The 57671-nt window shown below is 47.1% G+C and carries 52 protein-coding genes (1 of these 52 running past the window's edge); 15 read left to right on the forward strand and 37 right to left on the reverse strand.

Annotation, left to right across the window (positions count from 1 at the left end):
• Window positions 1–371: 371 nt before the first annotated feature.
• The 3 genes from AB7D94_RS01930 to AB7D94_RS01940 are packed head-to-tail and all read left to right on the forward strand — an operon-like array spanning window position 372 to window position 2429.
• Window positions 372–653, forward strand: a complete 282-nt coding sequence (locus tag AB7D94_RS01930) for an acylphosphatase (protein WP_420263993.1) — start codon at window positions 372–374, stop codon at window positions 651–653.
• Window positions 654–688: 35 nt separating this feature from the next.
• The gene (locus AB7D94_RS01935; protein ID WP_420263994.1) at window positions 689–1681 is read left to right on the forward strand and encodes a class I SAM-dependent methyltransferase; all 993 of its coding nucleotides are present in this window, start codon (window positions 689–691) and stop codon (window positions 1679–1681) included.
• On the forward strand, window positions 1668–2429 hold the full coding sequence (locus tag AB7D94_RS01940; RefSeq protein ID WP_420263996.1) for a glycosyltransferase family 2 protein: 762 nt from the start codon (window positions 1668–1670) through the stop codon (window positions 2427–2429). Before AB7D94_RS01935 ends, AB7D94_RS01940 begins: the two co-directional genes overlap by 14 nt.
• A 94-nt stretch (window positions 2430–2523) precedes the next feature.
• On the opposite strand, the gene AB7D94_RS01945 is transcribed toward AB7D94_RS01940, so the two are convergent.
• The 8 genes from AB7D94_RS01945 to AB7D94_RS01980 form a co-directional block, all read right to left on the reverse strand.
• The gene (locus tag AB7D94_RS01945; RefSeq protein WP_420263997.1) at window positions 2524–3087 is read right to left on the reverse strand and encodes a hypothetical protein; all 564 of its coding nucleotides are present in this window, start codon (window positions 3085–3087) and stop codon (window positions 2524–2526) included.
• A 94-nt stretch (window positions 3088–3181) separates the two neighbouring features.
• A complete protein-coding gene (locus AB7D94_RS01950) occupies window positions 3182–4051 on the reverse strand; it encodes a Crp/Fnr family transcriptional regulator (protein WP_420263998.1) in 870 nt (289 codons plus the stop codon).
• Window positions 4052–4105: 54 nt separating this feature from the next.
• On the reverse strand, window positions 4106–6226 hold the full coding sequence (locus AB7D94_RS01955; protein ID WP_420264000.1) for a DNA translocase FtsK: 2121 nt from the start codon (window positions 6224–6226) through the stop codon (window positions 4106–4108).
• The gene (locus tag AB7D94_RS01960; RefSeq protein ID WP_420264001.1) at window positions 6211–6990 is read right to left on the reverse strand and encodes an undecaprenyl-diphosphate phosphatase; all 780 of its coding nucleotides are present in this window, start codon (window positions 6988–6990) and stop codon (window positions 6211–6213) included. Before AB7D94_RS01960 ends, AB7D94_RS01955 begins: the two co-directional genes overlap by 16 nt.
• A gap of 36 nt (window positions 6991–7026) precedes the next feature.
• On the reverse strand, window positions 7027–8688 hold the full coding sequence (locus AB7D94_RS01965) for a ribonuclease J (RefSeq protein ID WP_420264003.1): 1662 nt from the start codon (window positions 8686–8688) through the stop codon (window positions 7027–7029).
• Window positions 8689–8704: 16 nt separating this feature from the next.
• Window positions 8705–9607, reverse strand: a complete 903-nt coding sequence (gene argF / locus AB7D94_RS01970) for an ornithine carbamoyltransferase (RefSeq protein ID WP_420264004.1) — start codon at window positions 9605–9607, stop codon at window positions 8705–8707.
• The gene (locus AB7D94_RS01975) at window positions 9604–10803 is read right to left on the reverse strand and encodes an acetylornithine transaminase (protein WP_420264007.1); all 1200 of its coding nucleotides are present in this window, start codon (window positions 10801–10803) and stop codon (window positions 9604–9606) included. The genes argF and AB7D94_RS01975 overlap by 4 nt, the downstream gene beginning before the upstream one ends.
• 4 nt (window positions 10804–10807) lie before the next feature.
• Window positions 10808–11797 carry a GSU2086 family protein gene (locus AB7D94_RS01980; RefSeq protein ID WP_420264009.1) on the reverse strand — a complete coding sequence of 330 codons (990 nt, stop codon included), beginning with the start codon at window positions 11795–11797 and terminating at the stop codon, window positions 10808–10810.
• A gap of 361 nt (window positions 11798–12158) precedes the next feature.
• On the opposite strand from AB7D94_RS01980, the gene AB7D94_RS01985 reads away from it, so the two are divergent.
• The 4 genes from AB7D94_RS01985 to AB7D94_RS02000 are packed head-to-tail and all read left to right on the forward strand — an operon-like array spanning window position 12159 to window position 16047.
• Window positions 12159–12380, forward strand: coding sequence for a NifU family protein (locus AB7D94_RS01985; RefSeq protein ID WP_420264012.1), 222 nt, complete (start codon window positions 12159–12161; stop codon window positions 12378–12380).
• Complete coding sequence (locus AB7D94_RS01990; protein WP_420264013.1) at window positions 12380–13807, forward strand: N-acetylmuramoyl-L-alanine amidase; 1428 nt, start codon at window positions 12380–12382, stop codon at window positions 13805–13807. Before AB7D94_RS01985 ends, AB7D94_RS01990 begins: the two co-directional genes overlap by 1 nt.
• Window positions 13779–14477 carry an energy-coupling factor transporter transmembrane component T family protein gene (locus tag AB7D94_RS01995; RefSeq protein ID WP_420264014.1) on the forward strand — a complete coding sequence of 233 codons (699 nt, stop codon included), beginning with the start codon at window positions 13779–13781 and terminating at the stop codon, window positions 14475–14477. Before AB7D94_RS01990 ends, AB7D94_RS01995 begins: the two co-directional genes overlap by 29 nt.
• Window positions 14458–16047, forward strand: coding sequence for an N-acyl-D-amino-acid deacylase family protein (locus AB7D94_RS02000; protein WP_420264015.1), 1590 nt, complete (start codon window positions 14458–14460; stop codon window positions 16045–16047). The genes AB7D94_RS01995 and AB7D94_RS02000 overlap by 20 nt, the downstream gene beginning before the upstream one ends.
• A 2341-nt stretch (window positions 16048–18388) precedes the next feature.
• Here AB7D94_RS02000 and AB7D94_RS02005 read toward each other — a convergent pair.
• Together AB7D94_RS02005 and AB7D94_RS02010 are read right to left on the reverse strand one after the other, a co-directional pair.
• A complete protein-coding gene (locus tag AB7D94_RS02005; protein ID WP_420264016.1) occupies window positions 18389–18802 on the reverse strand; it encodes a hypothetical protein in 414 nt (137 codons plus the stop codon).
• Between the two features lie 107 nt (window positions 18803–18909).
• The gene (locus AB7D94_RS02010; protein WP_420264017.1) at window positions 18910–20757 is read right to left on the reverse strand and encodes a hypothetical protein; all 1848 of its coding nucleotides are present in this window, start codon (window positions 20755–20757) and stop codon (window positions 18910–18912) included.
• Window positions 20758–21092: 335 nt separating this feature from the next.
• Between AB7D94_RS02010 and AB7D94_RS02015 the strand changes: the two genes are divergently transcribed.
• Together AB7D94_RS02015 and trpB are read left to right on the forward strand one after the other, a co-directional pair.
• The gene (locus AB7D94_RS02015) at window positions 21093–21371 is read left to right on the forward strand and encodes a hypothetical protein (protein WP_420264018.1); all 279 of its coding nucleotides are present in this window, start codon (window positions 21093–21095) and stop codon (window positions 21369–21371) included.
• Window positions 21368–22552, forward strand: coding sequence for a tryptophan synthase subunit beta (gene trpB, locus AB7D94_RS02020; RefSeq protein WP_420264019.1), 1185 nt, complete (start codon window positions 21368–21370; stop codon window positions 22550–22552). Before AB7D94_RS02015 ends, trpB begins: the two co-directional genes overlap by 4 nt.
• Window positions 22553–22568: 16 nt before the next feature.
• Here the strand turns inward: trpB and secA are convergent, their stop codons facing one another.
• From secA to AB7D94_RS02065, 9 genes are all read right to left on the reverse strand, one after another.
• Entirely contained in the window at window positions 22569–25277 is a 2709-nt protein-coding gene (secA, locus tag AB7D94_RS02025) for a preprotein translocase subunit SecA (RefSeq protein WP_420264020.1), read from the reverse strand.
• Window positions 25278–25318: 41 nt separating this feature from the next.
• The gene (gene bioD / locus AB7D94_RS02030) at window positions 25319–26011 is read right to left on the reverse strand and encodes a dethiobiotin synthase (protein ID WP_420264021.1); all 693 of its coding nucleotides are present in this window, start codon (window positions 26009–26011) and stop codon (window positions 25319–25321) included.
• 1 nt (window position 26012) lies between these two features.
• Window positions 26013–26714 carry an SDR family NAD(P)-dependent oxidoreductase gene (locus AB7D94_RS02035; protein ID WP_420264022.1) on the reverse strand — a complete coding sequence of 234 codons (702 nt, stop codon included), beginning with the start codon at window positions 26712–26714 and terminating at the stop codon, window positions 26013–26015.
• Window positions 26711–27856 (reverse strand): 8-amino-7-oxononanoate synthase, encoded by a 1146-nt coding sequence (bioF, locus tag AB7D94_RS02040; RefSeq protein ID WP_420264023.1) that lies wholly within the window; start codon window positions 27854–27856, stop codon window positions 26711–26713. The genes AB7D94_RS02035 and bioF overlap by 4 nt, the downstream gene beginning before the upstream one ends.
• A gap of 168 nt (window positions 27857–28024) precedes the next feature.
• Complete coding sequence (locus tag AB7D94_RS02045; RefSeq protein WP_420264025.1) at window positions 28025–28318, reverse strand: addiction module antidote protein; 294 nt, start codon at window positions 28316–28318, stop codon at window positions 28025–28027.
• A gap of 430 nt (window positions 28319–28748) precedes the next feature.
• Entirely contained in the window at window positions 28749–29654 is a 906-nt protein-coding gene (locus AB7D94_RS02050; RefSeq protein WP_420264026.1) for a universal stress protein, read from the reverse strand.
• 2 nt (window positions 29655–29656) lie between these two features.
• Entirely contained in the window at window positions 29657–30760 is a 1104-nt protein-coding gene (locus tag AB7D94_RS02055; protein WP_420264027.1) for a sulfite exporter TauE/SafE family protein, read from the reverse strand.
• Between the two features lie 7 nt (window positions 30761–30767).
• A complete protein-coding gene (locus AB7D94_RS02060) occupies window positions 30768–31016 on the reverse strand; it encodes a hypothetical protein (protein ID WP_420264028.1) in 249 nt (82 codons plus the stop codon).
• Window positions 31017–31042: 26 nt separating this feature from the next.
• Complete coding sequence (locus AB7D94_RS02065; RefSeq protein ID WP_420264030.1) at window positions 31043–31522, reverse strand: hypothetical protein; 480 nt, start codon at window positions 31520–31522, stop codon at window positions 31043–31045.
• Between the two features lie 225 nt (window positions 31523–31747).
• Here AB7D94_RS02065 and AB7D94_RS02070 point away from each other — a divergent pair, with 225 nt between their 5' ends.
• Both AB7D94_RS02070 and AB7D94_RS02075 read left to right on the forward strand, forming a co-directional pair.
• Window positions 31748–33244 (forward strand): sensor histidine kinase, encoded by a 1497-nt coding sequence (locus AB7D94_RS02070; RefSeq protein ID WP_420264031.1) that lies wholly within the window; start codon window positions 31748–31750, stop codon window positions 33242–33244.
• A 12-nt stretch (window positions 33245–33256) separates the two neighbouring features.
• A complete protein-coding gene (locus AB7D94_RS02075; RefSeq protein WP_420264032.1) occupies window positions 33257–34624 on the forward strand; it encodes a sigma-54-dependent transcriptional regulator in 1368 nt (455 codons plus the stop codon).
• 61 nt (window positions 34625–34685) lie between these two features.
• Here AB7D94_RS02075 and AB7D94_RS02080 read toward each other — a convergent pair whose 3' ends face one another.
• The 8 genes from AB7D94_RS02080 to AB7D94_RS02115 form a co-directional block, all read right to left on the reverse strand.
• Window positions 34686–35540, reverse strand: coding sequence for a universal stress protein (locus tag AB7D94_RS02080; RefSeq protein ID WP_420264033.1), 855 nt, complete (start codon window positions 35538–35540; stop codon window positions 34686–34688).
• A gap of 1 nt (window position 35541) precedes the next feature.
• A complete protein-coding gene (locus tag AB7D94_RS02085) occupies window positions 35542–35958 on the reverse strand; it encodes a hypothetical protein (protein WP_420264034.1) in 417 nt (138 codons plus the stop codon).
• 20 nt (window positions 35959–35978) lie between these two features.
• Complete coding sequence (locus AB7D94_RS02090) at window positions 35979–36941, reverse strand: sulfite exporter TauE/SafE family protein (RefSeq protein ID WP_420264037.1); 963 nt, start codon at window positions 36939–36941, stop codon at window positions 35979–35981.
• A 408-nt stretch (window positions 36942–37349) separates the two neighbouring features.
• Complete coding sequence (locus AB7D94_RS02095) at window positions 37350–38405, reverse strand: response regulator (protein WP_420264039.1); 1056 nt, start codon at window positions 38403–38405, stop codon at window positions 37350–37352.
• Window positions 38406–38433: 28 nt separating this feature from the next.
• Window positions 38434–40122, reverse strand: coding sequence for an ATP-binding protein (locus tag AB7D94_RS02100; RefSeq protein WP_420264040.1), 1689 nt, complete (start codon window positions 40120–40122; stop codon window positions 38434–38436).
• 290 nt (window positions 40123–40412) lie between these two features.
• Window positions 40413–40679 (reverse strand): type II toxin-antitoxin system RelE/ParE family toxin, encoded by a 267-nt coding sequence (locus tag AB7D94_RS02105; RefSeq protein WP_420264042.1) that lies wholly within the window; start codon window positions 40677–40679, stop codon window positions 40413–40415.
• The gene (locus AB7D94_RS02110) at window positions 40660–40917 is read right to left on the reverse strand and encodes a hypothetical protein (protein WP_420264043.1); all 258 of its coding nucleotides are present in this window, start codon (window positions 40915–40917) and stop codon (window positions 40660–40662) included. The genes AB7D94_RS02105 and AB7D94_RS02110 overlap by 20 nt, the downstream gene beginning before the upstream one ends.
• Window positions 40918–41150: 233 nt before the next feature.
• Entirely contained in the window at window positions 41151–42956 is a 1806-nt protein-coding gene (locus tag AB7D94_RS02115; protein ID WP_420264045.1) for a phosphoenolpyruvate carboxykinase (ATP), read from the reverse strand.
• A 159-nt stretch (window positions 42957–43115) separates the two neighbouring features.
• Here AB7D94_RS02115 and AB7D94_RS02120 point away from each other — a divergent pair, with 159 nt between their 5' ends.
• The 4 genes from AB7D94_RS02120 to AB7D94_RS02135 all read left to right on the forward strand — a co-directional run bounded on the left by AB7D94_RS02120 (window position 43116) and on the right by AB7D94_RS02135 (window position 46048).
• Window positions 43116–43514, forward strand: coding sequence for a DUF5618 family protein (locus tag AB7D94_RS02120; protein ID WP_420264046.1), 399 nt, complete (start codon window positions 43116–43118; stop codon window positions 43512–43514).
• Window positions 43515–43521: 7 nt separating this feature from the next.
• Complete coding sequence (locus AB7D94_RS02125) at window positions 43522–44454, forward strand: ABC transporter ATP-binding protein (RefSeq protein WP_420264047.1); 933 nt, start codon at window positions 43522–43524, stop codon at window positions 44452–44454.
• Complete coding sequence (locus AB7D94_RS02130) at window positions 44438–45238, forward strand: ABC transporter permease (RefSeq protein ID WP_420264048.1); 801 nt, start codon at window positions 44438–44440, stop codon at window positions 45236–45238. The genes AB7D94_RS02125 and AB7D94_RS02130 overlap by 17 nt, the downstream gene beginning before the upstream one ends.
• Before the next feature lie 180 nt (window positions 45239–45418).
• A complete protein-coding gene (locus AB7D94_RS02135) occupies window positions 45419–46048 on the forward strand; it encodes a class I SAM-dependent methyltransferase (RefSeq protein WP_420264049.1) in 630 nt (209 codons plus the stop codon).
• Between the two features lie 114 nt (window positions 46049–46162).
• On the opposite strand, the gene AB7D94_RS02140 is transcribed toward AB7D94_RS02135, so the two are convergent.
• The 10 genes from AB7D94_RS02140 to AB7D94_RS02185 form a co-directional block, all read right to left on the reverse strand.
• Window positions 46163–47782: a sensor histidine kinase gene (locus tag AB7D94_RS02140; RefSeq protein ID WP_420264050.1), complete on the reverse strand. Its 1620-nt coding sequence runs from the start codon at window positions 47780–47782 to the stop codon at window positions 46163–46165.
• Between the two features lie 85 nt (window positions 47783–47867).
• A complete protein-coding gene (locus AB7D94_RS02145; RefSeq protein ID WP_420264051.1) occupies window positions 47868–48275 on the reverse strand; it encodes a response regulator in 408 nt (135 codons plus the stop codon).
• Window positions 48276–48366: 91 nt separating this feature from the next.
• Window positions 48367–49584, reverse strand: a complete 1218-nt coding sequence (locus tag AB7D94_RS02150; RefSeq protein ID WP_420264052.1) for a cyclic di-GMP phosphodiesterase — start codon at window positions 49582–49584, stop codon at window positions 48367–48369.
• 106 nt (window positions 49585–49690) lie between these two features.
• A complete protein-coding gene (locus AB7D94_RS02155; protein WP_420264053.1) occupies window positions 49691–50626 on the reverse strand; it encodes an AEC family transporter in 936 nt (311 codons plus the stop codon).
• Window positions 50627–51274: a YkgJ family cysteine cluster protein gene (locus AB7D94_RS02160; protein ID WP_420264054.1), complete on the reverse strand. Its 648-nt coding sequence runs from the start codon at window positions 51272–51274 to the stop codon at window positions 50627–50629. It lies immediately after the preceding gene.
• A 31-nt stretch (window positions 51275–51305) separates the two neighbouring features.
• A complete protein-coding gene (locus AB7D94_RS02165) occupies window positions 51306–51785 on the reverse strand; it encodes a chemotaxis protein CheX (protein ID WP_420264055.1) in 480 nt (159 codons plus the stop codon).
• A 39-nt stretch (window positions 51786–51824) separates the two neighbouring features.
• Entirely contained in the window at window positions 51825–54182 is a 2358-nt protein-coding gene (locus AB7D94_RS02170; RefSeq protein ID WP_420264056.1) for an ATPase, T2SS/T4P/T4SS family, read from the reverse strand.
• 391 nt (window positions 54183–54573) lie between these two features.
• On the reverse strand, window positions 54574–55905 hold the full coding sequence (locus AB7D94_RS02175) for an ABC transporter ATP-binding protein (protein ID WP_420264057.1): 1332 nt from the start codon (window positions 55903–55905) through the stop codon (window positions 54574–54576).
• A gap of 24 nt (window positions 55906–55929) precedes the next feature.
• On the reverse strand, window positions 55930–56670 hold the full coding sequence (locus AB7D94_RS02180) for an ABC transporter permease (RefSeq protein ID WP_420264058.1): 741 nt from the start codon (window positions 56668–56670) through the stop codon (window positions 55930–55932).
• 136 nt (window positions 56671–56806) lie between these two features.
• Window positions 56807–57671: the 3' end of an alpha-1,4-glucan--maltose-1-phosphate maltosyltransferase gene (locus AB7D94_RS02185; protein WP_420264059.1), read on the reverse strand. The gene runs 1133 nt beyond the window's last position; the window shows 865 of its 1998 coding nt (coding positions 1134–1998); its start codon lies off the right edge, out of view; the stop codon is at window positions 56807–56809.

A 57671-nucleotide genomic window follows, 5' to 3' on the forward strand; every position in this document is an offset into this window, starting at 1 on the left:
CTTAAAGCACGGGGGCTTTTAACTCTTTTCGCTTCTCTATGTCGGTTATAGGGTCAAGTATAAAAATTGTCGTGTATAAATTGTCGAATATAAAAAATACCGGTTCGAGGTACCACTATCTGTTTTTTCCATCAGAATTTTTTGTCCACCCCCGTTAAAACTCCGGCACTTTACAATAGACAAAATGTGCCATTTTGTCCAATGTATCTGTTCTGATAGCCCGTAAACCCGCATTTTTACTTAGGGCGGGTAGGGGTGGCTTTAGACAACTTGATGACACTTACTTCTATGACCGCATTTTAGTATTTACGCCGCGATGCGGCAGCGGCTGCGCTTGCCCCGCAGAAACACTTTATGATATTCTCTTGCATATGGAAGGGAAGATAAGGGCACATTTAACAATAGAGGGCCGCGTTCAGGGGGTTTGTTTCAGGGCGTTTGTGAGGGACATAGCCCGGCGGTCAGACGTCAGGGGGTGGGTCAAAAATCTCTACAACGGCGATGTCGAGGCAGTCCTTGAAGGCGATAAAAAAGACGTAAGCATTGTGATAGCCAACTGTTACAAAGGCCCGCCCGGAAGCCTTGTCACCAATATCTCAATTAAATGGGAGGATTACACTGGCAGCGCCGCCCCTTTTTCTATCACATATTGACACGCGCGCGCGCCCTTCATTACAATACGTGCTCAATGAAAAATAAAGGACAAGCGCTTTGTAAGATATGCGGCGGCGAGACAGGCAATTTGATAATCGAATCAATAGTGGGTGAATTTGATACCTATGACGTGTTCTACTGCCGCCACTGCGGTGTTGGCGTAACCACCCCCGTCCCCACGCACGAAGACTTAATAAAGCTCTACGCTATTGGTGGATACAGGGAGAAGACCGGCAAGAGGTTTATACCATTTGTAGAAAACTTTATCTTGTATTTCAGGCATTTGCGAAAAAACAGGATAAAAAAATATGTCAGGGTCGGCAGAATCCTCGACATAGGTTGTGGCAGGGGGCTTTTTCTCAACGTAATGAAAGACGCGGGCTGGGAAGTTGCGGGCGTGGAGTTTGATGAGGCGACGGCCTCTAACGCCGCGTCTTACTATGGGATAGAGGTCATATCGGGGGAGCCGCATACATGGAAATTTGACCCGGCGTCCTTTGATGTAATAACCTTAAACCATGTCCTTGAGCACATTGCAAATCCTAAGGAATTGATTCAGAGCTGCCACAGGCTTCTAAAGGACGGTGGGCTTCTGGTCGTCGCGGTTCCCAACTTAGACGGTATTCAGTCCTGGGCTGGAAGAAAAAACTGGTTTCACCTGGACGTCCCTTATCATCTACATCATTTTACCGACAAGGGGATATCTTCTTTATTGAGTGCGGCATCTTTTGATATTGTCAGTAAGAGACACTTTGATCTTGAGTATTCCCCTTTTGGCTGGCTTCAAACCTTACTGAATATTTCCGGCGTGGAGAAAAACATGCTCTATACGTTTTTGAAAGCGCCCAGAAAGGGGATAGACGCCATTATTGCGGCGAGCAAAAAAGACCTCTTGTTGATATTACTTCTCGTGCCGTTATATACTTCTATGTCGATGGTTTTATCACTGTTTGAGTCATATATTGCCGGACGGGGCGGCATTGTGGAGGTTTTCGCATTAAAGGCAAGGCCAGATGATACTAAATAAGAAAATAGCCGTGGTAATGCCGGCATATAACGCGGGGAAGACCCTTGAGATGACTTATGGCGAGGTACCGCACGAATATGTTGACGAGGTCATTGTTGTGGATGACGCCTCGCGTGATGACACAACAGCCGTTGCGAGGGGACTTGGACTTAAGACAATCGTCCATGAAAAAAACAAGGGCTATGGGGGGAATCAAAAGACGTGTTACCAGACGGCGCTGCAGGGGGGCGCTGATATTGTCGTCATGCTCCATCCTGACTACCAGTATTCGCCGAAACTGGTCACCGCGATAGCGTCCATGATTGTCTCAGGGCACTATGACCTTGTGCTCGGCTCAAGGATACTTGGCGGCACTGCCATTAAGGGAGGTATGCCGATTTACAAATACATATCCAACAGATTTCTGACAATGTTTGAGAACTGGCTGCTTGGTGTAAAACTCTCAGAGTACCACACCGGCTTCCGTGCCTTTAGCCGTCAACTGCTTGAGACGATTCCATTTGAGAACAACTCTGACGACTTCATTTTTGACAATGAAATCATAGTGCAGGCGTTACACTTCGGCTTTAAAATTGGCGAGATAAGCTGTCCGACCAAGTACTTTGACGACGCATCCTCTATTAATTTCTCGCGAAGCGTCAAGTACGGCCTTGGTGTCATCGCGGCGTCGCTGAAATATGTCATCCAAAAACATGGAATTACCCGCTATCAAATCTTTGACAACAGCGGTAAGATTAAGCGGGGCTGACAGCCCAAACGCAATAGACAAAACATGTGGAAAATACGGGTGAAGGGGGGTTACCCCCCTTCGTCGTTAATCCCTTTATCTCTTCCCGCCCTGCCTAATACTCGGTCTGTGAGATTATCGCGCCCTTTAGGCTGACGACATACAAATATGAGGAGACACCGCCTCTGGTGACATTGTCGGAGGCAATGTCCGTGGCAATATAGGCGTTGCCATTTACGACCCTCGGTTTAGAGGCGTTTATTCCCTTTAAGTTGACTGATACCGGTGTGGCGTTTTGGCTAAACGGCAGAGATACAAGGTACAACTCCGTCGTTGCATTATCTCCTGCCATATTGGTGGTAACGTGTTTTTCGGCAACAGCCGCAAGCACCGCGTTGGATGAGCTGTCTAGTCCAAGTGCGAGATGTTCGACCCTGCCGGCAACTGAAATGGACTTTTTGTCACCTGCCGATGTAATCGCAACGATGGAAGTGGTGGGGGTAGCCGTTGTCTGCGCCGCCGCCGCATGTGATGCCGCATATGCCGTGCCGTCACTGCCAACCACAAGGATATGTCCGGGAGGGGGTGGCGGTGGCTCTCCGTTAGCATAAAGGTGCTGCCCTGAGATTAACAAACTTGCCGCCATTGCTACTGCCAAAATATAATTTTTCGCCTTCATTTTCCAGTTCTCCTTCTTTTTCAATTTATTTCGTTAACCATGTTAACTTAGTCTTATCATAAATCAAAAAGAGGGGCGGTACATGTGTCTTGAATCACATGTTGGGATATTCCTCAAAAAAACTGTTGTTTAAGTGGATGAATTTCTTAGCGGACAGGGATATATCACCGTTTTTCGTCCACTTGCTCAGGGTTCGGGTTACTGTCTCGCGTACCATTCCGGTAAGGTTTGCGATGTCCTGGTGGGATAATCTGAGGTTTAAGTGAATGCCATTATTTGTCTCTATGCCATATTTTTTTGACAGCATGATAAACAGTATCTTTATCCTTTGTGAGGCGTTATTGGAGTTCAGAATCTCTATTTTTTCGTTGGATGAGCGAATCCTTTGGCACAATATCTTTAATAAACTTTGCAGGACTTCTTTTCTGCCATAGAGTAAAGAGAAGAAGTCCTCTCTGGTTAGCAGCCCGATTGTTGAGCGCTCGGCGGAATATACATTGGCAGACACCGATCTGCCGTCAATGAGCGACATCTCGCCAAAGAAGCTGCCCGCCCGATGAATAGCGATGACGATTTCCTTGCCTTCCTCAGACAATTGCGTTATCCTGACGCTGCCGCTTAGTATGAAGTAAACATAGCTATTTGGGGCTTCCTGCAAGAAGACGAGGTCATTTTTTTTATACTTCTTAATCTTTATCTTATTATAAACCGCCGCAAGGCCACTATCAGGCAGGGCGGCTAACAGCTCTATGCCCCGCAGGGATTCAATATATCTTTCGATGTCTGCAGATGGTATCGCAGGCGGTGTTTTTTCGATTTCGGGCGGAGGTTTTTCAAGGGCTGCCGCCCTTACGTAAGACGCAACGTCCAGTTCACCGGCATTTCGCCTGATCGCCTCATACTCCTCAGCGTTGACGCGAACGGCTATCATCTTATTACGCTTATTGATTCCTGATAGACGCATAATGTGGATATTATATATTAAGAGCTAGCTCTTAAACAAATGCGCGGCGGGTGTTTAGTCTGAGACGAAGTTGCGGGGTTTGCCTGCCCCCTTTGTCGGGCCTATGAGGCCGTCGCCCTCCATTATTTCCACAATCCTTGCCGCACGGTTATATCCTATCTTAAAACGCCGCTGTATTGAAGAGATGGAGACCTCGCCCACTTCACGGGCGTACTTTATGACGTCGCTGTATATCTCGTCCTTTTCGCCAGATGAGCCATCATCGGAGGCGGCGGTCTCCTCCACAACCAATGAATCAAAAAAAGTATAGTCCGGGCTGCCCTGCGCCTTAGCATGGTCAACCACCGCCTTTATTTCCTCTTCTGTGACGAACGCGCCGTGTACCCTTTGAATCTTCGCCCCCGGACTTAGTACCAGCATGTCGCCGCGCCCTAATAATTTCTCTGCCCCGTGCGTGTCGAGAATTGTCCTTGAGTCCACCTTGGATGATACCATGAAGGCTATTCTTGACGGGAAATTGGCCTTGATTATGCCCGTTATGACATCAACCGAAGGGCGCTGCGTGGCCACAATCAGGTGCATTCCAGCTGCCCTTGCCATCTGCGCCAGACGCACTATTGAATCCTCCACGTTTTTGGCCGCCGTGAACATTAAATCCGCCAGCTCATCTATGATTATCACAATATAGGGCAGCCTGTCCTCTTCGGCGACGGAGGCGTTGAACATATCAATATTCCTTGCCCCCTGCTCGGCTATCAGCCTGTAACGCCTCTCCATTTCGATGAGCATCTTTTTTAAGGCCTCAGATGCCTCCTTTGGATTGGTAATAACGTTTGAAACCAGATGCGGTATCCCCTCGTATATGGACAGCTCAAGGAGTTTCGGGTCTATCATCAGCATCCTGACCTCTGTGGGTTTGGCCTTATATAAAATACTCATAACCATGGAGTTGACCGCCACACTCTTTCCAGAGCCGGTCGTGCCTGCAACCAGCAGATGTGGCATTCGCGCAAGGTCCTCTACGATGGGGTTGCCGTAGATGTCCTTGCCGAGGGACAGTGTGAGCAGCGAGCCTTTCTTTGTAAACTTATCTGACGCTATGATTTCCTTGAGGCTTACGATGTTTCTGTGCTCATTGGGGACTTCTATTCCTATGGGCGTCTTGCCGGGGATTAGGGATACCCTGACCTTTATCCCACCCATGGCGCGGCCAAGGTCGTCTGAGAGTGCCACTACCTTGCTGATTTTTACACCCGGCGCAGGCTCAAACTCATACATGGTGATTACCGGTCCGGGGTGTGCCTGAGAAATCTTTCCCTCGACGCCGAAGTCGGACAGTTTTTCCCGTAAAATTGTGGCCGCCCTTTGCAGCTCCTCCTTTGAAGTTTCCTTGTTTTGCCCCTGTGCCGCACTTAACAGCCCTACGCCGGGCAGTGCGTACGGGCCGTTTACAGAGTCGGTGGGGGGTAGCCTGAATTCTCTTTTTTCTATCTCAGGGGGCAGCTCTTCGTGGGGAACATCCTCTGGTGTATGGGTGATTATTTTAAGCTCATGGTGCGGCTCCTCCTCCGTCTGCCCACCTATTACAGGGTCTGTTACGGGGCTGGTTTCAGTCGCGGTCTTGCCGATAACAGGGCTGTCCAGCGGCGTATCAGGGATAATCTGCTCAGCCCTTCGCATGAGTAACGACGACTTAAGTGGAAGCATCAGCATGATTGACGTAAACAGGGCGGCAAGGCTTATCAAAAAGGCCCCCACCGTAGAAAAAAACCTATCCAGTATGTGGGTAATGGCAGACCCGGCAAGTCCTCCCTTTATAATATTCGTTTCAAATGCCCATGAGGAAAGTGCCAGCACCATAGACAGAGATACAAGGAACATCAGCATCCCCATGACATTCTCAGCCCTTTTCCTGGCCCCAAGCAACCGTCTTATCCCATAAATGAACGCCGTCAGCGGTATCATAAACGCGGATGTCCCAATGAGCGAAAACGCCGTGTCAGAGAAGTACGCCCCCACAACACCGGCATAGTTTCGCGCCTGAAGGTCAGTGTACGTAAACGGTGACGGGTCCCATTTATCATACGAAAACAGGCTCACGGCGCAAAAGACGGCAAACAAGGCGGCCACAACGCCCCTTATCTCATTTCTCTTTGTGGTTACGACTTCAGCCATATCCAGGCTATTATTATAGCGGCCAGTGCAAATCTATAATAGACAAAAAATGTTAACGAGAATCTTTTCATAAACTTCATAAACCATGTAATGGCGAGTAATCCCGCGACAAATGAGGCCGCAACACCGGCTATGAAAATCTTCGGGTCTATCGCCTCGGACTTGCCGTGAAGGATGTGTATGCCGTGCAGCACCGCAGCCCCTGCAACAATAGGCGTGGACATGAGAAACGAAAATCTGGCTGCCTCCTCCCTCCTCATTCCCAGAAAAAGTCCGCCCGATATGGTTATCCCGCTTCTGGAGACGCCGGGAATTATGGCGATGGCCTGCGAAACACCTACAATCACCGCATCTAAAACCGATATGTCATCAACACCGGTGATTTTAATGCTTCGTTTCTCAGCAAAATACATAACTACGCCGACAACCACAAGGGAGGCCGCAATGACCCACGGGCTTCTGAGATGCTCATCCACATACTTATCAAGGAGTTTTCCTACAACCGCCCCCGGTATCGTGGCTATTATGAGGAGCATTAAGAGGCGATGTTTCCTCAGCAGTATCTCTACCCAGTCCCTGAAGAAAACCACCAGAAGGGCAAAGAGCGTACCCACATGGAGGGCTATATCAAAGGACATCGTGTCAATTACGCCTTTCCAGCCCAAAAACCACGGCACAAGAATCAGATGTGCGGTGCTGCTTACCGGCAGAAACTCGGTAATGCCCTGCACTATTCCCATAATAATAGATTGTAGTATTTCCATTGCGTTTTATCTCCTGTTATTGTTACACGCCTGTGCTCATACCGGCACTATAACCGGCATTATCATAGGGCGTTTGTCTGTCTTATTTCTGATATATTTCTTCAGGGCGCTCAGGATTTTCGCGTGCAGGACGTTCATATCCCCGTGGGCGCCTTCGTCGGGATTTGAGGCAATTGAGTAGATAATATTGGCTGCCTCTTTTTCCATGTCTCCGGTGTTGCGTTCGAATATAAAACCCTTTGTAATGAACTCAGGGCCTTCCACAACCCTGCCTGTCTCTTTGTTGACCGTTAGGACGACTATGACAAAGCCGTCCATAGCCAGGCGCCGCCTGTCTTTGAGCACCATGTCGCCGATGTCGCCAAAGCCTTTGCCTTCTATGGAGACACGTCCGGCCGGCACGCTGTTTGTGCGGGAGGCACCCGACTTATCCAACTCCAGGACGCAGCCATTTTCCAGAATATAGATGTTTTGCCGGGGGATACCGAGGCTCTCGGCCAGTTTGGCGTGGTAAACAAGGTGTCTGTATTCACCGTGTACGGGTATAAAATAACGGGGTTTGACTATATTTATCATCAGCTTCAGCTCTTCCTGAGAGGCGTGCCCTGAGACGTGCACCTGGGAGATTCTATCATAGATGACATTGGCGCCCCGCCTGAAGAGGTGGTTTATAATCCTGCCAACGGCGCGCTCGTTTCCCGGAATAGCCCGGGCGGAGATTATTACCGTGTCAGCAGGGGCAACCTTGATGTGTTTGTGCTCGTTCATTGCTATCCTTGTCAGGACACTCATAGGCTCGCCCTGGCTGCCTGTCATTATGATGACAGTTTCGCTCGGGGCGAGGGAGTTAATCTGCTCGACCTTCATCCACGGGTCGCCGCTCATTGAGAGGTAGCCGAGATCGAAGGCGATCTTTGCGTTAGAGATTATACTCCTGCCACAGAGGATAACCTTCTTGCCAAACTCGGCGGCAACATCTATGGCCTGCTGAATCCTGTGGATATTCGACGCGAAGGTGGCTATGATAATCCTGCCGTCGGCCTTAGAGAATATGTCATGGAAGGCGCGTTTAACTATCTTTTCTGATGGGGTGAAGCCGGGTTTTTCGGCATTTGTACTGTCTGACAGCATAGCAAGGACGCCACGTTGTCCATATTCAGAGAATGTGCCGAAATCCAGAAGCTCGTTATCCACGGGTGAGGAATCGAACTTGAAATCCCCCGTGTGGATGACCACCCCTGCGGGGGTGCTTATGGCAAGCCCCACGCCGTCGGCTATGCTGTGCGTCACCCTGATGAATTCCACTACGAAATCGCCAAGTGTAACCTTGTCTCTGGGCTTTACCCTTACGAAGTTAATGTTCTTTACGTTATGTTCCTTTATTTTGTCTTTTATCAGGCCGAGCGTAAGCATGGTGCCATGTACGGGGACAGGCATTCCGAGGTCGCGAAGGAGAAAGGGCAGCGCCCCTGTGTGGTCTTCGTGGCCGTGCGTTATGATAATTCCCCTGAGTTTTTTCTTTCTTTCTATGACGTAGCCATAGTCGGGGATAACAAAGTCAACCCCAAGTAAATCGTCCTCAGGGAACATCAGCCCGGTGTCAACGATAATCATGTCGTTTTGAGTCTCGAACACGGTCATGTTCGCGCCTATTTCCTCCACCCCGCCAAGGGGTATGATCATCAATTTGTCAGACATTTCTTTTTCCTGTTCATCATTTTATAAGCATTTCCAATACCGCCTTTTGCGTGTGAAGACGGTTTTCTGCCTGGTCGAATACGGCGCTACGCGGGCCTTCGATGACAGAGTCAGTTATCTCCTGCCCCCTGTGCGCGGGAAGACAGTGCAGCACTATGCAGTCTGGTTTGGCGTATGACAATAGTTCATCGTTTATTTGATAAGCGGCGAATTTCGATTGTTTCTCCGCGGCCTCCGCCTCGTTGTCGCCCATGCTTATCCAGACGTCGGTATAGAGGACGTCGGCCCCTGCCGCGGCGGCCTTTGGGTCTCGCACAATGGTTATCCTGCCACTGGTATCTTTTAAAATATCTGGCGTTGGTTCATAGCCTTCAGGTGCGGCGACGGTCAAATCCATTGCCATCTGCGCCGCGCCTTCAATTAAGGAATTCGCCACGTTGTTGCCGTCTCCTATGTAGGCAATTTTGACACCTTTAAGCTGCCCTTTTTTTTCTTTTATCGTCATTAAGTCGGCCAGAATCTGGCACGGGTGGTGTGTGTCCGTAAGGCCATTAATCACGGGGACAGACGCATACTCGGCGAACTCGGCCGCGATTTTATGTTCAAATGTGCGGATGACTATACCTCTGAGGTAACGTGAAAACACGCGCGCCGTATCGGCGATGGTCTCGTCTCTGCTTAACTGGCTCTCGCCCGGCCTGATATAGACCGGCTGCCCGCCAAGCTGGTAGATGCCCACCTCGAATGAGATTCTTGTACGGGTTGATGTCTTATAAAACAACATCCCGATACTGCGCCCACGCAGTGGCTGTTTACCCGCCGCCCTGCCGCTTTTAAAATCTGCCGCCCTATCAAGCAGTACTGCTATTTCAGAGGCCGTGAAGTCTTTTATGGTAAGGAAATCCCTTTTACTGTTCACGAGAGCCTCTCCATGACTTCCTTTAGCACGCTTATCAGCCGGTCAATGTCCTCCTCCGTCACAATCAAAGGAGGCATGAATCTCAGCGTATTTCCCGCCGTGCAGTTGATTAATACCCCGCGCTCAAAGCAGGCCTGAACCACCATAGAGCAATCTCTGGTAAGCTCCATGCCGATTAAAAGCCCCTTTCCTCTGATACTTATGATTATCTTTGGGAACTGTTTATGCAATTTCCCGAGGGAATTCATAAGATACTCTCCCATTCTTCGGCACTCACTGAGCATGATGCCGTCCTCAAGCAATGTCTCTATTGTGGCAAGGGCCGCGGCGGCCGCAAGTGGGTTGCCGCCGAATGTGGAGCCGTGGCATCCCGGGGTAAAGGCCTTTGCCACCTCCTCCCGTGCCAGCGTTGCCCCGATGGGCACTCCACCGCCAAGTCCCTTTGCCAGTGTCAGGATGTCCGGCTCTATGCCATATTGCTCATAGGCGAACAATGTCCCCGTCCTGCCAGTGCCGGTTTGTATCTCATCAAGGATCAACAAAATTCCAAGTCTCGTACAAAGCTCCCGAACATGTTTAAAATAATCATCAGAGGGTATCTTCACCCCGCCCTCGCCTTGTATTGGCTCAAGCATAATGGCGCAGGTGTTCTCATCAATGGCCGACTTAAGGGCCTCGTAGTCGTTAAACGGGACGTAGGAAAATCCCGGCAGAAGCGGCTCAAAGCCCGCGTGAAATTTCGGCTGACCTGTGGCCGTCAGGGTTGCCATTGTGCGGCCGTGAAAAGAATTCAACGCGGTGATTATACCGGTCTTCTCCGCGCCAAAACGCTCTTTCGAGTGTTTTCTTGCCAGTTTTATCGCCGCCTCGTTGGCCTCAGCGCCGGAGTTGGAAAAAAATACCTTGTCCGCAAACGAATAATCACACAGCAGCTTGGCCAGCTTTATCTGAGGTTCGCTGTGATACCAATTCGAGACATGCACGAGTTTCTGTGCCTGCTTCTGTATGGCAACGACGAGCCTTGGGTGGCAGTGTCCCAAAATGTTTACGGCAACACCGGCCAGAAAATCCAGATATTCCTTGCCGTCAGCGCCCCAGAGCTTCATCCCTCTGCCCTTTACCAGCACCACAGGGAAACGCTTATATGTGTCCATCAGATATTGGTTTGAGTCGTCTATTAATTTCTTAACGTCCATTGCCTCATCGTCCTTTTATTTGCTCTTTAATGGCGGCGGCCAGAAGCGGGAACATTATCTCATGGTGGCCTATGAGATTAATGGCCGAGTTACTGTCTGGCGCCGGTCTTTTCAGCACATTGACCTGTGCGCGGTAGTGGCTTATAAAGTCCATATTTATAGTGGTAAAGTGCTCCACCTTACTGCCGGGGCCGCTGATATTTCGGGCCAGATTGAGCGCCTTCATAAAGACCTCAGGTATTATGACGGCAGAGCCAAGATTTATGAATACGCCGCCCTCAAGTCCGCCGAGGAGGGTTGCAAGCAGCCGGAAATCCCTCAGACTCCCCTCCCCTATGGCCCTGCCATCGGCCTCCGGGTGCATGTGAATGATGTCTGTCCCAACGGCGACATGCACCGTAACGGGCAGCCCTAACTCATAGGCGCGGGCGAAGATGCTTATCTCTTTATTTTTAATCGCCTTGTCATGCGATAAAAAAGACCCTATCGCACTACCAAGCCCAAGGCCGCTGTCAACACCTCTGACAATCGCGGTATTGAGCATAACCCCTGTCTCCTCGGCCATGCCAAATGTTCCCTTGCACAGCTCAGCCGCCACGTCCTCGGAGGTAAATCCGGCAAAGGCAAGCTCAAAGTCATGTACGATAGACGCCCCGTTTGTGGCAACCGCGGTAATCACACCGCGCTCCATCAAATCAATGATAATGGGTGACAGGCCGACCTTAATTGGATGTGCGCCCATGCCGAGGATGACGGGATGGCCGTTTTCACGCGCCCCGGCGATACGTGCCGCCGCGCGCCGGAGGTCTGCCGCCCCGAGGATGTCGGGAAGGCTCAATAAAAACTCCCCAAATAGTCCGCCGCGGTCATACGGCCTGCCAATCTTATCAAGGGCGACCTTGCTCTTTCTATCAGCAAGAGAGTATCTCTTCACGCGGAGAATCGCGGGGTCTGCGGCCATCGCCTTATCTTTATCGCTTACATTGTCTGACATCAGCGAATTTTAACATAAAACGGTTGAAATAGCATATATGCAAACTTGAGGTGTGGCTGGACACTTTCAGGCGTCGTTGTTAGTTTTCACCCGCTTTAAATGATACCAGCCCTTACCGCAGGGCAAACACATTAGAAATTGACTCCCTCATTTTTATCATTCCAGACAAGCCGGAATGGCGGAAAGGGACAAGTCGGAATGATTGCATATATATCTTCTGTTTTATTTTCCAAATGCGTTTGCCCTGCCCCTCCCTGTCTCATCCTAAAGAAATATCACGGCGCGCCGATATGTATAAATGTGTTAGTGAGATAGTGGGTTATATGGTATAATTGAAGATGAGGTGCAACATATAGATTATATGGATAACGAGGCACTTGATAAGGTTATACAGAAGGTAAGGGAAGGCCTTAAGGCCGAAGGCGGGGATGTCGAAGTCGTCGGCTTAAAAAACGATGTGCTGTATGTCAGGCTTTTGGGTTCATGCGAGACGTGCCCGATGTCTGGCCTTACGATGAAGAATTGGGTCGAGAAGACTTTTATGGATGCGCTGCCGTCCATTAAGGGGGTCAAGGCGGTCTGATGAGACGCCGACTCCTTTTTATCATTATTCTGGTGTGCGCCGCCCTTGTGTGTTATCATGGCATATCGCGCGCGACCATTACTCCCGTAACGCAGATTAAGGATATTCGTTATTTCGCCTCAAAGGAATATGTGCGCGTCGTTATTGACCTTGTCTCCTTAACAAACTTAAAAAAAGGCGAGCTGAAAGACAGCAAAAAAATATATTTTGACCTCGAACACGCCTCGTCACTGTCTTTCATGAAGAAGACAATAGATGTGGATAACTCCATCATCAAGAGGATTCGCGTCGGACAGTTCGACAAGGACACCGTCAGGGTAGTCATGGACCTCGACAATTTCGAGGAGTACAAGATTTTCACATTGACCAACCCTGACAGGGTAGTCGTTGATATATACGGCGCCAGGGACATCCCCCCCGTTGTTGAAAATATTGAAAAGGAAAATCATGATAAGCCCTCAGCCACCCCCGAGGTGGTCATGGAGGCCAAAGAACCGGAAATAATTAAAGAATCCAAGGTAATTAAAGAACCAGAAGTAATTAAAGAGGCGGCTAAACAGTCGGAAAAGCCTAAAGAACTGGAAAAAGGATTGGAAAAGGGCAGTGATACGGACAAACCCACGGAGAAAACCCATGAGTCCACCGACACGGGCAGACTCAAGGCCAAAGAACAAGGTGGGCAGCCAGGAGGCGATGCCCTCATAGCCAGAAAGACAATCGTCATAGACCCAGGACACGGTGGCCATGACCCCGGCGCTATGAGTAAAAGCGGCCTCAAAGAAAAGGACGTTGTCCTTGATATATCACTGATGCTTGCAAAGATACTCAAAGAGAAATATTACTTTGAGGTATATATGACCAGAACCGACGATACGTTCATCTCGTTGGATGAGCGCACGGCTATTGCCAACGGCAAAAGGGCGGATATGTTTGTCTCCATTCACGCTAACGCCAACAACTCGCCATCCCTAAGGGGAATAGAGACATATTTTCTGAACTTCTCTAACTCCGACGAGGCCCTGCGAGTGGCAGCCCGCGAAAACGCCATATCCATAAAGCAGATGAAAGAGGTTCAGTCCGACCTCGGCCTCATCCTGGCGTCGCTGGCGCGTGAGAGCAAACGTGATGAGTCGCTGCACCTCTCACACTATATTCAAAAGTCCATGATCTCCAAAATCGGCAAAAAATACAAAGGCGTAACCGACCACGGCGTCAAACAGGCCTTGTTCTACGTCTTAGTCGGGGCGTCCATGCCGGCAGCCCTTGTTGAGGTATCATATATTACTAACAACACAGAAGAGAGGCTGCTTAACACGGACGACTACAAGAAGGTCTTGGCCGAGTCCATCGCCGCTGGTATTAATAAATATGTCTCCTCACTGCCTGACGCCACACAGTATGCCAAGGCGTCGCCCCATAGAAAATAGTCTGGCAACGATGAGCTTCTCGCCTGAATTTAAGATTGCCGTTTACGTGATTTTTATCGTGGCAACGTATTTAACGAGGGATGTGGCAATTCTTCTTATTTCCGGCGTGGCCGCCGCGTGTTTTTTTTTCCTGTATCCTGATAGGGCTATCCGCAGGGGTTTATTGCCGATTTCCATATTTCTGATTGTGACGTTTATGAGTGGGCTATTTTTTACCGGCGGCAGGGTTATTATGTCTTTGCCGGGGGTGGATATAACCCATGAGGGCCTGGGCGACGCAATTGTGAAGACAGCGAGGGTATTTCTTATGATAGTCGGGGCTAAAATCCTGATGCTCACCACAAGCGCAGACGATATGATTGCGGGGTTAAACCGGATGTTGCCCTCGTCCGGGGCCGCGGAGAAATCTTCTGTCAGGGATTTTGTGGAGATTGCGGGGATGGCCATGAAGGCATTTCCGGCGATTGCGCTAAGGCTTAAAAGTGATTTCAGGGAGAGGGCCGCGGTCTCCGGTTTGCAGGGTTTGCCCAATCTTGTAGACAAGGCGCGGCTTTCGGCGTCTCTTATCATCCCCCTGCTTGGGGATATTATCAATTCGCCGGAGAAAGTCTTTGTTGAACTAACAGAAAATACTAATGAAAAGGAGAGCCATGTTAGACGTATTAATTAAAAACGCACTCATATGCGACGGCACCGGCGGGCAGCCTTACTCAGCCGACATTGGGGTATCCGGCGCGAAGATAGCCGTCATCGCAGACAGCATAAACCTCAACGCCGAACTCACCATAGAGGCCGGAGGGCTTATTGCCGCACCGGGCTTTATTGACGTACACAGCCATTCTGAATTCAGCCTTACCACGCACCCAGAGGCAGACTCTAAACTCCTTCAGGGTGTTACGACAGAGATAAACGGCAATTGCGGGTTTTCGGCGGCGCCAATTTATAATGACGCACAGCAGCAACTGGAGAAGGAATTCCTTCACCACAGGGTGCAAAAACGCTGGCAGACCTTTAAAGAATATAACAAGGTTCTTTCTGAGGCAAAACCGGCTATAAATTTCGCCACCCTTACCGGACAGGGAAACATTCGCGGCTCCGTACTTGGATACGAGAACGTGGAAGCGACAAGCGGCGATATAGAAAAGATGGCGGCACTGCTGAGGGAGTCTGTTGCCGACGGCTCAATCGGCCTGTCCACCGGCCTGATATACTCCCCCGGCGTGTTCTGCACAAACGATGAACTTATCGGGCTTATAAGGCGCTCAGGTGTGGCCCCGCTGATTTACGCAACCCACATGAGAAGTGAAAGTGACGCCCTCATTGAGTCCATCGAAGACACCATAGAGGTTGGACGGCAAACCGGCATAAAGATTCACCTCTCACACCTGAAAACGGCGGGCAAACAAAATTGGCACAAGATTGACGCCGTCATTAATTTGATAGAAAAGGCTGCCTCTGAGGGTATCAAGGTCACATGTGACCGCTACCCTTATACGGCCTCACAGACCTCGCTTGATACTGCCCTCCCCGCGTGGACATATGAAGGGGGAGATGAGGCGGAGCTGGCGCGGTTGAATAACCCAACCGAGTTAAAAAGAATCAAGGCGGAGACGGCCGCCTTTCGCGATAATGACAGCTATTGGAAAGGCGTCCTTGTGTCTTCCGTAAAGACAGAAAAGAACCGGCACTTAGAAGGCATGAGTATCGCCGATGCCGCTTCTGCCGCGTCGGTTAAACCCATAGATTTTGCCATTGGCCTGTTAATTGAAGAGCGGCTTGCGGTAGATGCCATATTTTTTTCGATGAACGAGGACAACCTGAGGCGCATCCTGTCTTTGCCAATGTGCATGGTAGGGTCAGACAGCTCCGTAAGGCCGATTGCCGGACATAATGGAAATGGCTCAAACGGCCAATCTGGAAAACCCCACCCGCGTGGCTTTGGGAGTTTCCCGAGGTATCTAAGCAAGTACGTCCTATCGGAGGGCCTGATGTCCCTGCCTGAGGCAATAAGGAAGATTACGGGGTTGCCTGCTGAGACCTTTGGATTAAAAGACCGCGGAGTGCTGAGGGAAAATGCGTATGCCGACATAACGCTCTTCAATGAAAATACAATCAGAGACACCTCAGAGTATGCCTCACCGTGGAGTGCCCCTGAGGGCATTGAATATGTATTCGTTAATGGCCGCCTCGCCGTCAAAGACGGTACCCTCACGGCAGCGAGGGTCGGCATGGTATTATAGCCCCCTGTATGGCTCCTGCTTCAGCAATTCTCAATGAATATGAAAGGAGACATGAATAAAGGAAGCGCTAAGGGATTTATCCTTAGCGTCTATCCTATTCCAGCGTATTTTAAGACAGTAGGAAGTAATTATTTTGTCCGATTTTTTCAAAATAACTACCTCCCATCGTAAATATTACCGCCTGCGCCTTCCCATTCATTGTGAATTACTGGATTGCACTGATACTTGCTTAAACTAATACAATCAGTTATAATCACTGAGATACTTTATAGATTTCTGTCAGCATAGAGGGCACTTATGACTTCAGGTATGATGGTTACGCATTCATTCATCAGGGAAGTATTCGTAGGACTGTATGCTACTTCTCTTATGCTCCTGTTTTTTTTGTTCATTGGTTTTTATAAGGCCGTTTATTATATAATAGCACCATTAAGTATCATTTATGGCGGTTTAATTATATCGCTAAAAAGATTGTTAGCATCTAATAATATGCTCGTGCCGCATTTGAAAGTGCGGACATTATTTTATGTGCACATAACTATTTATATATTATATTGTATCATATTTAATTATTTTATTACTATAAAAGAATATATGCCTTATAAACATAGAGAATTGCGATTTATCGGAAACGCCGATATAGTGTATTCTTATTATTTTACTCTTATAGAGCTGCTGTATTATTGGACATTGTATTATCATTATAAATATATATCAGATAAATACAAAACACCATATGTTCTATATTGGCCTTTTTATATAATATGCTTTACCATTACGGCATGTCTTTATATTTTTGGTGTCATGGGAGTAGTGGGAGCATCAAACCATACAATGCTTGTTCTTATAGTCATGTATAAGGCATTATATTCATTCGGATGGCAGTTAATTATGATGTATTTATGTGATTGCTATATAAAGCATAATGAAAGCCATAATTTGCGTACCCTTAATCTGTCAATTTTTACTATATTTATTTTAATCATTATTGCAGCCTTAATAGTGGGTGGTGAAATTAATCTGTATCCCCCTAAGCTATTCCTCTCGCATGACTTCGTAACTACAAAAATAAATGAAATATCAATATTATTTTGTTTATTGATTGTTTATAAGGGTATACATTCCAATAAAATGATAAAACTCTTATCTTATATAAGTATAATAATAGGTAATATTATAGCTATATGTTATTTTATGCCGTTTATTGACAGAATGAGGGCAGATTTCTACATAATCTGCCCCTCACTGCTCTTGGATTCTGTTATCATTTCTATTATGTTATATAGGTTTGCCATGTATTTACTTAAAAAGCATTTCATTATTCTTGTGCAAGGAGCTTGAAATGACTTCAGGTATGATGATTATGAATTCGGTGAGTCAGGATATATTCAGCAAACTGGCTATTTATCAGGAGATTGCTCCGATGTTATTCGTATTACAGATGATTTATATAGTTGTTATTAGTCTAATATCGCCATTAATTGCTGTGTATTCAGCTTTAATTATAACGCTAATAATAGTGTTAAAACATAATAAATCAGTCATCCCACTCTTGAAAGTACGAATACTATTTTATATTCATATAGGTATTTATGAATTATATTATATTGTGTTTAATTATATGATATTTATCAAATCGCATTTACAGGGCGATTTGCAATATATCGGTGATACTGATATATTGTGTTCCTATTATTTTATATTTATAGAGCTGTTATATTTCTGGACGTTGTATTATCATTTTATGTATATATCAGATAAGTACAAAACATCGTATGTTCTATCTTGGCCTTTTTATATAATCTGTTTTGCTTTTCCGGCATTGTTTTATATGTTTGGCATCAAAGCTGTATTGAATATAATATCATACAACAAAATGCTTCTTCTTATTGTTGTATATAAAGCTTTTTATTCATTTGGATGGCAGCTAATTATGATGTATTTAATGGATAAGTATAAAAAATATAAAAACAACAATCAATCTCGCAACGTAGTATTATTGAGTATTACCACATTTGTTATGATTCTTGTTTTATCGTTAATGGTAAAATACAATATTAGCCTGAGTTCGAATAAGTCTATCTGGAGTGTAGATTATATAATATTTAAAATTGCTGAAATATTAAATTTATATTATCTATTGATAATTTTCAAGTTTATACACGCCGACAAGGCAAAAAGATACCTATCTTATATAAGTATAATAATATGCGACATTATAGTTATAAGTTATTTTATGCCATTTATTGATAGAATGAAAATAGATTACTACATAATATCTCCCTCATTGTTGTTAAATTCAGTTATTATTTCCATTATATTATACAGGTTTACTGCATTATTACTTAAAAAGCTCTTCAAGCTTGCGCAAGGTGCTTGAAAATGATGATAGGTCCTTTTCGATGGAATTATCGAATATCTTCTTAGATTCGCTACATGAATCCGGTAACCCTTTTATATAAACCATAATTCCTATGAGTTTTCCTCCAGGACACATTGCATAGCAGTGAATATGAGCTATGAATCTTAAATCGGTTAATACATGGTACGAAAGGTCCGAGATTTTAAAAAATAGCATATCATCTGATATCAAGCATTCTCGAATACACATTGCACTCTCATAACTGCCATATCTGCCATCACTATTAAAATCCTCACAGCATTGTTGAGAATTACAAGCGTATTCGTCAGCACCGCCGGTTGATTCACAGAGTTTCCCGTAATATCTACAAACTTCAGCTATATTTGACGGCATAGCAACCTCCTCATTGTATGTTTAGACGGTTCATAAAATTAGGATTTTAACGGAGACAACCCAAGCGTTTGCATTGTCTCCGTTTATCACCCTGACCTGTGCTGCTTCTATGAACTTTTTGATGTCACGGTTGTAGAGACCGTCGCAAGGGCGTTTACAGATGACAGCGCGCCCGAGGCAAGGTTTTTGTACACATCTGCCGCCGACTTCGACGCCTCTATCCGCAGTTTGGCCTGCTCGGATAGCCGCTTTAACTCCAACTCCGCCTGTTTTACACTCTGGTTGGTTGACTCTATGTTGCTCTGTGAGTTGAGTCTGCCAGTCTGTATAAACAGGTCATATGCCTTCGTCATCGCGCTCACTTCCTGGCCATATGCGGTTATATCTGAGCGGTACTTATCAAGGACATTCTTCGTCTGCGATTCGGACATCTGGAGATTTGTCTTAAAGCCGTTGAGTTTCGAGCTATACGCGTCAAGTTTCAACTTGGCCTCTTTCGACTGGTTTTCTATATTGACAGAATCTACCGTCGCCTTGGTCTTTAAACCATCCGATTTGACCTGATATGCCCTCACGTCGGCTTCATATACTTTTACCTTCTCCATCTCCCCTCTCATTGCGGCCTCATACATATTGAACTCCGCCGTCTTGGACTGCACCAGCGTGTGATATGCCTCAACACTCGTCTTAAACGTGGACAGCCTCGCTTGCTCAAAATCGCCGTAGACCTTCGCCGCCTCCATCTCCGTCTTATATACAGCTATCATCGCGTTCACCGCCGAAATCTGCTCCTTGTATATATCCACCGCCGCCTGTCTCCTGTGCTGCTCTTCGCTTAACATACCGTCAAGCTCGGTCTTGTAGATTTGCATTTGAGTAGAGGCCGCCCGTATCTCTGCCTCATGCACATCTGCCGCCGTCTTGTACGCGCCCAGTCTCGCTTTGTATCTCTCCACCTGCAGGTTGTATAGCTTTATCCCCGCGTCAAGCACCGCCTTGGACGCGTTGAGGCTGCGCTCTTTCAACGAATTGTGAAAGTGTATCAACAGGCCTTCAAGCGATATGGCCTTGTCCAGCGAGTATTTGCGGTGTTCTACATACAGCTCTGCCCGCTTTATCGCTATGTCCCTCGTCATTGATGACGCGTCCTTTACCGCCTTATTTCTGGCGCCTTCCTCAAGCGATACCATCGCCCCCGTCGGCATCGTAAATCCATACGCAGCATAACCCCGCCGCGCCTCGCCAATGGCCGTCTGCGCCTCAATGTTCTGTCTGTCTTTCGCCCGCTCCCATAACAGCCGCTCGTCATCAGGATTAATCCCCGTGCCGCCGTTTTTCACGTCGTTTATCAGCAGCGTTTCAATCGCTTCTTTCAGATGCGAAGTGTACTCTTGCTCGTTAAAGTTGTAGTGCGCCGACCAGTCGCTGTATAAGTTGGACGGCACGATGATGTCGTCCTCCGGCATCATCTCCGTAAATGGCATGATAGATATTGTCGGAGAATTTGGAGCGCCAAAACTCTCCAACGCCGGCGGCTCAGGAATACTGATTGACGGCTTTTCAGGGAGACTATAACTTTCCCCTATCTCCGGCATTACCGGCACGTCAGGTAATGTCGCGTCCGGTTTATCAGGATAGGTCAACACAGGTCTCTCGACATCAAACTCCGGTACAGTCACAGGGGCAACGGCGTCAATTGAGAAGTCCGGCACCTCCGGTACCTCAGCGTCAAAGCTGGTAATCGCCGGGCTGTCCGGCTTCATGCTCATTATTTTGTTGAGCGCCTCAGTAGATTTGTCATAAACAGACCAATCCCATACCGTAGGTTTGCTAACTGTCAGCTCCGTCGAAGCGATACTTGAAAGGTTATCAACGAACTGCTGTGCGTTGCTCAACTGGCTCTGCGCGAAGTTTTGCGCCGTTTTTACTATCTCGCTCGGGTCAGTTACTGCCATGTCTCTTTCCTCCTGATATATTACAAATTAGGCAGTAGGATTACCGCCTTGTGAAATATTTAAAAGATAGAGGCATTGAGGGCGCCGCCCTCAAACTCCCGCAAGGAGGGTAACCCTCCTTGACCTGTATTTGCCTCAGCCCTCACATGCGTATAACATATTATAGCATATATTTATATAAAAGTAAACAGATTATATTATAAATAATGTAATATGGATTATTTGTCGCGTCCTCATCTCCGGTTCCCCGCATTGTTGACTTTTTGCTCGATTACGGGTATCATATGCAAGTTAGCCAAGGCAGATACTGCAATCGCCACAGAGGAGGCAGCTGTATGGAAAATGAAAAAGGCTTAGGGTTACAGGTGGATATCGCTAATTTTATTGACTTCATAAAGTCTTCTTTTAACGCAACTCTGGAAAACATATATGAAATACAAGAATTAAGCGAAAAAGTCCTCTCCGAGATATCCAAAAATGAAAAAGCTATCCACGACGACGCTGAAAAGGCTCTAAAGGACTTTCTGAACACTTCGAGAAAAAGCAGGGAAGAATTCAGAAACGTAATGGAAAACAGTTTCAAGCAGCTCGAAGATATATTCAAAAAGGGATGATCGTGAAAAAGGGGTACTTTGGAGGTTATGGTGGCCGCTATGTGCCGGAGACACTTATCCCCGCCCTTGAGGAGCTGGATGGCGCATTTAGGGCACTTAAAGCCGACGCAGGCTTTCAGGCACAGTTGCGCCAGCTTAACGCCGATTACATTGGACGGCCAACCCCGCTTTACTTCGCTGAAAAATTAACCGCTCAACTATCCGGTGCCCGCGTTTATCTGAAACGCGAGGACCTCGCACACACAGGCGCCCACAAGATCAATAACGCCGTAGGGCAGGCCCTGATGGCCATTAAGATGGATAAGAAGAGATTGATTGCCGAGACCGGCGCCGGGCAGCACGGCGTTGCCACAGCCACAGCCGCCGCGCTGTTTGGCCTGGAATGCGAAATCTACATGGGTTCTGTTGACGCGAAAAGGCAGTCGCTCAATGTATTCAGGATGAAACTACTTGGGGCGAAGGTTACAGAGGTACACATGGGTTCACAGACGCTCAAAGATGCCATAAACGAGGCACTAAGGGACTGGACGGCCAATGTCTCTACAACACATTATGTGATGGGCACGGTTTTTGGCCCTCATCCCTATCCAACAATAGTCAGGGAGTTTCAATCAATAATAGGGAAGGAGGCAAAGCGGCAAATCCTGAAGGCTGAGGGACGACTGCCGGATTGTCTGATTGCCTGCGTAGGCGGTGGAAGCAACGCGATGGGTCTGTTTCATGCCTTTTTGACTGATAAGCGGGCAGGGAATATTAAATTCATCGGCGTTGAGGCCGGTGGAGAGGGAATCAACACTGGCAGACATGCCGCTCGTTTTGCAGGGGGAAGCACGGGAGTTCTTCAGGGCACCAAGAGCTATTTGCTTCAGGACAACGACGGCAATGTCCTCGGCACGCATTCAGTGTCCGCCGGCCTTGACTACGCCTCAGTAGGCCCTGAACACGCGTGGCTACATGACATTAATGCCGTCAAATACACGTACGCAACTGACAAAGAGGCACTCAGCGCATTCGAAACCCTCGCACGCACAGAGGGCATAATCCCAGCCCTTGAGTCATCCCACGCGGTAGCCGAGGCAATAAAAATAGTACCGCAATTGCCTAAATCATCAATCGTCATAATAAACCTCTCCGGCAGAGGCGACAAAGACGTGGAACAAGTAGCGAAAATACAGGGGTGATAGCACATTGACCGCTTTACTCCCCACGCCCGCAGCATTTTTTGAACTTCTTGCCGCTTCCGCATGAACACGGGTCGTTTCTTCCCGTTTTCTTGCCTTTTCTTACCACCTGTACGCTCTCAGCGTCACTTCTGTTATAGAACACCTGCTGTCTCTTAGGGGCAGCCACCGCCGCCGGTATCGCCTCCCCCTCCGCATGTATCTGTATGTGGAACATGCGGCTCAGGAACTCCGACGTTATCCTGTATGTCATATCGGCAAACATGTCAAACGCCTCTTTCTTGTATTCAACCAGCGGGTCCTTCTGCCCGTATCCCCTCAGGCCTATGCCCTCTTTCAGGTGGTCCATTGCCAGCAGGTGGTCCTTCCACTGCGTGTCAAGTATTTGCAGCAGCGTCTGCTTCTCAAGGTAGCGTATCAAATCGGGCGATGTGTTTTTCTCCTTCTCTTCATAATGCCGCTGCGCTATCTCAAGTAATCTCTCCCTTATGATATTTAAATTGGCGGCCTCGCCAAGGGTTTCCTTTAAATAACTCCTCGGTACCTCAAATACGCCGTATGCCGAATCCCACAGGGCGTTCATGTCCCATTCCTCAGCATACGTATCTTCAGGGCAGTGTGCCGCTATAAGGTCTTCCACCGTGTCCTTTATCATGTCTGTTACCTTTTCTTTCAATGAGTCTGAACTCAGTATCTCCTTCCTGAACGAGTATATCTCCGTCCTCTGCTTGTTCATAACGTCGTCGTACTCAAGCAGGTGCTTTCTTATGTCGAAGTTGTGCGCCTCAACCTTTTTCTGCGCGTTGGCTATCGCCTTTGAGACCATCGAATTTTCAATCGGCACATCGTCTTCCATCCCAAGGCGGCTCATCAGGCCGGCTATCTTGTCAGAACCGAAGATTCTCATCAGGTCATCCTCTAACGATAAATAGAATTTCGATAACCCCGGGTCCCCCTGCCTTCCTGAGCGTCCCCTCAACTGGTTGTCTATTCTTCTGGCCTCATGCCGCTCCGTCCCCAGTATATACAACCCGCCCGCCTCAATGACCTTGTCTTTCTCCTCGGCACACAACTGCTCTGCCCTTGATAGGGCGTCTTTAAACTGCTCCGGCGTGTAGTCCTTTGTCTCCCGCAACATATCGTGGGCTATCCCCTTAGGGTTTCCACCTAAGACGATGTCCGTCCCGCGCCCCGCCATGTTTGTCGCTATCGTTACGCCGCCATATCTGCCGGCCTGGGCGATTATCTCCGCCTCTTTTTCATGATATTTCGCGTTTAACACGCTATGGGGTATCTTTGCTTTTTTAAGCTCCCTCGATAAGACCTCAGACTTCTCTATGGAAATTGTGCCCACCAGCACGGGCTGGCCTTTTTCGTGGCAGCCCAGTATGTCGGCCGTTACGGCGTTAAATTTGGCCTGCTCAGTCTTGTAAATGGAGTCCGGCTGGTCAACCCTTGACATGGGTTTATTCGTCGGGATTACCATCACATCAAGGTTATAAATCTTTCCGAATTCCTCCGCCTCTGTATCTGCCGTGCCGGTCATACCGGCCAGCTTGTTGTACATTCTGAAGTAGTTCTGAAAGGTTATCGTGGCCAACGTCTGGTTTTCGCTTTCTATTTTTACGCCTTCTTTTGCCTCTATCGCCTGATGAAGGCCGTCTGACCAGCGCCGCCCGGGCATCAGACGCCCCGTGAACTCATCCACTATCAGCACCTCACCGTCAGAGATAACATAGTCAACATCCCTTTTATAAAGATGATGCGCCTTGAGGCCCTGCAGGACGTGATGCACGAGTTCTATGTTTATCGGGTCAAAGAGGTTATCCACCCCCAGCAATCTTTCGGCGTGTACTCCACCTTCTTCAGTAAGAATGGCGTTTTTTGTCTTTTCGTCTATCGTGAAATCAATGTTTATCTGTAATTTGGGGATTATCCTGTTTATATTGTAGTACTTGTCAGTGGATTCCTCAGACGGGCCTGAGATTATCAGGGGCGTTCTGGCCTCGTCAATAAGGATGCTGTCAACCTCGTCAACGATGGCATAGTTCAGCTCCCGCTGGACATAGTCCTGCAGCTCATACTTCATATTATCCCTTAGGTAGTCAAAGCCGAATTCGTTGTTTGTACCGTAAGTGATGTCGGCGCGATAGGCCTCCTGGCGCGAACACGGCCTAAGGTAATCGTTCTTTTCGTATTCTGACTTAAACGCGGGGTCATAAAGAAACGAGCTGTCGTGCTGAATGACCCCTACGGAAAGTCCGAGGAAGTGATATATCGGCCCCATCCACTGCGTATCCCTTCGGGCCAGGTAGTCATTCACCGTCACCACGTGAACGCCGCGCCCACCGAGGGCGTTGAGATATACGGGCAGCGTGCCAACAAGTGTCTTGCCCTCTCCTGTTTTCATCTCGGCAATCGTCCCGTGGTGCAGCACCATGCCGCCAATAAGCTGTACATCAAAGTGTCTCATACCCACCGTACGCCGCGATACCTCTCTGACTACCGCAAAGGCCTCGTTCAGCAAGGAATCCAGCGTCTCGCCCCTATCTCCATTATTAAGAAGGCGTTCATTAAACTCTACAGTCTTAGCCCGCAGCTCATCGTCTGTCTTTGAGGCAATGCCTGCCTCAAGTGCGTTTATCTCATCCACAAGCGGGAATAGTTTCTTCAGCTCCCGCTCGTTCTTTGTGCCAAATATCTTACTCAGAATCGCGTTTAACATTTATTTTTCCCTCTTCGCAGAAAATACATTATCATAGCCCATTATAGAAAACCCCTGATTGTACCATAATCCACTGTCTTTGCAACATCAGCCAGCGTATTATAATCTATTGTATCAAGAAAAGGCACGGTGGCTATTATCGGCACGGCGGTCAACCGCCTTATCAGGCCGATATTCGTGTTTACCGACATGTCACGAACGCTGGTTGTATTGTTAAAAACTAGTCCGGCAACGGTGATTGCCTTGTTTTTCATATATTCCAGCGAAAGAAGCGTGTGGTTGATAGTCCCAAGCCTGTTGGACGAGACGAGGATGACCGGCAGGTTGAGTTTTTTTATCAGGTCAGAGGCGAAGAATGTCTCCGTAATCGGCACGAGCAAGCCCCCGATGCCCTCTACGATTGCCACAGAGGAGTTGTCTATACAGTCGAAGGATTTATATATTTCAGCGATGTCTATCGTCGTGTTTTCGGCAGTGGCCGCCGCCAGAGGGGCAAGCGGATGAGCGAATCTAATAGGGGTTATTACTTTGAGGTCTTCGGTTGAACCTGTAATTGTCTTTAAGAAAAGGCCGTCTTTGGGAATTAGTGTGTTATTAACATCGGCGCAGCCGGTCTCAATTGGCTTTCTTACTATTACATTAAAACCCTTTTCCATGAGCAGGACGGCCATGAGGGCGCTGACGACGGTCTTGCCCACGCCGGTGTCCGTGCCTGTGACGAAAAACCCCCTCATATCAACACCGGCTGTCCAGCGTAAAGAACTGTCCTGTGACAGTTTTAGTATTAAGTATAAATAAGATCAACTCAGCGGCCTCCTCCACGTCAGACAGCGTGTTGAGTGCGCTGTCTGCTCTGGCAGCCGCAAGGGCCTTTGGATTAGCCAGCCCCATCGGCGTCCCGCAATAGCCCGGCATTACGGCGTTTACCCTGATGTTGCGTGGGGCCAATTCCCCTGCCAGTGACAGCGTAAGGCCAAGCAGGGCGGACTTTGACGCACTATAGGCACACTGCCCGACTGTGCCACTGACTGCCGAGTGTGAAGATATTGTTATTATATGTCCCCCATGTGCCATTAACGGCAGCATCGCCCTAATAACCCTGAAACAGCCGCTCAGGTTTACTGCTATCACCTCGTCCCATTGCCTCTCATTGTATGTGATTAATAACCCGTCGGCGGCAATGCCGGCGGCGTTGATAACATGGTCAATTGTGCCGTATTGGGCCTGTATCAGTTTGGATAGGTCATCTATGTCGCTTCCATTCGTTATATCGGCCCGCACGGGGCGTACGCGTGAGGCGTGTTCTCTAAAATGGTCAAGAAATTTTTCGTCTGCGGTGTTATAGTGGGCGATGACATCATAGTTGTGTTGAAGGAGTTTCAGGCAGACTGCCCTGCCAATTCCTCCTGATGCCCCTGTGACCAGAGCAACGCTCATTTACGGGCCTCAGCCAGGGCATTGGCGAGGTGGGCAATGTCCGCTTGTTCATGGGAGGCCGAAATAGAAATCCGCAGTCGTGGCGTTTTCACTGTCGGCGGCCTGATGGCGGGGACATAGATACCACTGTCAAGCAAACGCCCTGAAATGCGTAAGGTCTCAACCGTAGAATCAAGCACTATGGGAATAATTGGCGTCAAATCCATTGAGACAGAGAATTCCTTTGACAGAAGCATACGGCGGCAGGCGGTGATATTCCCCCTGAGTCTGGAGATTAGCTCCGGGTGAGCCACGACGTAATCAATTGCCGCAAGGGATGCCGCGGCCGCAGAGGCGGGCAGGGCGGTTGAGTATATGAGAGAACGCGCGGTGTTAAATAAATAATCAATTACCGCCTCTGAGGCGGCAACAAACCCTCCGACTGAGCCGAGGGACTTGGAGTATGTCCCCATTTGGATTATATTATTGTCCGGCGTTACGTTAAAATGCGCCAGTGCGCCTTTGCCGTTTCCAAGGACGCCGGTTGCGTGGGCGTCATCAATGTAGAGAACCGTGTCATATTTTCTGCACAACATATGCAGATTATAAATATCAGCGACATCGCCGTCCATGCTGAAGACCGACTCGGTGATGACAAATGTATTGGTGGGGGGATTTTGCGATTTACGAAGCAGCGTCTCAAGGTGGTTAAGGTCGTTGTGTTTATATATATACTTTTTTGCGGCACTAAGCTTGCAGCCATCTACGATACTGGCGTGGTTGAGCGCATCGCTGAAGATGGCGCAGTGGGCATCTGTCAGGGCGGGGATAGCCCCGGTGTTTGCGGCGTAGCCGGAGTTAAACATAACGGCCTTGTCGGCGCCTTTGAATGAGGCGGTCTTGTCTTCCAGCATGGCATGAAGTGAGGTGCCGCCGCTAAGGAGACGTGACGCCCCCGCGCCGTGCCCAAAATCCATGAGGGCATTTTGAGCTGCCCTGACAATCACCGGGTTTGAGGCAAGGCCGAGGTAGTCGTTTGAGGAGAAATTCAGAAACTCACGGCCAGCAATAGTAATCGTCCTGCCCGTGCGGCAGTCTCTGTCTTTGACTGAGCGAAGGAGATCTTGCCTTTTGAGTTCTTCTATTTTATCGTAGTAGTCCATTGGCCGCCGCGCACCGCCGATGCAGACGCGCTATAATCAGAAACATAACACGAATTTTCGGGATAAATCAATCTTCAGGTAAAAAAGTCAGGGCAAACGCGCTATGATGGCATTTTACATGACTCATTTGTTTGCAACATGGTGTCAGGTCTGCTAATTCGTGACTGCTTACTCTTTAACCCTCACGGAAAGTTTTAGGTTTAAACTTCTAAGTAACGCCGAAAGAGTTGAAAATTTTGGATTGCCCTTTCCTGAAAGCATGCGGTACATGCTCTCTCTGCTAAGATTTGATTTTCTGGAAATATTAGAAAATCCCAGTGATTCGGCAACATTACGAAGCGCCAGCAAAAAGGCCTCACAGGAGTCCTCCTCCAGAGCGGCATTAAGATACGAAACTGCCTCTTCCGGGTCTTGTAATGAATCTATCAGAGCATCTCTATAATTTATTGTTTTTTTTGCCATTATCACCTCCTAAGCTTTTATTGCCTATGTTTAACTCCGCTGTCCTTACCTTTGCCCCTTGCTTTTGCTCTAAATCCCCTTGTCGTCATTCCGGCTTGTCCGGAATCAGTCCTTGACCTTTCCCCATTGTCCTATATTCCATATAGTATTGCCACATACGCAGAAGATTAGAGGCCGATTCCAGACAAGCCGGAATGACGGCAAGGATATAAAAGGAGTTAACCGCATAGGCAATTAGCTTATTTAATGTCCGATAGTTGCAAATCTTTAATTTAGTGTAGCCGACAAGCTACTTATTTTTCAAGTTATGGTGATTTTCCCATAGCGATATAGTTGGGGGAAAAGGCGGCGGCAGTTATTTGCGTGATAATAAAGACGAAAGGGAAGTGCAACGCGCCCCACTTCCCTTTCGTACTATGTTGCTGACCTTCTACTGGAGACTTTCTTTTATAACAAGTACCGAACAGTGCGAAAGGGCAACCACCCTTTCCGCAACGCTGCCCATCAGAAGCCTGTTTATCCCAGTCCTTCCATGCGTGCCCATAAGGATGACATTTATGTCCAGCTCCTTCGCCTTGTTAACTATAAACTCGTAGGGATTGCCCACACCGGTAACGGTAACGGCCTTGACCCCCGCGATCCCTGCCGCGGTCTTCACCCGTGCAACTATGTCCTGTGCCTCGGGAAGCCTCGTATCGCTTTGCGCGACTGAAAGCACTGTGAGAGATTTGACCTGCGGGCATCTTTTTGCCATATTTATGGCCTCTTTTTCTGCTGAGGCGCTGAAGGATGAGCCGTCCGTTGCCAGCATAACCCTCTCTCCTTTAACTTCGGAATCTTTGGGCACTACCAGCACCTTGCACGGGGCATAGGCAATTATCTTTGCCGTAACACTGCCCATCAGCATCCTCTTCAGACCGGTCATCCCCCGCCTTCCCATTATTATTACGTCGCTTCTTTTTTCGTAGGACTCTTCGATTATCCCTTCAAAGGTGTCATCTGTCCTTCTTATGACGATATCAAGCTCGACGTTTTCCTCGGCGGCCAGTTCCCTTATGTCATCGAAATATTTCGTGAGTTTGCTGTCTATATGCTCAACAAATGTCATCCCGCCGCTTTCGTAGCCGCCGCTCAATCCATTCACATACAGCAGCGTGAGCTTGATGCCGCAGGATTTGGCTAACAAGAGTGCCTCTTTTATTGCCCCTTCGCTGTATTGCGAACCATCTGTTGCAAGGAGCAGGGATTTTAATTCCCCCATGAGCTGCGTCTTGTACATTATATCCATTTTTGAGACTTCCGTCATTTTCATTCTTGAGACTTCAGTTGCTACCATGATTATCGCCCTCCGGATACAGTCTGTTGTTTTACGGCCAACTTGAGATTAAGCTGGTGCTCGGCGATTAAGCCCTTAATTATGGCCTTAAGTATGATAAATGCGCCAATAAGGAGGGCCAGAATCATTATCGCAAAACTCGTGCTCTTCAACATCTTGACCATACTATCTCCAAGCGGGCTAATCAAACCAAGCTGAGACAGATATACAGGTACCATAAGCCCACGGCTGAATAACACTATCAGCATAATATTGGCCATGACCACTTTTATCATAAACGGCTTGACGTAGGTTGTGCCAATGGCGCCAAGCTGAATGCCAAACAGTGACCCGCCAAGTATCAGCATGGCAAGCCTGATATCAACGAGGCCGTGCAAGGCATATTTTAATGAACCCCCGACACCCATGACAAAGGCTATTACCAGTTCTGTGGCGGATGCCATAAGGCCTGGCGCGCCCAGTACATACATCATTGACGGTACGCCGACAAAGCCGCCCACCGCAATCGTGGCCGCCAGTATTCCAGTGGCAAACCCCAGCGGTATGGTAAACAACACGGAGATTCGGGCGTTTAATGATTTAAAGTACACCATCGTGCCCGGGATGTGGATGGACTGTACCCAACGGGCTAACGCAGTCACTGTTTCCTCGTCGTTTGTGGTCTGATTCTTGTAACTTTTCATGACGTCTTTGAGGATTATAGAGCCAACTATACCAAGTACCACGACAAAGGCCACGCTTACGTAAAGGTTTGAGCCGGCGTCGCCAAAGGCATGTTTAATCTTCTCCTGAATGCTGGCCCCGTAAAGCACCCCTGCCTCGCCTGAGATACCCATGATTACCCCTAATTTAACATCCACCTGACCATACCTGTAACGCTTTATTGCCCCTATGAGAGCCTTAGGAAACTTGTGGCACATGTTGCTTGCAACGGCAACGAGACCCGGAACTCCAAGGCTCATCATCGCGGGCGTTAAGACAAAGGCGCCACCCGAACCAATAAACCCGCTTACTAATCCCCCGATAAACCCGACTATAAACAGATACACCCCGGTCGTTGTTGTTAAGTCAATGAAATTTGAGGCCTGTGCTGCTATATCATGCATGGTTATATCACCTCTTCTCTTTTTTTGCCGAGATACCAATGATATCCCAGAAATTTCCGGTAAAATTACCGTGTACGAACGAGAACAAAAACGCCGTGGCAATTGGAAGGAGCGCGAAGTAGCCTCCCTTTGCAAAAACCTCGTTTAACACGTGTTGTTCCGTAAACAGTATCGTGTAAAGTACCAGAGAAACAACTCCTAAAACAATAGCCTTGCCGTAGTGCTTTTTCCTGAATTTGCTGATGTCTCCTGCCATGATTTCTCTCCTTTAAGTTAGATTTGTTATTTTTGTATAATCCCGGCTTTTACTAAAACAAGCGGGCAGTTAATGTTCTTCCATGTCTCTGACATGCCTTTTTCCTTTCTCTTATGATCTACCACAGGCTCTTCAGGGGACTCCATTATTACACACAATACGTCGTTGTTGACTTTGGCATAGTCCAGCACCGATTGCTTCAGCGTGCCGCTTCCCCGTGTGAAGGTGTAATTAATGCCCTCGGCCTTCAGCTCATCGAAAAAATGCTCGACAATCGGGTCAGTATTCGTTCCCTCAGAGACATACAGAATATCAAGCGTGGCCTTGACTCTCTTACATGTGTTGATTGCGTAAGTCAGTGTCTTCCTTTCGATCTCCGACTCTTTAACGGCAAGGAGAATGTTCCGTTTTTCGTTCATTAACTCCCTTGCGTAGTCGTGGTCGCCTGCCTCGGCAAAGGTTATTGCCGAAAAAATATTATCGAGTTTCTTGCCTAGTTTACCCATACCTAAGTACCTCCTTGTTGTTTTATGCTGCGCATTAACTATCTTTGTATATATCAAGGAACGTGCCAGCCTATAACTTATTGATAATAAACGATTATTATAGGATTGTGGATATGTATGAATCGTTGCAAAATGAAACGCCGCGATCAGAATACCGATACTTTGCCTGCAAATGCCTGTTGCATAAAATGCGTATGATGTTGCATAATGCAACTGGAGGGCCGAATGGTTAATGTTCAAACTAGCATCAGAAAAAAGATAATCTTTGGCTACTTTATCGTACTCGTTATGATAATAGGGTTTTCGTTATTTGCGTTTATTGAAATGGAATACATGGAGCGGGAGATACTGTTTGGTGAGGTAATAAACGAATTTTTCGATACAACACTTGAGATGAGGAGGTTTGAGAAGAATTATTTTTTATATGGCGTAGAAAACGATGTAGATGAGCACCTGCGATACATGAAAAAGGCAATCGAAATAATCAACGGCAATACCGGCACATTCGGCGATGCTTCATACGGCAAAGAGGCGGCGCAGATAAGCGAAAAACTACTGAAATATAAGCTGATGATGACTGGCTACCGGTTGGCAAAAAGAGAATCGGCACTTACTGATGCCCGAATGGAAAACCTGAGAAATCAAATAAGGACGCTTGGCAGGGACATAACGAACAACGCGGAGAAAATCTCACAGAAAGAACGGGAGGTATTGCGAAAGGTGTTATCGAATTCCAGGCGGATTCTTATTATATCTATCTTAACCCTCACGATTTTAGGGCTTTTGGTAGGGCACATCTTATCTAAAATAGTGGTGAGGCCACTAAAGCAGCTCCATGACAGCCTGAGACTAATTTCTGAAGGCGGGTTTGAGAAGATTGTTATAAACTCGAAAGATATGGAGGCGGTGTCTCTTGCAAACGCCTTTAATAATCTGTTAGGAGAAATGGAGCTAAGGCGGAGGCATTTAATACAGTCTGAGAAACTGGCCTCGCTTGGGACGCTTCTTTCAGGCGTGGCACATGAGCTGAACAACCCGTTGTCGAATATATCGTCGTCGTGCCAGATTTTGATTGAGGAAATAGAGGAAGGAGACATCGAATACAAGAAAGAGCTTCTGTCGAATATTGACAGCCAAACTAACAGGGCACGCAACATTGTGCGCTCCTTGCTGGATTTCGCAAAAGACAGGCTTTTTAAAAAGGACATTGTAAATCTATATGGACTGCTGCAGGAGACGATCCGGTTTATAAGAGGGCAGCAGCCGTCGAATGTTAAGATAAATATAGATATTCCCGAAGATACCACAATCTATGCGGATAAACAGAGGATACAGCAGGTTTTTTTGAATCTTATTAAAAATGGTGTTGATGCGATAGAAGCCGAAGGGGAAATATCCATAACAGCAAGGACAATCATGCATCCTGACAAATGTATGAAGGGAATTGAGCATTGTTTTACACTTCAGGGGAGGTGTTCCGCAATGCCGTCTGCGGTTGACGTAATGGTCAAAGACACCGGCTCAGGGATGAACGGCGAGATATTAAAATCCATTTTTGACCCTTTTTTTACGACAAAAGAAGTGGGCAAAGGCTCAGGCTTAGGCCTGTTTATAGTGAATGAGATAATTGAGGAACACGGTGGCTGTATAGCGGTCTCAAGTGAGCCTGGCAAGGGTACATCTTTTTTGGTCAGATTACCCGGTGGGCATCAAAGTTCTTAGGATGGACAAAAAATGAATAGTAAGGCAAAGATATTAATAGTTGACGATGAAAAGATAGCCCTTCAAAATCTTGAGCACGTTATGAACAAGGAAGGCTATGAGGTAGTGAGCACACAAAGCGGCGCCAGTGCCATTAAATTGCTTGAAACTCAGGATTTCGATGTAGTGCTTACGGATTTAAAGATGGAAAAAATCGATGGATTACAAGTACTAAAAAGGTCCAGGGAGCTTCATCCCGATACCGAGGTGATAATGATAACCGGGTTTGCGACGCTTGAATCGGCGGTAAACACAATGAAACAAGGCGCATTTTACTATATCGCAAAACCATTCCGGCTTGAAGAGGTGAGAAAGGTAACAAAAGAGGCCGCTGAGAAAGTCGCACTGAAAAAAGAAAACAGACTGCTTAGGGAACTTATTGATGCATACCAGGGAAAGGTAAAAATAATCACACAAAACAAGGACATGTTAACCCTGTTAGAGACAGCAAGGCAGATTGCCCCTACCGATTGCAGCATAATTATACGCGGCGAAAGCGGCACAGGCAAGGAATTGTTGGTAAAATATATTCATTATAACAGCAGGAGGGCAAACGGACCTTTGTTCGCTATTAACTGCGGGGCATTCTCGGACGAACTCCTCACAAACGAGCTGTTCGGCCACGAAAAAGGCGCCTTCACGGGTGCTATTGCTCAGAAAAAGGGGCTGATGGAGGTAGCGTCGGGCGGTACGTTGTTCCTTGACGAGGTGACGGAGATGTCCCCTGCAATGCAGGTCAAACTCCTGAGGGTTCTTCAGGAGCGGGAGATGCTGAGGGTGGGCGGGACAGAGCCGATAACAGTTGACGTCAGAATTGTTTCGGCGTCGAACAAGGGCATAAAAGAATCTATAAATAGCGGGAAATTCAGGAGTGACCTCTATTTCAGGTTAAACGTCGTTACCATGCGCATACCACCACTTGCTGAAAGAAAAGACGATATTGCGCTGTTGAGTTACCACTTTTTAAAGAAATACGCCACGCTGATGAAAAAAGACGTGGAGGAGGTATCGAAAGAGGTGCTGGATGTCCTGGAGAGTTACGATTTCCCGGGTAACGTCAGAGAACTCGAAAACATCATCGAACGCGGGGTAGCGCTCTCAAACGGCAAGTCAATAGAGGCCGTCCATCTCTCCGATGACTTGAGGGATTTAAATATAAGGACATTCAGACGAAAAGATGGTAACATCCCCACATTAGAACAACAGGAACGTACATACATCAAATGGGTGCTGAACGAGGTAAAGGGTAACAAGTCAGGAGCGGCAAAAATACTTGGTATAGACAGGGTATCGCTATGGAGAAAACTGGCGAAGTACGGCCTGGATGAGGAAACTGATTAAGACACCGGGGGCGCTGCCCCCAGTCCCCCGCAAGGAGGGTAACCCTCCTTGACCTCGTAAATTATAGTGTTTTAGTTACCAGTATCGAACACATTGCAAGGGCTACTACCCTTTCGGCCACGCTTCCCATCAGAAGCCTCTCTAATCCCGTTCTTCCATGTGTTCCCATTATAACTATGTCCCTGTCCGTCTCCATTGATGCGTTTACGATTGCCTTATATGGATCGCCTTTCAGTGCCAGCGTGTCAACCTTTACACCAGCTTTCTCAGCCACTTCCCTTACTTTTGCAAGATTTCTCTCAACAGCGGCTACCCTATCCTCGCTCTTTGCCACTGATACAGCCAAAAAGTTCTTTACAAACGGGCACCTCTTTGCCATCATAATAGCCTCTGCCTGTGCCGCTTCGCTGTATTTAGAGCCGTCAGTGGCAAGCATTATGTTCTCTCCCTTTATCTCGGCATCCTTTGGTACGACCAACACCTTACAAGGGGCGTAGGCTATTGTCTTTGCCGTCTGGCTTCCCAACATCAGCTTCTTTAGTCCGGTATTTCCCCTTCTTCCCATTATTATTATATCGGCCTTTGTTTTCTTTGCCTCGTCTATTATAGTTTCATACGCCTGTGTTGACCTTCTTACCACGATGTCGCATTCGACATTTTGTTCCGCGGCCGCTGTTCTGATCATGTCGAAGTGTTCCGCGGCCTTCTTTTCGATCTCGTCAACATACTTAAGGCCCTCAGTCTCGAATTCAGAATTATATTCCAGTACCCGCAGTACAGTTAATACCGTCTTGCAAGCCCGCGCAAAATTTATCGCCTCTTTTATCGCGCCGCCGCTGTACTCGGAGCCGTCCGTAGCCAATAGTATTGACTCTAACTCTCCCATTAGATTCATTCTATATTTATCTTCGTTCACTTCAGTGTCCTCCAGATTTTAATATTCCTGAGGCTGCTAAAATCAAAACCGTAACCTCCAGTGCGGCTATCAAGGCATATACATAGTCCTTTTTCCTCATCAGAATCGGTATTATAGCAAGGAAACACACTATTGTCACGCCTCCCAAAAACGCCACACCGAGGAAGTTCAAAAAGTCTCCCTTATTCAGCATTGTAAGCCATGTCCATCCTGGATGAATGCCCGTCTCATGCAGATAATCATGCACCGACATGCTCCATAGCTTAGGCAAATCATCTACTGGCACAAAAGGGGGCAATATTCCTAACGCGTAAACGGCAAACGATATAAGGAGCATTAGCATTCCTATTTTCATGCCATAACTCAACAACACCGCATATCTTAACTGCTCTTCGGTTGCTACAACTTTCTTTTCCATATATATAGCTCCTTTTTAAATTAGTTCCAGATGCCGAGTCCCTTTAACAAAGCCCTTGAGCCGGCAAAAAAAAGCATTATTATTACTATATATCGCACTGCCGCCGGTTTAGTCTTTGCCAGAATCTTTACCCCTACCATCGAGCCGAGCATTATGCCGATAATTGACGGCACTACCATCATCGGCAGCACAGCGCCATTATTTACATATATCCACGCCGCCGACGTATCCGTTATTGACAAAAGAAACTTGCTCGACGACACGGCCACCTTTAATGGCGCGCCCATCAGGATATTTAACACAGGTACGTTTGCCCAGCCCGCTCCAAGGCCAAACATGCCGGCCATTACCCCTATTATTATAAATAATCCCAACCCCAGCGGCGTCCTGTGAACCTTCCAATTTATGTCCTCACCCGTTGAGACCTCGTGATATATCCCGTTTATTCTTAACGCGGTTGACAATGGATCCGCCACTTTGACCTCAGGATATTCGGACTTCTTTGCCTTTATTATAATGCCAACAATCCCAAGTATCGTTATACCCAAGGCAGTTTGCACTACATTGGTCGGAAGCGCAAGGCCTATCATAGCCCCTACTATGGCGCAGGCCGACGCTATTAAACCCACTGGCAACGCCAATCTAAGATTGGCCATTCCCTTTTTCAGCAGTCCCGGGCCTGCCGCCAACGCACCCGCCAGCGCTACCAATAACCCAGCCCCTCTTACAAAATCTAAATGAAATGGAAAAAACCCGCCCACTATCGGCACAAACAACACCCCACCGCCGACACCGCCCAACACCGCAACCACTCCCAACACAAACGTCAATAAGAACAGGCTCAACGGCCATACCCACCACGGCACAGTGCTGGCCTTTGCGACTACCTCCTTGACAGGCGCCTCCGCAAATGCCATAGAACATAGTGCTGCCAATATTATTGCCGCAACGACCACAACTGCAACCCTTTTAAGAGCTGGCATCTCAAATACCCTCCATCTTTCATCGATTTTATTGATATTATACTTCGTAAGCCTTCACCTCCATAGTTCTGCAGCAACTCCGGCAGCACAATACTAATAAACAGAGCAACCTAATGTCAAGCACTATTTCTAACTGCACTATTTCTAACTGCACTATTTCTAACTGTGCCTAATTTTGTCCTCGACAATAGAGGTTTTTCCGCAATTCCCCGATGGCTTCCTAAATGTTGACAATTGCTCTCTTAACAAACCTCTTCTCGCAGGTCAAACTCGCTATTAGAGGCTAAGAACAAGCGCTGAACTCAGAGGAAGTTCATGGTGTGACAATGCTTATTTCACTCTCCGCTGCCTCCTGAATAGAGATTCCTTCAACAGAATTAAGTACTGTGTCCCCCGAACCCTCCCTGATCATCCTTCCCCAGCCAATAACTGCTCCTCTTGTTTTATACTTTTCTGCTTATAATAAGCTAAGTAAGCTATTTTCCAACTTTCACCATATATTCTTAGATCAGATAATATCTGATCTAAAGAAGACTGGGTTAATTTGTCTGAGGAGCGAATAAAGACACAAGATAATACATTTACTTCTTCTGATGAAGAGAATATCTGTTTTATCCATGAGAAATACTTGTTTTGTGTTTTTATTTGTTTCTTATATTCCTTCTTATCTTCTGTTGAAGCCTCGTTCGGTAATTCATTTGTAAGTGGAAGTATAACAAGATACTCATTATCATTCAACGTAATATCAGAAAATTCTCCATAAAATGTATAAGGCTGAAGACATTCATTAACCGCTAGCTCAAATATCTTTTTCAATGAAGCTTCATCTACACCATTAAGTTGATTCCCTACAACTCTTTCCAGGCGATTATCTTTCTTTGAAAAACTACCTATTAGTACCGATGCCGGGTTTAGGGCATGTTTTTTTTCTAAAAAAACCAATGCCTGTTTGATTGGTTCAATAAAAGTATCAAAGTTACCGGAATCAGCTAGAATCTTTCCTGAAAAACTTTGTATTTGAGATGTAAGAGCTAAGACAGTCTGTATTTCTTCAGAAACCCTTAAACAAGAACGAATCAAACCAAATATTCGTTCTGGAGTAGCTTCTGTTTTTGCTAAGTAATGATCAATATCATATGTGTTCATTACTTGTTCTTCGGGAGCTTTACCAGCCTGACCTGTACGCAATATTAATCTAAAACTAACAGGATAATTCTCTCTTATATATTTACAAAGACCTAAGCCTGCTGTATCTTCTTCCATAACGACATCAATCAATGCAACATCAAAAAAATCTTTGTCGTTTTCGCTCAGAACTTTTATTGCTTCTTTAGCTGAATAAGCATGTATCATATTTAGTGATCTATCACGGTATTGCTTCCGTTTTAGCGAAATTCTAGTTATCCCGTGAATGTCTTCTTCATCATCAACTATAAGTAGATTCCAAGTATTTTCTGACCTCATAAAATATACCCCCCATAGACATTAGCTTTTAGTGTTTCTTAACTTCGCTCGGAAGCGTTATCTTGAACTTAGTCCCCTTATTAAGCTCACTCTCGCATTTAATCTTACCATCTAGTAAATTAGTAACGATATTTTGAGAGATCGCTAAACCTAACCCCGTCCCACCATCTTTACGACCTGTCGTAAAAAATGGATCAAAAATACATTTGAGAGTATCTGGTGACATCCCACTTCCATAATCTTCTATTTCTATAATGTATGTGTTATTTATATGATTTACGATAATTTCTGCTTCACCTCCATTATCGCATTCTTTGTAGGCGTAGCGTATAATATTCTGTATCATATTAATGATGACTTGCGATAAATGTGAAGCGTACCCTTTCCAGTCATTATTTTCACTTTCTGCTTGCAGACGTACATTTATTTGTTTTTTCCTTAATTCAGGGCTCATAGATTCAATGCAATCCTTAATTATCGAAGTTATATCAAACTCATCATAGTGGTCTGTCAATTGACCTGAAGATAATTGTTTAAAACTTTTTATTAGATCCTGTGCGCGCACAATGTTTTTTTCTAAAAGGGAACACGAATGCGTAAAATCATTAACGATATCTTGCTTGTCTGAATCAGGTGCGGTTAAAAGCTCCTGCGCTAAATCTTGAATCATCCTATTTGATGTCATCGCTACTCCGAGAGGTGTATTCATCTCATGAGCCACTCCTGTAACCATGGTAGCAATACCTTCTAATCTTTCATAATACATCTTCTCTCTAAGAATTTTGTCATTTTCTACCTCATTTTGTAGCCGTATTGATTCAGACGCCATACACCAATTCTCAAGAAATAGCGTAGCATCATGAAGATATTCAATCACATATTTTTGAGTAAACCCATATTTTAATCTGAATACAAGAGCCCCCTTCCTGTGGTGTTTTTCAGGGATATCGTACGCTATTATTTCCTGTCTACACGGAGTTTGAAATAGGGCTATTTTCCAAATATCTCCAGATTCTTCTGTCTTATAATCATAACATATCTGATAATTTTTATAGTCTTTATGAAGCTCGGTTAGGGTTTCATATAGTTTATCTAGCTCTAACCCATGTTCTATAACTATATGAGGTTGTAACAATTTTTTCCCATCTATATTATAAAAAAACAAAGTTCTAGACGTATGCTTAATATCTAAAAACATCAGAGATTCTTCCATTAAAAGTAACAAATCCGATTCTTTCCTTGCAGATGGCAGACTTTGAACTAATGATTTCATCTGTTGTCCAAAAGCCTTTAAAGTTAATAGGTCTTGAGAACTGTGAATGCACGAACGGATTAGTGCAAAAAGTCTTTCCGGTGTAGCGTCTGTTTTAGCTAAATAGTGATCGATATCATAATCATTCAGTACCTGTTCTTCTGGAGCTTTTCCAGCCTGACCTGTACGTAAGATTATCCTTACACTATTAGGTAAATGATCTCTTATAAATTTACATAAATCTAATCCGGCATCATCGGTTTCCATTACTACATCTATAAGAGCTACTTCAAAGTACACACTGTCATGTTCTTTTAGAATTGTCTTCGCCTCTTGTGCTGAATATGCGTGAAGGACATTTAAACCTTTATTGCGCCATTTTTTCCGTTTTAATGCGATTGTGGTTATCTCATGTATATCGTGTTCATCATCAACTATCAATATATTCCATGAATCTCTCAACATACGCTCAAACTCCTTACAGCTAACCCATCACTGCCCGGTCAACCTGCAAACACAAAATATAGCGGCAATGCCGCCGCTGTTTTTGGCTTAAAATATAAAACTGAAAACAGTATATCAAAAAAAAAAAATAAGTCAATACTCAAAAAAGAATTATCGCAATGAAAATTTCATTTGGGATTAGGTGGAGGTGTTTTCTCGGCAAGAGTGCGTAAGTGAAAAAATATTTGCCGTGCGTCATAATCACGTCTTATTGAATATGCTGATGGTCAATATATGCTAAATCAACTCAATCAATACACCTCGTCGTGAGAGCCTATGTTGAGTAGGTGAATTGTGTCGTCTGATATTGTGAATACAATACGAATATCATCACTCACAGAACAGGCATATTTATCATTGAGATTGCCTGACAGCTTATGCGTTTTTAAAGACGGAGAGAAAGAATCCTCATGCAGAAGACGCAATGCCTTTAAGATTTTAGTCTCTAATGACGGCAATTTTTTTGTTATTTTCGCTGACTGCCGTAAAAAGCTGTTTTTAGGAATTAACTTCGGCACCTTCCTCTGTCCAATTCCTTATCGCTTCCATCACTTCCTCTGCTGTATCACAAATTATAGAGTCAGGCTCTTGTTCAGCGGCCAGCGTCTCTGCAACAAACTCATTATGCCTACGCTCTCTGTCTGCATGGTACGCTATAAAGGCAATGACCGCTGTAATAGTCTCAGGCGAAAGGTCTTTCAGCATTTCGTTGATACGCTCAATGTCATGGTTATTGCCAATCATTGTTTCACTCATATTAAAAGTATATCATGGAAAGAGTAAAAAGGCAACTACATACAGCGCACAGCAGATGAGATTGTTGAAATACAGCGGCTAAGGGGGAAACTAGACAAAATGAATCCTTTTGTCTAGTTTCCCCCTGATGAATGCCTGTAAACCCGTATGTTTACTGAGGGCGGGTAAGGCCAACATCAGACAAAACTAGGATACGTACTTCACGTTTTGGTATGATGACTTCCCGCCACCAATCACTCCGTGCTTTTCAGCCCCTTAATAACCTCAAACAGTTCCATCGCCGCCGCGCGCGGACCTTCCTGCCCGTAGCCTGCAACGCCAAGCCTTGTCCTGATCTGCCCGACTTTTATACCAAGACTGAACATCGCATTAAAATATTTGATGGCGAGTTCCTCGTGGACTTCTCTTCGCTGAGGGGCACCGAATGGATTGGCAAAGTATGTGTTTACGATGCCTTTTTCGTCTGTCGTTCCTTTAGCGTATCTGGCACCGTTTCTAAAGACCGCAAGTGCATCTTCTGGCGAGGTGAAAAACTCTATGACCGGGTGTGTCTCGTCCACCTGTTCGTAGTTATTGGCATACAGGACAACGTTAACCTTGTAGCCGCGCGTGATATCGTAGTACGTGGTTATTGGGATGATGAGGCGGGCGTTTGTCTTATCAGGACTCATAAAGATACTCCGGTCTATCTCAGCGTAGGCATAGCCGGGCTGCAAGTCATCAAGCCTGACAAACGCGCCTATTTCTGTGCCATAGCCAGCGATTCCCTTCTCAGCGTCGAAGTTCAGGGAGCCCATATCGTCGAAGATGAATTTAAGATCGCGTATGTGCTCATCGGCCAGCGTCCTTAGTGCCTCAAGGGTCTCGGACTTCCCGGCCCCGCTGTCCCCTACGATTACAACACCGGCGGTTGTGCCTGATTTTACTGTCAGGGAGGTCATTGCCCCGTGCAGCGGCAGCCGCCCCCGCTCCAACATCACTATGTTGTGAAGGGTAAGCGGCAGTTTCTTGAAATATCCGAAGTAGTCTATGTCCTCGCCATGCCTGATCATACCAATAAGAATACCCGTCTTGTTGTCCTCATAGAAGACGGTCTCATCAGAGAAATCAATATTCTTAAGGCCGGCAAACATCATAATATCAGGGGCCTTGTCCTCAATGTCTTCATACTCGGCGATTTCAAAGAGATTGCACAGCGACAACCCCTGGGATATGAAATCCCTGTGAAAATATATAAACGCAGTAAGCGTCCCAATCTTTGCCGGATAGCACATCCACTGCTCAGGGATAAGCAGCAGCATGTCCTCTTTCAGGTCGAATATCTCTTTAAACGCCCCTTTGCGTGTGTTCATCTTAGGGTATAAAATCAACGGGGACTCCATAATCGCAAGGCGAATAAAGGCTACATCTCTGACAAAGCTGAGGCCATCGGGGCATTTCCAGTCTATTTTCTCAAGCAGTATACCCATGTTTGCCCCCGCCGGAAGCTGCCTGTAAACGCGTGGATTGATGCCAAGCAGGTTTTCCCTGACGTGTCTGTATGTATCGAGGACGATTGTCTTTAGTTCAACATGCAGCTTGATGAACTGGGCGTGGTGAATCCCTTGTTTGGTATAATGGGAGCGTTTAGGTGCCTCAATATACATAAATCTCTCAAAATGCCGCCAGTAGTTATAAAGCTCTTCGATAAACTCAAGGAGGTACTCCGTGTCTGACAGCACGTCGTAGTACTGGCTGTTCATAATGATAATCTCTGAGGCCGTATGGCTGGCAAGGAGGCGAAACAGGCCGGTCATGTATTTGGTAAGCGATTCCCGCCTTCTCAGTGGGACATTCTCTGTAAGGAATTGAAAGACCCTGCTTTGTTTGGTCTCTATGCGTTGAATAAACCCCTTGAGAATCGCGGTAAATAGCTCGCTCTGAAGGAGCTTTGCGGGTGTGTCGCAGTACATAAGGGAAAAGTCGAAGATGACCTTGCCACGCGTAATTGCATACGGCTTCTTTTGGGCCAGAGACCCGTCCGGGAAATCAGATACCATCGTTACCTTCCTTGTTTATTTAACATTATATACAGGCAGCCGCTATTATAGCCTAATCAGGCAGATAATTGTAAGCGCAAACACGCATGGCACACGCACTATTCGTATTGACACAGATAACCTGAAAGGTTTACAATTAAAGCATGGAGGTAATGAAAAATGCCTAAGCAAACACACGTCCCGGGCGAAGCGTTCCGGTACATGGAAAACGCCAAAGAATTGCTGAAAGCCGCTTCCATTGAAGGTAATGCCTATATAGACAAGAAGCCGGTTCGGGAGGCCTTTGGCACGGCTTATCTTGCCGTACTGGAAGCCATTAACGAAGCCCTGATAAAAAAGGGATTAACCGTTAAACAACTGCCTAAGTCCGTGGACGCTTACAGAGCCGCTCTGCAAAAGCACCTGGCCGTCAATAATGGTAAACTTTTGAGGAGTTTTGAAATCCTCTATGACTCTCTGCATATAGCTGGTTATTACAGGGGTTTGCTTCGTAACGTAAGCACGGTCAAAGATGAAATCAAAGCTGCTGACGACTTTATTAAGAAGCTCCTGAATTAACCTTTTAATGCAGCCCTTCGCCATTAGCGTTCAAAATGTCCATAAATCGTATGGCAAGACCAGGGCGGTAAACGGCCTGTCGTTTGTTGTAAGACAGGCCGAGTGTTTTGGGCTGCTCGGCCCAAACGGCGCCGGCAAGACTACTATGATGGCCATGGTGTATGGAAAGGCGGAGAGAGACGCCTCACCGGAGGGCGTAATTGACGTACTTGGGTTTGACCCGCAGTACGATCCGCTTAATGTCAGGCAATGCCTTGGCGTTGTCCCCCAGGACGACAACCTCGACGGCGAACTCAATGTTTACCAGAACCTGTCGCTGTTTGCGAAGTTCTACGGCCTTTCGGGCAACGCCGCAAAGACTGCCATCGAACGTCTGCTTGAAACGATGGAATTGACAGACAAGAAGCGCTCAAAGATAAGGGAGCTATCAGGGGGGATGAGAAGGCGGCTGATAATAGCCCGCGCCCTTCTTAATGACCCGAAAATCCTGATACTCGACGAACCCACAACCGGCCTCGACCCTCAGGTGCGCCACATGATATGGGATACTCTCAGGCTAATGAAAAAAAACGGTATCACCATGCTCCTGTCCACTCACTACATGGAAGAGGCCTTTCAACTTTGCGATAACCTGATAATCATGCACAAGGGGGAGAAAGTAATAGAAGGCCGGCCACGAGAGCTGCTTGACCAAAGCATAGAGAAATACGTCCTTGACATCGTAAACAAAGAGCACGAGGATAGAATCAAGGGGTATCTGAATTCCCCATTGATAAGGGCAGACCTGTCAAAAGAGACCCTGCACATATACAGCAACCACATTGACAAGCTGAACGAGATTGCCGCGCGGCTTGAGCCGGGGGATTATTTCCTCAGGGCGGGCAATCTTGAGGACCTGTTTATTAAGGCCACAGGGAGGGCGCTTGACGACCTCTCATAACAGCGATGGCATCAGGGCATATCCATCCCTGATGATGAGGCTTTATTCGGTATGGTACCGCCACATGCGCGTTTACCGCAGCAACTTGTTAAGCAACGGGCTTCCGCCGTTTCTTGAGCCGTTGATATTTCTGGCAGGCATAGGGTTGGGGTTGGGCAAGTATGTGCCAAGTTTTGGGAATGTGCCATATGTCGGATTTCTTGCCATGGGGCTGCCTATTACAACGGCGATGATGACGGCGTCGTTTGAGTGTACGTTTGGCACGTTTATCAATATAGAGTTCAACAAGGTGTATGACGGCATGTTGGCGGCGCCCCTAAGCGTGAACAATCTGATAATAGGGGAGATGTTGTGGGCGGGGACAAAGGGATTTTTCTTTGCCTTTGCGGTGGTTGTTGTGGCAGTGCCGTTTGGGATTATCCCGCTTCCCGGTGGGCTGATAACGCCGTTTATAGGTTTTATTACGGGGCTGATGTTTGCGTCGCTATCGCTTCTGGTCACATCATTTGTGAAGACGATAAGTTTTTTTAATTTTTATTTTACGGGGTTTCTCTCGCCGATGTTTTTTCTATCCGGTGTGGTATTTCCGGTAGGTGAGCTGCCGCAACCGTTGAGATACGCGGCTGAGGCGCTGCCTCTTACACACCCTGTGAGGCTCGCTCGCGCCCTTTGTCTGGGAGAGTTGCGGGTGGCGTTATTATTTGATGTCCTTTACATTACCGCGTTTATCGCGCTGTTTGGATACCTGGCACTAAAGAGACTGCGCGGGCGGCTGATTGATTGATGTTCATTTGATAATACCCAACCATATGTGGATATTCTTTGAATGATTTCCTCGTCAACCGCTTATTTGGGCAACCGCTTTTTTGGGGTTTATGCTATAATCAGGGGCTGATTGAGCACTTGATATATTTGTAGAAGTAAATGTGAGTCGTTATGGGATAAATCATAAGAGGTGGCAAATATGAGTCTATATTGTGAGCACTTTTTCCCGTGGTTTTTGGAAAAGGCAGGTGAGTCTTCAAATGAAATCGTAAGGAATCTCCGCCGCGATACACTTAGTGGCCTCAGCGGCGATGTGCTCGAAATAGGTTTCGGTATCGGGCATAACACACCGTTTTATCCCCCTGAGGTAAAATCCATTACCGCGCTTGAGCCAAGCATGGGTATGATTGGACGCGCCAAACGATTTGTCTCAGGCGCAGCCATACCCATTTCCTTTGAACAGGGCAGTGCCGAGTCACTTTCATTTAGTGACCGCTCATTTGACGCCGTGGTATCCACCATGACGCTCTGCAGCGTTAGCTCCCTGAGAGAGGTTTTGAAGGAAATCTACCGCGTTATCAAGCCTGGCGGTGCCTTCCATTTTCTTGAACACGTGGCGGCGTCCAATCTGATAGACAGGAGTTTTCAGAATCTCCTGACCCCGGTAACAAGGACTATTTTCTGCGGATGCCATCTCAACAGAGACATCGAATCCGCCATCATCTGCGCCGGTTTTCATATCAAAGACATCAACCGTGACCGGTTGCGCTTTGGAATCATTCCCGAATTTCTGTCTCATTTTATACACGGTGCCAGTGTCAGGAAATAAGGATTAACGACGAAGGGGGGGTAACCCCCCCTTCACCCCGTAAATCTCGCCACGTTTTGTCTATTGCGTTTGGGCTGCCGCCGTTGGCGGCCTCAGTACTCCGGTAATGCTCCGTTATTGATTGCGCAGCAGGGTCTGAGTGTCAGTATAGCGGCTCAGGTCTGCCGGAATGGTGGTGATGGGGAGTTTCACTGTGAAGGTCGTACCGCGCCGTTGCTTCGTGCTTACAGTGATATGCCCGCCGTGCTTTGCGATTATCCCCTGAGACACCGAAAGGCCAAGCCCCGTGCCCTTTCCCTTGGTCTTCGTAGTGAAAAACGGGTCGAATATGTGATGGAGGATGTGGTCGGGGATTCCCTGTCCGAAGTCGGTTATTTTCACGGCTACAAAGTTATCCTCGTCGGCCATACCCACCTCTATCTTTAAATGTCCGCCTTTGAGCGTTACGTCGAGGGCATTTAAGAGCAGGTTCAGAAACACCTGTTGAAGCTGATGCCTGTCGCCGTGTATGCGCGGGAGATTCTGGGCTATCTTTAGTTCTATGTTCACGCCGGCAAGTTTTACCTGGCTTCCGGATATCTTTAATGTCTCCTCCAGCACATCCCCTATGGCAATAGGCTCCATTATGCTCTCGCTCTCGCGCGCAAAGTCAAGCAGGTTGCGCACGATAAGACGCGCCCTGCCTGCCTCGTCAATCAGGTCTTTTATCATCTCAAGACACTCGTCATCGGACAGCTCATGGTAATCCTCAAGGAGCATATGCGCTGTAAGGGTCATATTATTAATCGGGTTGTTAAGCTCGTGGGCAATTCCCGCGGTCAACGTACCCACCGCGCGAAGCTTGTGGGATTGAGAAATTATGGTCTGCTGCCTGTCGTATTCCTTGACCAACTGGTCAAGCACGCCGGATAAATCCGAAAACTCGTCCCTGTACAATCGGGATGACTGAAAATTTGACTGTCTGCCTGAGGATATCTGGCTCATATATACCATAAAACTGTTTAGTGTCCTTAATACCCTGTAACCCAAAAGATGCAAAATAAAGGCGATAAAAAAGATTAAAAATACCAGCGCGTAGATATGAACCACCCTGAATAAGAGCATTGTCTTATCCAGTGAATCACGCTCTTTTCTCATTAATTCCTTCGCCACCGTTACCATTTCACCGCCGAGGGCCTGAAGGTCATCTTTTATTTGTGCCCGTTTGGCAGATATTTCCGGGGACGAGGCGTTGCTGGCCTGAAGGTCGTCAAGGGTTTCGAGGAGCTTGCCGTATTTATCAATCTTCAACAGCAGGTCAGTACTTCCCACCATCTTCTTTATCTCGCCATAGTGCTCTAAGAACAGGTCTTTCAACGCCCTTATATTTTGGATACCCTCCTTCAGGCCGGTGCCATTGATAAGAAAATCCTTCTCGTAGTTGCGGGCCTCAAAGGTGTGATAGACATACTTATTGGAGACCTCTACGACCTCCAAACTCCTGTCCATCAGAAGAAGTGTGGCAACAAGGGCTATGCCTATGGAAAAGGCTATTACAAAGGCAAACACAAAACCGATGTAGACATGTGCCTTGATTGTAAAGCGTATTCTATTGGGTTTTTTTATGGCCTCGTCCGGAAGCTCATCATCTGCGGCGCTTTCACGGATGGTCTGCTTTTCTATCGCGTCATCAAGGACGCGCTTAAGCCGGGTTAGCGCACATTTGTACCATTTATCTACGCAATTATTAAACACCGCAATTATTTAACACCGGCCACCCCTCCCCCCAATTCATTAATCATTTGAAGAGCCTGCCACGAATGACTGTCATCTCTATGGGTTAATGAGGTTCCTGAGTGTGGGTTAATTTCACGCCCAGTGCTTCTGCCGCCTTTACTATTACCATTCGCAGGTCTTCCGGCTTAAACGGTTTTGCAATGAAATCAAAGGCACCCTTTTCCATAGCCTGCCGCGCAAGCTCCATCATGGCATAACCTGTTATCATGATTACCTTCGTCCGCCTTGATTTATCCATTACATGCTCCAGCACCTCTATGCCGTCTATTTCGTCCATGCGAATGTCCGTGACTACCACGTCAAATTCCTTCTCGTCTATTCGCCTTATCGCCTTTTGGGGGCTTTCAAAGACCTCGACCTCGCAGCCTAATTTCAACAGCGCAGGCCGCAGACGCTTACCAACGATCGGCTCATCGTCCAGAAGGAGCACTTCAAACTTGCCATCTGCCATCGTAAACACTACCTTAAAGACGCAGGTGTTGTCAAGAAAAAAAATACCGGAGACATTCTCTCTGTCGGGGTTGCTTGCTCCTGGCGGGTTACTAAATCAACAAGTCTGTATATTCGAATGGGTTTATGTCATAATCGGCGGGGGGTTCCCATGAGACTATGTTGCATGGCGCCTTGGGCTTGGCTAAGTCCACGTCATAGGGCTTTAAAAAACTCCGGCTTTTAATCTCATACATAACCCGTACCTTAGGCTTTGTAAGATTTTCTTTCCCGGATTCTATAACTACCGCAAGCCGCTGGTTGTCAAGCCTGACCAAGGTGCCTATCGGGTAAACGCCGACACACCTGATGAAGTGCTGCACAATCACCGGATCGAAATGGAACTGGCTCCATTCAAATATCTTTCTCAGCGCGTCGGTAGATTCCATCCCCTTATGGTAGCACCTGTCTGACGTAAGGGCGTCGTAAACATCAACAATGGAGGCCATTTGTCCATAAAGCGAGAGCTTATTTCCTTTTAATTTGTTCGGGTAACCGCTGCCGTCGAATCGCTCATGGTGTTGATGGGTAACCAGGAGGGCCGCTTCGGGTATACCGGCGGTACCCTTAAGGATGTCATAGCCTAAAGTGACGTGGTCCTTCATCTTGGCAAACTCCTCGTCAGTCAGCTTTCCCGGTTTGTTGAGGATATCTGGATGCACCTTCACCTTGCCTATGTCATGTAAGAGGGCACCAATACCTATTTCGTTAATCTGCTCCCGGGTTATGTTGAGGGCATGGCTGAGGGATACCAGCAGGACACAAGCGCTAACGGAGTGGAAAAAGAGATACTCATCCATGGTTTTTATTCTGCTTAGCCCAAGCAGGGCGTCCTTGTTCCTGAAAATGGAATCAGTCATCTTGGGGACTACATCCTGCACCTGGTCAATTCTTACCTGATTGCCAAGCCTTACGTCCGCAAGGACATTTTTGATGGTCAGCTTGGCCTCAGCTCTGATAACATTGGCCTTTCTTATCTCTTCCACTAATGGAACTTCACGTATGGGTTCCCCTAAACCCTCGGCCTGCTTCATAAATTTGACATCAATCTCATGTCTGACTTTCTCTTCGGATGGGGCTGAGACAACATCAAGACCCTTTGACGTATCAATGGAGACCTCTTTAATCCCCATGTCAGTGATTTTTTGTATATCACCGGCGTTTATTTTAAACTTACTGAAGAAAAAATTATGCTCTATCCAGTTACAGTTAAGATCGCAAATAAACATCCCCGGCTGAAGCTGGTTGACTCGAACTCTCTTGATCAACATGACCTCCTGGCACACACCTGAAAACATAACACAACAGGAATACGACCCATCCATATTCAGAGTATTGCGTTTATACTAACACATATGAGAAACTAATTCAAGGAAATTATATGCCCGAAATAATAGACGCGGCTATCGGAAGCACGGCAAAAGACAGCGCCGTTGTGGCAACAATCATAAAGGCGGCAAGCGGCGCGTTGAGCTTAAACTTATCAGCGATAAGTAAAGTCACTACCATCGCAGGCATAGCCCCTTCAATGACGCACGACTTTAGCGCAATCCCCGAAACCCCCAAAAACCGTGCGGCGGCAAACCCCACAAGCGGCGAAACGACTAATTTAATCAGGGCGGCGGGGGCTGAAACAGCGGCGAATTTAACATTAGGGACGGTGATGGCAAGCCCTATGCTGAAAATCATCAGCGGCGTGACAAGCCCGCCAAGCATCGTAAGGGCCTTTAGCACGAACTCCGGTATTGGGACATGAGCGGCCTGAAGCACCGCCCCGGCAAGGCATCCCCACAACGGGGGAAGCAGCGCAATCATCTTAAGGGAATCACCCACTGTGACCGCCGCACTGCCGGTACGCGGGGCAAACCTGGCCGCTATTTGCGCCCCGACAAGCCACAGAATTGGTGTTGTGGCAAGAAGGTCATAGTAAATCGGATATTTCGCCGCGCCCACCCCATAGAGTTCAGTAATGATTGGAAGGCCAAGAAATGTAACGTTGCCAAAGGCCGCTGTGATGATAAGAATGCCGGTATCACCGCCGCCAAGCCCCATGCGCTTAGAAAGAGGGAGATAGACCAAAAAGGCCACAGCCAGAGAGGCGCAGATAGTGACAGCGGCATTAAGGGGAACGAGCACCGCCTCGAGGTCCACCTTTGACTTGTAAAACACTGTCAGACACAGCGCCGGCATAAAGACGTCAAAGACACAGAGATTTATCGCATTCCTTACCGCGTCGCCTGATTCAGCATTTAAACGCCTGAAGACAATGCCGGCTAAAATAATCAGGCCAAAGGATAGCAGTGTAAGGTGCACCTATTTGTTCCGGCTGCCGCGGCGGCTGTCGAAATCATCCATAGCCTTGACAATGGCCAGCCACTTGAGGGATTTTAGATTTTTTGCCTGCGTGTGGATTATCTTACTCTCTATAGCCTTGTTTTTCTCGGCCTCGCCGGTTACCCCATAAAAAGGCAGAACAGTGTAAAAGGCCTTGTCTGTATATTCCCGAATTGGGGTCAGGACGTCTGCCCTTCGGGTGAAAAACGGATCTTCGCCCACATCGCACGGTTTGTTAAAGACATTGAACTGCCTGCAGGCCGCCGGACGAATCGGGTGAATGGAACATGAGGCGTCAATGAGAAAAGGACATGAGGCGTCAGTTGGCGGCGTAAGAATCCGCCCTCGCAGGACTGCTCGCACGGCCTGATCCATCTGTTCGGCCGCGTACCAGTAGATACCGGCCATCTCGTGTGGATATACGGGGATGTCTGTATGGGTACGGCAGCAGTTGCCGCAGTTATTTTTACACGCAAGGCGGGCCTTATGCCTTTTAATCTCCTTCTGTATGGCATGGGCGGTACCCTTGTCTATAATCGCACAGGCATCAAGCAGCATAGAAAGCCACGGCAGCCGCTGTTCGCTCTCAGGGAATCTGCACCGCCACGGGGGCCTCTTTGCCCGCATAGTACCGCCCTGCGTGCTGTCAGCCGCCAAATTATCCACAGTCATAAAGACAAAGGCTGCAAATCTCTAAGAAAAAATCCCCCGCGTCTGTGGAAAATGGGATTATCACGATGGGGGCCTTCAACTGATGTATGATTATATGGTCTTTCCCCGCGATTACAGATGGGCTTGAAAGGTCGAACTTATATCCCTTTTCCGCGAGGAGTTTTTTTGACCCTCCTGTAATCATATTCGTAATCTCACCAACGGCGTCAAACGCTGTCTCATCCAATACTTCAATCGTCTCTCCGAGCATATTGCTGGTTATTGAGAGGATGGCCGGCGCGGTAAACGTTATCGAGAGGGAAACTTTGGCCTGTTCCCCAATCATACCGATAATGCCGGTTACGTCACCGTTGGCCTTGTGGTCGCTTTTTACAACGGGCTGCCCGGGTGTGGCGTCAGTCTGAGCCATAATCTGAAGGACGTTCAGTGTTGACTTTATAAACGGGTCAATGAATTCAAGGTTCATCTGTAAATCTCCTTTAACACGCATTTTTTAATAAGTGAATCAACTAAACACCTCATTACAGTAAGGACAAGACCTCCAGTCACTATTTCTTTGCTTTCTGCACTTAGGACACTTGTGTTTCAACGGTATGGTGCAAAACGGGCAAAAGACGAAATCGGCATTCAACGGCGCCATACAACTGTGGCATAGGATTATCTCGGAGCTTGCTATGTTGGACGTCACCCTCAGTACCTCATCCAGGGATGTCGTCCCCATCATCACCTTCTTAAGTCCATCCTCAATGATAGAGGTCATACCGGCCTCTCTGGCGGCGTGGGTTACCTCGTTTTCTCCGGCGTCCTCATAGATGAGTTTTCTGACTTTCGCCGAGGCCGGTACGATTTCATAAATCCCCACGCGCCCCCTGTATCCACGGCCACCGCAGTCGTCACATCCCTTAGGCTGAAAGAACTTGACGTCGTTGCTTATGTACTCCCCGCTTAATCCCAACACTATAAGCTCTTCCATTGTCGGCCTGTAAGACTGCTTACACTTGGGGCAAAGTTTTCTGACAAGGCGCTGGGCAACGATTCCATTCAGAGATGACGCGATAAAGTGGGTCTTGACATTCATACCCCTGAGCCTGGTTATTGCCGAAACGGCTGTGGTCGTATGCAGGGTGCTTATCACAAGGTGGCCTGTTATTGAGGCCTGAATGGCTATTTCGGCGGTCTCAGGGTCTCGCATCTCTCCTAACATTATGATGTCAGGGTCCTGCCTCAGCACCGACCTCAGGGCCGCCGCAAATGTAAGACCTGCCTTTTCGTTTATATTGACCTGATTAGCGCCCTTCATATTATATTCCACCGGGTTTTCAAGCGTGACGATGTTATTTCTGTCGTTCGTCAGGTGATACAATGAGGAGTAGAGCGTCGTGCTTTTTCCACTTCCGGTAGGCCCTGTAACAATCACAAGTCCCTGCGGTTTTTCTATCATTTCCAACAGCATCTGGTAATCCTTGTCGGCCAATCCTATATCAAGCAGCGATAAATTTGACGCCGACTGATCAAGCACCCTGATAACAATCTTTTCGCCAAATTGCGTAGGCAACGTGGAAACCCTGAGATCAACCCCCTTGCCGTCCACCTTTATCTTTATCCCGCCGTCTTGTGGAATGCGCCTTTCGGATATATCCATCTTGGCCATGACCTTTATCCTTGATGTTACCGATGGCGCGAGGGACTTTGCAATCTGAGTAAAACCGGCCATTATTCCATCTACGCGCAGGCGTACGCGGAAGCCTGTCTCACTAGGCTCCATGTGTATGTCGCTTGCCTTGGTCTTAATAGCGCCGAAAATTGTCTTATTTACAAATTGGACAATCGGGGTGGATTCACTGTCTTTTATCAGTCTGTTAGCCTCTGAGCCGGAGACCTCAATTCGTTCGGTGGTTACTTCAAGGCTGCTTATGTCATCACTTACCGCATCGAAGATGTCCTTCATATCGCTATAATCAACCTTATCGGGTCTTGCGCCTTCACTGGTGTAATATTTATTGATGGCGCTCTCTATAGCGGTTGCAGTGGAGATGACGATGTCAACATCTCTGTTAACCATATACTTGACTTCTCTTATGGAATCTATATCCATAGGATTGACCATGGCTATTTGCATCAACCGGGTTGTGGCGCTTATCGGCATAATAGAATGTTTCAGCGCAAAATCCTTGTCTATTAAGCCTGTGGCCGAGGCTTTTATGGCCACTTTGGACAGGTCAACATATGGCAGATTAAGCTGTGAGGACAGAGCGCGCGCAATTTCGGTCTCTGTGGAAAAGCCCATCTGTACAATAATGTCACCAAGCTTTTTCTTGCTCGCCTTTTGATTTGTAAGACAGGCATCAAGCTGCTCTGTTGAAAGGGTTTTGGCGTCAAGGAGTATCTCTCCAAGTCTTTTGGGCTTTTTGTTGTGGTAATAATGTTGAGTTGCCCTCCTGATCTCAGCCAATGTTGTGACTACCGGGCGCACCTTTTTCCCCGTGACAAACTCCAAATCGCTGATTGCCCCAAGGTCAAGCGGGTCGGACATCGCTATGGTTATCCTGGTGCCTTCGAAATTGACGGGCATAACAAGGTGTTTCTCTACAAGTTTCAGAGGCACCGCCTTAATGGCGGCCTCCTCTATGTTGGCTTCCTGCAGGCTTATATACTCAAGCCCCATGTTGTCGGCAAGGGCATTGACAATCTCCATCTCGGTGGCATAGCCATTGTCCATGAGTATCTTGCCGAGCTTGTGCCCTGTCCGCTTTTGTTCGGTCAGGGCTAAATCCAGCTCAGCCTCAGTGATAGCGTCGGCCTTCAGCAGGGCCTCACCGAGCTTCGCAAGTACCGCCGCCTGCCGGTCAAACTTGGCTTTCATTACAGTTTCTATAGCCCACCTCGTGCCGTTTGCAACTCAGGAATATCTACCGAAAACGGCAATAACTGCCTATATGGTGATGATGAGATTCTCAGCGAACCGGAGCCTCATCTCTTTACAATAACTTGTTTATGCTAATACAACGCCGCCCGAAATTGCCGCTTTTGCACGGCACTACCCAAGGCAAACGCATTAGAAATTGCCTCCCTTATTTTTGTCATTCCGGCTTGTCCGGAATCTGTCCTTATGCCTCAGAATATGCACAATCATCATGAAACTCCCGCTAAAGGGAAGATTCCAGACAAGCCGGAATGACGGAAAGCGACAAGCCGGAATGATTGCACAGGCAATCTCTGCTTTATTTCTCTAATGCGTTTGCCCTGCGGCACTGTCATTCCAGCCTATCGGTATTCACCTTTATAGCAACGTTCTCTATTATCAAAATGCAGCCCATGTTATACTTTATATCGCTGTTTATCAGTTGGACAACATAGGCCTCGTGTATCCAGTGGTTTTGGATGTGGCTTTCCACAGTGCCGTCAGATATGGATACAGAAAACGAATAGTTGCCTGATTTCAGAGTTGGAAAGTAAAACTCAAACTCTACGTGCAGCTTGAGGGTGTCAGTAAATGGTTCTATTTGGACGTTGTATATGTAGTTATTTATTGTAAAAATGTACGTGCCGTAGTTGTCTTTTAACGTGATGCCGCAACCGGGGCTTACAATATTGCCTTTTATATCCGCCTCGACAAGGAATTTAACCCTTTCGCCGCCCCTTAATATATTAATCCTGCGGTTTGTTTCGCACGAGATCATGATGACGCGCCGAATCTCCGCCCCACCTTCGCCAAAGGAGGCATATCCTCTGACGTCCTCCCATTCTATGGTGTCGCCTGAGGCGGTTGACTCCGGGGCCAGGGTGTATTTATTCTCGGTAGTAGAGCCGTCGTAAAACATGTATGACATATACTCTTTGCACACATATTCGGGTTCGCCGGTTAAATAAACCTGCCCGTCACGAAGCCAAATAACACTGTCGCAGAGCCTTTTTATCGCCCCGATGTCGTGTGAAACAAGGATTATGCACTTGCCGCTGTTTTTGAAGTCGGTTATTTTGCGGAAACACTTGATTTGAAATCTTATGTCCCCCACACTCAGCGCCTCATCAATTATTAAGATATCAGGGTCAACACTAACAGAGACGGCAAACGCCAGCCTTACGAACATCCCGCTTGAGAAGGACTTAACGGGTTGGTAAATGAACTCCCCGATGTCGGCAAAGGATATTATTTCCCCGAGCCTTTCGTCTATCTCGGCGCGGGTGTAGCCCATTATTGTGCCGTTAAAATAGATATTTTCTATGCCGGTGAGTTCGGGATTGAACCCGGCGCCAAGCTCAAGCAAGGCGGAGAGTCTGCCGGACTTGGTTAACATACCGCTTGTTGGCGTCAACACCCCCGTCAATATTTGCAGAAGGGTGGATTTCCCCGCTCCATTTTTCCCTATTATTCCAACTGTCCGGCCTTTAATGGCCTTAAAACTAACATCCCTCAGGGCGTAGAAATCCTCATGGTATTGCTTTTTGAAAGGGTTTACGGCCTCCTTCAACCTGTCTATCGCGCGTTTATAGAGTTTGTAGACCTTTGTCAGGTCAACGGCCTCAATAACGGCGTCTCCACCGGTAGGCACACCGCCGCGGTCTCTGCCAGTATTTATCTCCACGGCCTGGTCCCTCGTCCTATATCTTTAAAGCATATCTGCAAAGTGTGGCCTCATCTTACGAAATAACTTTAACCCGGCGACCATTACCAGCCCTGTGACAAACCAATAATACAGCGTCAACAGGGGGGTTTCCCAAAACCATATCTTATATACGAAACTGTTCCTGTAGCCGTCAACTATATAATACAGTGGATTGAGCTGTAGCAGAAACATATATTTCGGCGGCACAGACTTAATTGACCAAAACACCGGCGTTAGCCAAAAACCAAACTGCAGCCCCATAGCCACTACCTGCGAGGCGTCTCTGAAGAAAATCGCCACAGACGACGTTATCCATGAAATCCCCAGCACAAGCATAAGCGACGCGAAAAGGTAATATAGCACTTGCAGCGAATAAATTGAAAATCCATGTCCGTGCAGCAAAAACACAACAAACAAAAAGAGAAGGAAAAACATATGTACGTAGAGGGCGGAAATGATTTTCACAATGGGCAGAACACTTACCCTGAAGACAACCTTTTTGACCAAAAAACTGTAATCCAGTATAGAATGTGTCGCTCCCGATATGCTATCAGAGATAAAAAACCACGCTATTATACCGGGCATCAGCCACAAGATAAAGGGGAAATCGTCTGTCGGCCTTGCCTTAAAACCCATCTGAAAGACAAACCACAAGATCGCTATATAGACCGCGGGGTTGACAAAAGCCCATAAAACACCCAGAAAAGACCCCAGATATTTGGACTTAAAATCCCTTCTTGCCAACTCGATGAGTATAGCTCTGTTTCTATACAAATCAATGCAATTGACAGTTATAAGCCTGAGAACATTCATGATTCAAAACAATACAATGCCTGATTAACCCCGATTCAAGTTTCCAGTTTTCACGGGAAACGCCATGCTACATAGCAAAGTAGTCAAATTTCTCCTCCTTGTGCGTCCACCTGTCAAGCCTGAAGACAAAGGCAGGCTCCCAGTCCGGATTAAGCGTCACGAAAAACTCCTCGCCCTTGCATAACAAACGTTCGCCGTTTATCAGGTTCTGAAGCTCATAGGTCTCGTCGTGTCCTATGCCGAGGCTCTGCAGAGGTATATATACCATTGAGTTATGAGTCTGAAACGGGTCAAGATTTGCAACGACAAGGATAATGTTTTTACCATCTGATGAGGCCTTTCCATAAAATAAGATATTTTCGTTGTCAGCGCGGAAAAAGCGGAGATTCTTGTAATGGTGAAGGGCCGGGTTTTCGCGCCTGATTCGATTTATCAGTATGATGAAGTCTGTTATATTGTTTGGCCTGTCCCAATCCCATACCTTAAATTCGTATTTCTCGGAGTTCAGGTACTCCTCTTTTCCCTCTATCGCGTTGGCTTCGCAGAGCTCATAGCCGCTGTATATGCCATAGACGGAGGAGAGTGTGGCGGCAAGGACAAATCTCATCTTAAAGGCCGCCCTGCCTCCTATCTGAAGAATCTGGGGCAGTATGTCGGGGGTGTTGGCAAAGAGATTTCCACGCATATACTCCTTCGCCTCAGACTGTGTCAACTCGGTGAAGTAGTCTATTATCTCTCCCTTAAAATTTCTCCACGTGAAGTACGTATAAGACTGTGTAAACCCAACCGCCGCCAGTGCCCTCATCACAGGGGGCCTTGTAAATGCCTCAGCCAGAAAAATTACATCGGGATACTGCCTCTGTAACTCGCTTATCAGCCAGTCCCAAAACGGAATTGGTTTCGTGTGTGGATTATCCACCCTGAATATCCTC

Source organism: Candidatus Magnetominusculus dajiuhuensis, from assembly GCF_046044395.1.
GTDB lineage: Bacteria > Nitrospirota > Thermodesulfovibrionia > Thermodesulfovibrionales > Magnetobacteriaceae > Magnetominusculus > Magnetominusculus dajiuhuensis.

What these genes read in the sequence shown, in the direction of transcription:
- AB7D94_RS01980 (WP_420264009.1), bottom strand. Translation starts at nt 11,797, where the DNA reads ATGTCAGACAATGTAAGCGATAAAGATAAGGCGATGGCCGCAGACCCC.
- AB7D94_RS02060 (WP_420264028.1), bottom strand. Translation starts at nt 31,016, where the DNA reads ATGGCAGGAGACATCAGCAAATTCAGGAAAAAGCACTACGGCAAGGCT.
- AB7D94_RS01960 (WP_420264001.1), bottom strand. Translation starts at nt 6,990, where the DNA reads ATGGAAATACTACAATCTATTATTATGGGAATAGTGCAGGGCATTACC.
- AB7D94_RS02090 (WP_420264037.1), bottom strand. Translation starts at nt 36,941, where the DNA reads ATGCCAGCTCTTAAAAGGGTTGCAGTTGTGGTCGTTGCGGCAATAATA.
- AB7D94_RS02095 (WP_420264039.1), bottom strand. Translation starts at nt 38,405, where the DNA reads ATGAGGTCAGAAAATACTTGGAATCTACTTATAGTTGATGATGAAGAA.
- bioD (WP_420264021.1), bottom strand. Translation starts at nt 26,011, where the DNA reads ATGAGGGGGTTTTTCGTCACAGGCACGGACACCGGCGTGGGCAAGACC.
- AB7D94_RS01945 (WP_420263997.1), bottom strand. Translation starts at nt 3,087, where the DNA reads ATGAAGGCGAAAAATTATATTTTGGCAGTAGCAATGGCGGCAAGTTTG.
- AB7D94_RS02165 (WP_420264055.1), bottom strand. Translation starts at nt 51,785, where the DNA reads ATGAACCTTGAATTCATTGACCCGTTTATAAAGTCAACACTGAACGTC.
- AB7D94_RS02145 (WP_420264051.1), bottom strand. Translation starts at nt 48,275, where the DNA reads ATGGCAGATGGCAAGTTTGAAGTGCTCCTTCTGGACGATGAGCCGATC.
- AB7D94_RS01985 (WP_420264012.1), top strand. Translation starts at nt 12,159, where the DNA reads ATGGATAACGAGGCACTTGATAAGGTTATACAGAAGGTAAGGGAAGGC.
- AB7D94_RS01990 (WP_420264013.1), top strand. Translation starts at nt 12,380, where the DNA reads ATGAGACGCCGACTCCTTTTTATCATTATTCTGGTGTGCGCCGCCCTT.
- AB7D94_RS01965 (WP_420264003.1), bottom strand. Translation starts at nt 8,688, where the DNA reads ATGTCTGACAAATTGATGATCATACCCCTTGGCGGGGTGGAGGAAATA.
- AB7D94_RS01930 (WP_420263993.1), top strand. Translation starts at nt 372, where the DNA reads ATGGAAGGGAAGATAAGGGCACATTTAACAATAGAGGGCCGCGTTCAG.
- AB7D94_RS02065 (WP_420264030.1), bottom strand. Translation starts at nt 31,522, where the DNA reads ATGGGTAAACTAGGCAAGAAACTCGATAATATTTTTTCGGCAATAACC.
- bioF (WP_420264023.1), bottom strand. Translation starts at nt 27,856, where the DNA reads ATGGACTACTACGATAAAATAGAAGAACTCAAAAGGCAAGATCTCCTT.
- AB7D94_RS02160 (WP_420264054.1), bottom strand. Translation starts at nt 51,274, where the DNA reads ATGCGGGCAAAGAGGCCCCCGTGGCGGTGCAGATTCCCTGAGAGCGAA.
- AB7D94_RS01935 (WP_420263994.1), top strand. Translation starts at nt 689, where the DNA reads ATGAAAAATAAAGGACAAGCGCTTTGTAAGATATGCGGCGGCGAGACA.
- AB7D94_RS02075 (WP_420264032.1), top strand. Translation starts at nt 33,257, where the DNA reads ATGAATAGTAAGGCAAAGATATTAATAGTTGACGATGAAAAGATAGCC.
- AB7D94_RS02070 (WP_420264031.1), top strand. Translation starts at nt 31,748, where the DNA reads ATGGTTAATGTTCAAACTAGCATCAGAAAAAAGATAATCTTTGGCTAC.
- AB7D94_RS02135 (WP_420264049.1), top strand. Translation starts at nt 45,419, where the DNA reads ATGAGTCTATATTGTGAGCACTTTTTCCCGTGGTTTTTGGAAAAGGCA.
- AB7D94_RS02015 (WP_420264018.1), top strand. Translation starts at nt 21,093, where the DNA reads ATGGAAAATGAAAAAGGCTTAGGGTTACAGGTGGATATCGCTAATTTT.
- AB7D94_RS02115 (WP_420264045.1), bottom strand. Translation starts at nt 42,956, where the DNA reads ATGGTATCTGATTTCCCGGACGGGTCTCTGGCCCAAAAGAAGCCGTAT.
- AB7D94_RS01955 (WP_420264000.1), bottom strand. Translation starts at nt 6,226, where the DNA reads ATGGCTGAAGTCGTAACCACAAAGAGAAATGAGATAAGGGGCGTTGTG.
- AB7D94_RS02120 (WP_420264046.1), top strand. Translation starts at nt 43,116, where the DNA reads ATGCCTAAGCAAACACACGTCCCGGGCGAAGCGTTCCGGTACATGGAA.
- AB7D94_RS02170 (WP_420264056.1), bottom strand. Translation starts at nt 54,182, where the DNA reads ATGAAAGCCAAGTTTGACCGGCAGGCGGCGGTACTTGCGAAGCTCGGT.
- AB7D94_RS02125 (WP_420264047.1), top strand. Translation starts at nt 43,522, where the DNA reads ATGCAGCCCTTCGCCATTAGCGTTCAAAATGTCCATAAATCGTATGGC.
- AB7D94_RS02110 (WP_420264043.1), bottom strand. Translation starts at nt 40,917, where the DNA reads ATGAGTGAAACAATGATTGGCAATAACCATGACATTGAGCGTATCAAC.
- trpB (WP_420264019.1), top strand. Translation starts at nt 21,368, where the DNA reads ATGATCGTGAAAAAGGGGTACTTTGGAGGTTATGGTGGCCGCTATGTG.
- AB7D94_RS02150 (WP_420264052.1), bottom strand. Translation starts at nt 49,584, where the DNA reads ATGTTGATCAAGAGAGTTCGAGTCAACCAGCTTCAGCCGGGGATGTTT.
- AB7D94_RS01950 (WP_420263998.1), bottom strand. Translation starts at nt 4,051, where the DNA reads ATGCGTCTATCAGGAATCAATAAGCGTAATAAGATGATAGCCGTTCGC.
- AB7D94_RS02035 (WP_420264022.1), bottom strand. Translation starts at nt 26,714, where the DNA reads ATGAGCGTTGCTCTGGTCACAGGGGCATCAGGAGGAATTGGCAGGGCA.
- AB7D94_RS02045 (WP_420264025.1), bottom strand. Translation starts at nt 28,318, where the DNA reads ATGGCAAAAAAAACAATAAATTATAGAGATGCTCTGATAGATTCATTA.
- AB7D94_RS02010 (WP_420264017.1), bottom strand. Translation starts at nt 20,757, where the DNA reads ATGGCAGTAACTGACCCGAGCGAGATAGTAAAAACGGCGCAAAACTTC.
- AB7D94_RS01995 (WP_420264014.1), top strand. Translation starts at nt 13,779, where the DNA reads ATGCCAAGGCGTCGCCCCATAGAAAATAGTCTGGCAACGATGAGCTTC.
- AB7D94_RS02000 (WP_420264015.1), top strand. Translation starts at nt 14,458, where the DNA reads ATGTTAGACGTATTAATTAAAAACGCACTCATATGCGACGGCACCGGC.
- AB7D94_RS02085 (WP_420264034.1), bottom strand. Translation starts at nt 35,958, where the DNA reads ATGGAAAAGAAAGTTGTAGCAACCGAAGAGCAGTTAAGATATGCGGTG.
- AB7D94_RS02055 (WP_420264027.1), bottom strand. Translation starts at nt 30,760, where the DNA reads ATGCATGATATAGCAGCACAGGCCTCAAATTTCATTGACTTAACAACA.
- AB7D94_RS01940 (WP_420263996.1), top strand. Translation starts at nt 1,668, where the DNA reads ATGATACTAAATAAGAAAATAGCCGTGGTAATGCCGGCATATAACGCG.
- AB7D94_RS01975 (WP_420264007.1), bottom strand. Translation starts at nt 10,803, where the DNA reads ATGGACGTTAAGAAATTAATAGACGACTCAAACCAATATCTGATGGAC.
- AB7D94_RS02050 (WP_420264026.1), bottom strand. Translation starts at nt 29,654, where the DNA reads ATGGTAGCAACTGAAGTCTCAAGAATGAAAATGACGGAAGTCTCAAAA.
- AB7D94_RS02005 (WP_420264016.1), bottom strand. Translation starts at nt 18,802, where the DNA reads ATGCCGTCAAATATAGCTGAAGTTTGTAGATATTACGGGAAACTCTGT.
- secA (WP_420264020.1), bottom strand. Translation starts at nt 25,277, where the DNA reads ATGTTAAACGCGATTCTGAGTAAGATATTTGGCACAAAGAACGAGCGG.
- AB7D94_RS02100 (WP_420264040.1), bottom strand. Translation starts at nt 40,122, where the DNA reads ATGTTGAGAGATTCATGGAATATATTGATAGTTGATGATGAACACGAT.